49 protein-coding genes and 1 pseudogene (2 of these 50 only partly in view) are annotated in these 57,028 nt (G+C 64.7%); 24 read left to right on the top strand and 26 right to left on the bottom strand.

Annotated features, from left to right (window positions below; translation table 11 throughout):
- Together AB4Y34_RS17915 and AB4Y34_RS17910 are read right to left on the bottom strand one after the other, a co-directional pair.
- Positions 1-1,109, bottom strand: the 5' portion of a protein-coding gene (locus tag AB4Y34_RS17915) for a PLP-dependent aminotransferase family protein (protein ID WP_368716757.1). 88 nt of this gene lie to the left of the window's left edge; the window shows 1,109 of its 1,197 coding nt (coding positions 1-1,109); its start codon is at positions 1,107-1,109; the stop codon falls past the left edge of the window.
- Between the two features lie 128 nt (positions 1,110-1,237).
- Positions 1,238-1,933, bottom strand: a complete 696-nt coding sequence (locus AB4Y34_RS17910) for a VOC family protein (protein ID WP_368716774.1) — start codon at positions 1,931-1,933, stop codon at positions 1,238-1,240.
- A gap of 231 nt (positions 1,934-2,164) precedes the next feature.
- On the opposite strand from AB4Y34_RS17910, the gene AB4Y34_RS17905 reads away from it, so the two are divergent.
- The 4 genes from AB4Y34_RS17905 (at position 2,165) to AB4Y34_RS17890 (ending at position 7,037) form a co-directional block, all read left to right on the top strand.
- A complete protein-coding gene (locus tag AB4Y34_RS17905; protein WP_368716756.1) occupies positions 2,165-3,622 on the top strand; it encodes a PLP-dependent aminotransferase family protein in 1,458 nt (485 codons plus the stop codon).
- 121 nt (positions 3,623-3,743) lie between these two features.
- Complete coding sequence (gene htpG / locus AB4Y34_RS17900; RefSeq protein ID WP_368716755.1) at positions 3,744-5,642, top strand: molecular chaperone HtpG; 1,899 nt, start codon at positions 3,744-3,746, stop codon at positions 5,640-5,642.
- Between the two features lie 199 nt (positions 5,643-5,841).
- Positions 5,842-6,561: a chorismate lyase gene (locus tag AB4Y34_RS17895; RefSeq protein ID WP_368716754.1), complete on the top strand. Its 720-nt coding sequence runs from the start codon at positions 5,842-5,844 to the stop codon at positions 6,559-6,561.
- Positions 6,561-7,037 carry a DNA-deoxyinosine glycosylase gene (locus tag AB4Y34_RS17890; RefSeq protein WP_176380754.1) on the top strand — a complete coding sequence of 159 codons (477 nt, stop codon included), beginning with the start codon at positions 6,561-6,563 and terminating at the stop codon, positions 7,035-7,037. The genes AB4Y34_RS17895 and AB4Y34_RS17890 overlap by 1 nt, the downstream gene beginning before the upstream one ends.
- 21 nt (positions 7,038-7,058) lie before the next feature.
- Here the strand turns inward: AB4Y34_RS17890 and AB4Y34_RS17885 are convergent, their stop codons facing one another.
- The 4 genes from AB4Y34_RS17885 to AB4Y34_RS17870 all read right to left on the bottom strand — a co-directional run bounded on the left by AB4Y34_RS17885 (position 7,059) and on the right by AB4Y34_RS17870 (position 10,280).
- The gene (locus tag AB4Y34_RS17885; RefSeq protein WP_368590313.1) at positions 7,059-8,174 is read right to left on the bottom strand and encodes a succinylglutamate desuccinylase/aspartoacylase family protein; all 1,116 of its coding nucleotides are present in this window, start codon (positions 8,172-8,174) and stop codon (positions 7,059-7,061) included.
- Positions 8,175-8,484: 310 nt separating this feature from the next.
- Positions 8,485-8,961, bottom strand: coding sequence for a GNAT family N-acetyltransferase (locus AB4Y34_RS17880; protein ID WP_176380850.1), 477 nt, complete (start codon positions 8,959-8,961; stop codon positions 8,485-8,487).
- Between the two features lie 8 nt (positions 8,962-8,969).
- Complete coding sequence (locus AB4Y34_RS17875; RefSeq protein WP_018431592.1) at positions 8,970-9,371, bottom strand: cupin domain-containing protein; 402 nt, start codon at positions 9,369-9,371, stop codon at positions 8,970-8,972.
- Between the two features lie 81 nt (positions 9,372-9,452).
- Positions 9,453-10,280, bottom strand: a complete 828-nt coding sequence (locus AB4Y34_RS17870) for a helix-turn-helix domain-containing protein (protein ID WP_368716753.1) — start codon at positions 10,278-10,280, stop codon at positions 9,453-9,455.
- Positions 10,281-10,758: 478 nt separating this feature from the next.
- On the opposite strand from AB4Y34_RS17870, the gene AB4Y34_RS17865 reads away from it, so the two are divergent.
- The 3 genes from AB4Y34_RS17865 to AB4Y34_RS17855 all read left to right on the top strand — a co-directional run bounded on the left by AB4Y34_RS17865 (position 10,759) and on the right by AB4Y34_RS17855 (position 14,589).
- A complete protein-coding gene (locus AB4Y34_RS17865; protein ID WP_176380757.1) occupies positions 10,759-11,592 on the top strand; it encodes an RNase A-like domain-containing protein in 834 nt (277 codons plus the stop codon).
- A gap of 9 nt (positions 11,593-11,601) precedes the next feature.
- The gene (locus tag AB4Y34_RS17860; protein WP_176121239.1) at positions 11,602-11,892 is read left to right on the top strand and encodes a contact-dependent growth inhibition system immunity protein; all 291 of its coding nucleotides are present in this window, start codon (positions 11,602-11,604) and stop codon (positions 11,890-11,892) included.
- Between the two features lie 456 nt (positions 11,893-12,348).
- Positions 12,349-14,589 (top strand): NADP-dependent isocitrate dehydrogenase, encoded by a 2,241-nt coding sequence (locus tag AB4Y34_RS17855; RefSeq protein WP_368716752.1) that lies wholly within the window; start codon positions 12,349-12,351, stop codon positions 14,587-14,589.
- Between the two features lie 97 nt (positions 14,590-14,686).
- On the opposite strand, the gene AB4Y34_RS17850 is transcribed toward AB4Y34_RS17855, so the two are convergent.
- The 3 genes from AB4Y34_RS17850 to AB4Y34_RS17840 all read right to left on the bottom strand — a co-directional run bounded on the left by AB4Y34_RS17850 (position 14,687) and on the right by AB4Y34_RS17840 (position 17,508).
- Positions 14,687-15,373 carry a flagellar motor protein MotB gene (locus AB4Y34_RS17850; protein WP_368716751.1) on the bottom strand — a complete coding sequence of 229 codons (687 nt, stop codon included), beginning with the start codon at positions 15,371-15,373 and terminating at the stop codon, positions 14,687-14,689.
- Between the two features lie 58 nt (positions 15,374-15,431).
- Positions 15,432-16,196: a flagellar motor protein gene (locus tag AB4Y34_RS17845; RefSeq protein WP_368716750.1), complete on the bottom strand. Its 765-nt coding sequence runs from the start codon at positions 16,194-16,196 to the stop codon at positions 15,432-15,434.
- A 61-nt stretch (positions 16,197-16,257) separates the two neighbouring features.
- Positions 16,258-17,508 (bottom strand): cyclic nucleotide-binding domain-containing protein, encoded by a 1,251-nt coding sequence (locus AB4Y34_RS17840; RefSeq protein ID WP_368716749.1) that lies wholly within the window; start codon positions 17,506-17,508, stop codon positions 16,258-16,260.
- A 389-nt stretch (positions 17,509-17,897) separates the two neighbouring features.
- On the opposite strand from AB4Y34_RS17840, the gene AB4Y34_RS17835 reads away from it, so the two are divergent.
- The 4 genes from AB4Y34_RS17835 (at position 17,898) to AB4Y34_RS17820 (ending at position 22,173) form a co-directional block, all read left to right on the top strand.
- The gene (locus tag AB4Y34_RS17835) at positions 17,898-18,833 is read left to right on the top strand and encodes a spermidine synthase (protein WP_368716748.1); all 936 of its coding nucleotides are present in this window, start codon (positions 17,898-17,900) and stop codon (positions 18,831-18,833) included.
- Between the two features lie 296 nt (positions 18,834-19,129).
- The gene (locus tag AB4Y34_RS17830) at positions 19,130-19,372 is read left to right on the top strand and encodes a DUF3311 domain-containing protein (RefSeq protein WP_176366947.1); all 243 of its coding nucleotides are present in this window, start codon (positions 19,130-19,132) and stop codon (positions 19,370-19,372) included.
- Positions 19,369-20,919: a monocarboxylate uptake permease MctP gene (mctP, locus tag AB4Y34_RS17825; protein WP_176121243.1), complete on the top strand. Its 1,551-nt coding sequence runs from the start codon at positions 19,369-19,371 to the stop codon at positions 20,917-20,919. The genes AB4Y34_RS17830 and mctP overlap by 4 nt, the downstream gene beginning before the upstream one ends.
- Before the next feature lie 129 nt (positions 20,920-21,048).
- Positions 21,049-22,173, top strand: a complete 1,125-nt coding sequence (locus AB4Y34_RS17820; protein ID WP_368716747.1) for an FUSC family protein — start codon at positions 21,049-21,051, stop codon at positions 22,171-22,173.
- A 40-nt stretch (positions 22,174-22,213) separates the two neighbouring features.
- Here AB4Y34_RS17820 and AB4Y34_RS17815 read toward each other — a convergent pair whose 3' ends face one another.
- The 5 genes from AB4Y34_RS17815 to AB4Y34_RS17795 all read right to left on the bottom strand — a co-directional run bounded on the left by AB4Y34_RS17815 (position 22,214) and on the right by AB4Y34_RS17795 (position 27,369).
- The gene (locus AB4Y34_RS17815) at positions 22,214-22,633 is read right to left on the bottom strand and encodes a VOC family protein (RefSeq protein ID WP_176380764.1); all 420 of its coding nucleotides are present in this window, start codon (positions 22,631-22,633) and stop codon (positions 22,214-22,216) included.
- 229 nt (positions 22,634-22,862) lie between these two features.
- Positions 22,863-23,816, bottom strand: a complete 954-nt coding sequence (gene tal / locus AB4Y34_RS17810; RefSeq protein WP_368716746.1) for a transaldolase — start codon at positions 23,814-23,816, stop codon at positions 22,863-22,865.
- Between the two features lie 224 nt (positions 23,817-24,040).
- On the bottom strand, positions 24,041-25,261 hold the full coding sequence (locus AB4Y34_RS17805) for a benzoate/H(+) symporter BenE family transporter (protein WP_368716745.1): 1,221 nt from the start codon (positions 25,259-25,261) through the stop codon (positions 24,041-24,043).
- Between the two features lie 61 nt (positions 25,262-25,322).
- A complete protein-coding gene (locus AB4Y34_RS17800) occupies positions 25,323-26,498 on the bottom strand; it encodes a VWA domain-containing protein (RefSeq protein WP_368716744.1) in 1,176 nt (391 codons plus the stop codon).
- A gap of 28 nt (positions 26,499-26,526) precedes the next feature.
- Positions 26,527-27,369: a MoxR family ATPase gene (locus tag AB4Y34_RS17795; protein WP_176109203.1), complete on the bottom strand. Its 843-nt coding sequence runs from the start codon at positions 27,367-27,369 to the stop codon at positions 26,527-26,529.
- A gap of 315 nt (positions 27,370-27,684) precedes the next feature.
- Between AB4Y34_RS17795 and AB4Y34_RS17790 the strand changes: the two genes are divergently transcribed.
- Positions 27,685-28,053: a c-type cytochrome gene (locus tag AB4Y34_RS17790; protein WP_013088844.1), complete on the top strand. Its 369-nt coding sequence runs from the start codon at positions 27,685-27,687 to the stop codon at positions 28,051-28,053.
- Between the two features lie 46 nt (positions 28,054-28,099).
- Complete coding sequence (locus AB4Y34_RS17785) at positions 28,100-28,480, top strand: c-type cytochrome (protein WP_176109202.1); 381 nt, start codon at positions 28,100-28,102, stop codon at positions 28,478-28,480.
- A gap of 100 nt (positions 28,481-28,580) precedes the next feature.
- Here AB4Y34_RS17785 and AB4Y34_RS17780 read toward each other — a convergent pair whose 3' ends face one another.
- From AB4Y34_RS17780 to rsxB, 3 genes are all read right to left on the bottom strand, one after another.
- Positions 28,581-29,015, bottom strand: coding sequence for a DUF1841 family protein (locus tag AB4Y34_RS17780; protein WP_176109201.1), 435 nt, complete (start codon positions 29,013-29,015; stop codon positions 28,581-28,583).
- Positions 29,016-29,162: 147 nt separating this feature from the next.
- Positions 29,163-29,807 (bottom strand): endonuclease III, encoded by a 645-nt coding sequence (gene nth / locus AB4Y34_RS17775; protein WP_176109200.1) that lies wholly within the window; start codon positions 29,805-29,807, stop codon positions 29,163-29,165.
- Positions 29,808-29,850: 43 nt separating this feature from the next.
- Positions 29,851-30,756 carry an electron transport complex subunit RsxB gene (gene rsxB, locus AB4Y34_RS17770; RefSeq protein WP_368716743.1) on the bottom strand — a complete coding sequence of 302 codons (906 nt, stop codon included), beginning with the start codon at positions 30,754-30,756 and terminating at the stop codon, positions 29,851-29,853.
- A 240-nt stretch (positions 30,757-30,996) separates the two neighbouring features.
- Between rsxB and AB4Y34_RS17765 the strand changes: the two genes are divergently transcribed.
- Positions 30,997-31,629 carry a TetR family transcriptional regulator gene (locus AB4Y34_RS17765; protein WP_176109198.1) on the top strand — a complete coding sequence of 211 codons (633 nt, stop codon included), beginning with the start codon at positions 30,997-30,999 and terminating at the stop codon, positions 31,627-31,629.
- Between the two features lie 123 nt (positions 31,630-31,752).
- Here AB4Y34_RS17765 and AB4Y34_RS17760 read toward each other — a convergent pair whose 3' ends face one another.
- The 3 genes from AB4Y34_RS17760 to AB4Y34_RS17750 form a co-directional block, all read right to left on the bottom strand.
- On the bottom strand, positions 31,753-33,030 hold the full coding sequence (locus AB4Y34_RS17760; protein ID WP_176380768.1) for a polyhydroxyalkanoate depolymerase: 1,278 nt from the start codon (positions 33,028-33,030) through the stop codon (positions 31,753-31,755).
- A gap of 179 nt (positions 33,031-33,209) precedes the next feature.
- Positions 33,210-35,099, bottom strand: coding sequence for a glycoside hydrolase family 15 protein (locus AB4Y34_RS17755; RefSeq protein ID WP_368716742.1), 1,890 nt, complete (start codon positions 35,097-35,099; stop codon positions 33,210-33,212).
- 69 nt (positions 35,100-35,168) lie between these two features.
- Positions 35,169-35,309, bottom strand: a complete 141-nt coding sequence (locus tag AB4Y34_RS17750) for a hypothetical protein (RefSeq protein WP_368716741.1) — start codon at positions 35,307-35,309, stop codon at positions 35,169-35,171.
- 35 nt (positions 35,310-35,344) lie between these two features.
- On the opposite strand from AB4Y34_RS17750, the gene AB4Y34_RS17745 reads away from it, so the two are divergent.
- A complete protein-coding gene (locus AB4Y34_RS17745; RefSeq protein WP_176121351.1) occupies positions 35,345-35,590 on the top strand; it encodes a hypothetical protein in 246 nt (81 codons plus the stop codon).
- Positions 35,591-35,826: 236 nt separating this feature from the next.
- Here AB4Y34_RS17745 and AB4Y34_RS17740 read toward each other — a convergent pair whose 3' ends face one another.
- Positions 35,827-35,979 (bottom strand): DUF3096 domain-containing protein, encoded by a 153-nt coding sequence (locus AB4Y34_RS17740; protein ID WP_013088853.1) that lies wholly within the window; start codon positions 35,977-35,979, stop codon positions 35,827-35,829.
- Positions 35,980-36,246: 267 nt separating this feature from the next.
- Between AB4Y34_RS17740 and AB4Y34_RS17735 the strand changes: the two genes are divergently transcribed.
- Entirely contained in the window at positions 36,247-37,566 is a 1,320-nt protein-coding gene (locus tag AB4Y34_RS17735) for a lactonase family protein (protein ID WP_255208887.1), read from the top strand.
- 81 nt (positions 37,567-37,647) lie between these two features.
- On the opposite strand, the gene AB4Y34_RS17730 is transcribed toward AB4Y34_RS17735, so the two are convergent.
- Positions 37,648-41,652, bottom strand: coding sequence for a DNA translocase FtsK (locus tag AB4Y34_RS17730; protein WP_368716740.1), 4,005 nt, complete (start codon positions 41,650-41,652; stop codon positions 37,648-37,650).
- Between the two features lie 113 nt (positions 41,653-41,765).
- The gene (locus tag AB4Y34_RS17725) at positions 41,766-42,302 is read right to left on the bottom strand and encodes an META domain-containing protein (RefSeq protein WP_368716739.1); all 537 of its coding nucleotides are present in this window, start codon (positions 42,300-42,302) and stop codon (positions 41,766-41,768) included.
- Between the two features lie 259 nt (positions 42,303-42,561).
- Between AB4Y34_RS17725 and purT the strand changes: the two genes are divergently transcribed.
- The 6 genes from purT to AB4Y34_RS17695 all read left to right on the top strand — a co-directional run bounded on the left by purT (position 42,562) and on the right by AB4Y34_RS17695 (position 49,738).
- Complete coding sequence (gene purT, locus AB4Y34_RS17720) at positions 42,562-43,776, top strand: formate-dependent phosphoribosylglycinamide formyltransferase (protein WP_184227664.1); 1,215 nt, start codon at positions 42,562-42,564, stop codon at positions 43,774-43,776.
- Positions 43,777-43,858: 82 nt separating this feature from the next.
- On the top strand, positions 43,859-44,071 hold the full coding sequence (locus tag AB4Y34_RS17715; protein ID WP_176380775.1) for a DUF6726 family protein: 213 nt from the start codon (positions 43,859-43,861) through the stop codon (positions 44,069-44,071).
- A 125-nt stretch (positions 44,072-44,196) separates the two neighbouring features.
- Entirely contained in the window at positions 44,197-44,577 is a 381-nt protein-coding gene (locus AB4Y34_RS17710; protein ID WP_176380776.1) for an MliC family protein, read from the top strand.
- 228 nt (positions 44,578-44,805) lie between these two features.
- A complete protein-coding gene (locus AB4Y34_RS17705; RefSeq protein WP_368716738.1) occupies positions 44,806-46,458 on the top strand; it encodes an acetolactate synthase large subunit in 1,653 nt (550 codons plus the stop codon).
- 45 nt (positions 46,459-46,503) lie between these two features.
- Complete coding sequence (locus AB4Y34_RS17700; RefSeq protein ID WP_368598227.1) at positions 46,504-47,940, top strand: aldehyde dehydrogenase family protein; 1,437 nt, start codon at positions 46,504-46,506, stop codon at positions 47,938-47,940.
- A gap of 343 nt (positions 47,941-48,283) precedes the next feature.
- Complete coding sequence (locus AB4Y34_RS17695) at positions 48,284-49,738, top strand: DEAD/DEAH box helicase (protein ID WP_176380778.1); 1,455 nt, start codon at positions 48,284-48,286, stop codon at positions 49,736-49,738.
- Positions 49,739-49,845: 107 nt separating this feature from the next.
- Here the strand turns inward: AB4Y34_RS17695 and gluQRS are convergent, their stop codons facing one another.
- Positions 49,846-50,736 carry a tRNA glutamyl-Q(34) synthetase GluQRS gene (gene gluQRS, locus AB4Y34_RS17690; protein ID WP_368716737.1) on the bottom strand — a complete coding sequence of 297 codons (891 nt, stop codon included), beginning with the start codon at positions 50,734-50,736 and terminating at the stop codon, positions 49,846-49,848.
- A 52-nt stretch (positions 50,737-50,788) separates the two neighbouring features.
- Positions 50,789-51,652: a sulfurtransferase gene (locus AB4Y34_RS17685; RefSeq protein ID WP_176380780.1), complete on the bottom strand. Its 864-nt coding sequence runs from the start codon at positions 51,650-51,652 to the stop codon at positions 50,789-50,791.
- A gap of 315 nt (positions 51,653-51,967) precedes the next feature.
- Here AB4Y34_RS17685 and dnaE point away from each other — a divergent pair, with 315 nt between their 5' ends.
- Entirely contained in the window at positions 51,968-55,546 is a 3,579-nt protein-coding gene (gene dnaE / locus AB4Y34_RS17680; RefSeq protein WP_368716736.1) for a DNA polymerase III subunit alpha, read from the top strand.
- Positions 55,547-55,604: 58 nt separating this feature from the next.
- Here the strand turns inward: dnaE and AB4Y34_RS17675 are convergent.
- Positions 55,605-56,366 (bottom strand): annotated as a pseudogene (locus tag AB4Y34_RS17675) (glycosyltransferase family 2 protein).
- A 242-nt stretch (positions 56,367-56,608) separates the two neighbouring features.
- Between AB4Y34_RS17675 and msbA the strand changes: the two are divergent.
- Positions 56,609-57,028, top strand: partial view of a lipid A export permease/ATP-binding protein MsbA gene (msbA, locus tag AB4Y34_RS17670; protein ID WP_176380783.1) — the 5' portion only. It continues 1,374 nt past the right edge of the window; the window shows 420 of its 1,794 coding nt (coding positions 1-420); the start codon lies at positions 56,609-56,611; the stop codon falls past the right edge of the window.

Here is a 57,028-nt window from a genome sequence, read left to right as displayed (position 1 = left end):
GAATTGTGCTGCGCCTCGCTCGCGAAAAACGGAGCGCCCGGCACGAATGCGACGTTTTGCGCGACCGCTTCTTCGAGCAGCTTCATCGTGTCGATGCCCGCCGGCAGCTTGACCCAGATGAACATGCCGCCTTCCGGACGGTTCCAGCTGACGCCTTCGGGCATATAGCGTTCCAGCGCGGTGAGCATCGCGTCGCACTGGTTGCGATACAGCTCGCGGATCGTCGGCACGTGCGTGTCGAGGAAGCCGTCCTTGACCACTTCGTGCACGATGCGCTGCGTGAAGCTCGGCGTGTGCAGGTCGGTGGCCTGCTTGGCCTGCACGAGTTTGAAGATCAGTTCCTCGGGCGCGATGATGAAGCCGACGCGCAGACCCGGCGCGAGCACCTTCGAGAACGAGCCCAGATAGACGATGTGATCGGGCGCCATCGACAGCATCGTCGGCAGCGGTTCGCCCGCGTAGTCGAGCGCGCCGTAGGGGTCGTCCTCGATCACCGGGAACGGCGAGCTTTTCGCGAACTCGGCGAGCGCGCGGCGGCGTTCGACCGGCAGACGACGGCCGGTCGGATTCTGGAAATTCGGCTGTGTGTACAACAGACGCGCGCCTTTGATCAGTTCCGGCGTCAGGCCTTCCGGGATCAGGCCCTGTTCGTCGGTCGGAACCTGCACGTAGTGCGGCTCGTACATCGAGAACGATTGCAGCGCGCCAAGGTAGGTCGGCGTTTCGACCAGCACCGGGCTAGCCACGCAAACCAGCACCTTGCCGAGCAGGTCGAGCGCCTGTTGCGAGCCGGTCGTGATCAGCACCTGCGACGGGCGGATCTGCGCGCCGTTAATCGAGTAGCGTTGCGCGATCCATTCGCGCAGCGGCAGATAGCCTTCGGTCGCGCTGTACTGCAGCGCAGCGGCGGGCGAGTCGCGCAGGATGCGGTCGGATGCCTCGCGCATGCGCTCGGCCGGGAAGGTAGCCGGCGAGGGCAGGCCGCCGGCGAAGGAGATGACTTCGGGCCGTTCCGTGACCTTCAGGATTTCGCGAATCGCGGAGCTGGTGAGCTTGCGCGCGCGTTCGGACAATTGCCACGTCGGGGCTTTCAGGTCGCTTTGGTCCATGATCTCCTCTGCTGGTATTTCTGGAACCGGTCAAAACTTCAATTATCGCGCGACTCGGCAAGCATTGCCGCTGGGGGCGCCCCGGGGTTGCCCCGGGGTTGGCCCGCGGTTGCCCAATCGCGCGCTGCTTATCCGAGGGTTCGTGGACCTTCGGGTGTTTCAAATTCGGCGACGAGCGCCGCGGCGCCGTCGGTCGGCTCGACGTCGAGCAGGTGCGCGGCGCCGAGCCAGCGCAGTTGCTCGCCAATCAGCTCGGGCCGCGGATGCACGGCTTTCAGCGCTTTCAGCGCGAGGTTCGTCGGTGCCAGCGACTGCGACGGATGCCGCGTCGAGTCCCACTGGATCAGCGACGGCAGCACGCCGTCGCCAGCGCCTTGCCAGGCGGGGAACGAGCCGTCGTCGGGCACCGTCAGGCCCCACGTGAAATCGCCGCGCGTCATCGGCACGACCGGCGCGATGCGCTGCGGATACTGCGCCTGCCACGTCGCGAGACGCTTCGGCCGCTCGACGCGCGCGACCCAATGCGACAGATACGGCCCGTTTTCGAGTCGCGCCTGCGTCGCCGGGTCGTCGAGCGCGAACAGGCGCGGGCGCGGCGCGGTGCCACCGGGTGTGTCGGCCGCGGCGCGCGGATCAATCGCGATCACTTCCAGATAGACGCCGCCCCACAGGCCGAGCAGGCGATTGTGGGTCCGCATCAGCGGATGCGCGCCGCCGCCGGCCGGGGCGACGCCGAGGGTATCGGCGACGTAGCGGACGCCTTCATCCAGCGTGCGCGCGGAGACGACGAGGTGATCGAGACTGATGAGCGATTGGGCTGTCAGGGCTGTCATGGCGGATGGACGGAAAACGCTGTTCTGCGCAAGGGCCCGTTGCGCGCCCCGCTGAAGGCTGCGCTGCCGGGGCCGTAAGCATAACCGTTTGCCGGATCGGCGGGCCATGCGGATGGTTTCGTATGCCGTGACCACCCTTCGCTGGATTCAAATGTAACGGCCGCGACCTGCACAGTAACGGTACAATCGACTCGATACTGTTCGGTACAGTTGGAGCCCGTCATGTCCGTCCCGCTTGCCGAGATTCCCGCCCCGCACGATACCGCGTCGTTGACTCTCGTCGAACAGCTCGTCCAGTGGGCGCGGCGACGCATCGAGGAGCGCGTGTTCCGCCCCGGCATGCGCATGCCGTCCATCCGTAAGCTCGCGCTCGACAAGGGCGTCTCGCGCTTCACGGTGGTCGAAGCGTACGAGCGGCTCGTCGCGCAGGGTTTTCTGGAGTCGCGGCGCGGTTCCGGCTTCTATGTGCGCGAGCGCCAGGGCAGCGCGGCGACGGTCTCCGAACTGCACCCGCGCGCCGAGACGCTGCCCGCGCCGGCCAATATCGACGTCGTCTGGCTGCTGCGCAACATGCTGCATACGGGCGCGCGGCCCGAGCGCAGTCCGGGGCTCGGCTATTTGCCGGCCCGCTGGCTCGACGGCGACCTGATCACCAACGCGCTGCGCACGCTCGGCCGGCAAAGCGGCATGCAGATGCTCGGCATCGGCACCGCGCAAGGTTTCCTGCCGCTGCGCCAGCAGTTGCAGACGCGGCTCGAGGAGTTGGAGATCGGCGCGTCGCCCGAGCAGATCGTGATGGTGTCCGGCATCACGCAGGCGATCGACCTGATTTCGCGCATCTACGTGAAACCGGGCGACGCGGTGATCGTCGGCGATCCGGCGTGGTTTCAGATGTTCGGCTGCTTCGCGTCGCAGGGCGCCCGATTGGTCGGCATGCCGTACACCCCGGACGGTCCCGATCTCGACGCGCTCGAAGCGCTGGTTCAGGAATGGCGCCCCAAAATGCTGGTGATCAACTCGGTGCTGCAAAACCCGACTGGCACCTCGCTGACCGCCGCGCAGGCGTTCCGCATCCTGCGGCTTGCCGAGGCGTACGACTTCATCGTCGTCGAGGACGATATCTACGGCGACCTGTGCCCGCCCGGCTACCCGGGCACGCGGCTCGCGAGCCTCGATCAGTTGAAGCGTGTGATTTACCTCGGCAGCTTTTCGAAGACGCTCGCGCCGAATCTGCGCGTGGGGTTCATCGCGTGCGCGCCGGAAGTCGCAATGGTGGTCAGCAATCAGAAGATGCTGGTCGGCATGACGAGCCCCGAACTCAACGAGCGCGTGATCTACAAGATCCTGACCGAGGGCCACTACCGGCGGCACGTCGAGCGCATCCGCGCGCGGCTCGACGGTGTGCGCGAGAAGGCCGTGCGGATGATCGAGAAGACCGGTATGAAGCTGTTCCTGACGCCGACGGCCGGCATGTTCCTGTGGGCCGACACCGGCGTCGACGCGGGCGCGCTCGCCGCGGCCGGGCACGAAGCTGGCTTCCTGCTGACGCCGGGCGGCCTGTTTTCGCCGCAGCAGTCGCCGAGCACGTGGATGCGCTTCAACATCGCCAATTGCGGCGATCCCGAACTGCCGGCGTTTCTGAGCCGTTATCTCGACGGCGTCGCGCGCCGCGCCTCTTGAAACCGCGCCGGATCGTCCCCAATTGCGCCGACGATCCCGCGGTCCGGCGATCCGGCCCGGCGGGCCCTGACAGGTTTCGCCGCCGCCCATCCCCCATTCGCAACAGAGAGGAAGTCCGACCATGGCACAAGAAACCATGAGCTTTCAGGCAGAAGTGAAACAACTTCTGCAACTGATGATCCATTCGCTGTACAGCAACAAGGAAATCTTTCTGCGCGAGCTGATCTCGAACGCGTCCGACGCGGCCGACAAGCTGCGCTTTGAGGCGATCGAAAACAGCGCGCTGTACGAAAACGATCCGAACCTGCGGATTCGCGTGTCGTACGACAAGGCCGCGCGCACCGTCACGGTCGACGACAACGGCATCGGCATGAGCCGCGACGAAACGATTGCCCACCTCGGCACGATCGCACGTTCGGGCACCAAGGAATTCTTCGGCAAGCTGTCGGGCGACCAGCAGAAGGACGCGGCGCTGATCGGCCAGTTTGGCGTGGGCTTCTACTCGGGCTTCATCGTCGCCGACAAGATCACCGTCGAGACGCGCCGCGCCGGTTTGCCGGCCGCCGAAGGCGTGCGCTGGGTCAGCGCGGGCGAGGGCGATTTCGCGGTGGAGACGATCGAGCGCGCCGCGCGCGGCACGACCATCACGCTGCATCTGCGTGCCGATGAGGACGAGTTGCTGTCGTCGTATCGGCTGAAGTCGATCATTCAGAAGTACTCGGACCACGTCGCGCTGCCGATCCTGATGCAGAAGGAAGAGTGGGACGCGGAAAAGAGCGAGATGGTCACGAAGGAAGAGGACGAGACCGTCAACCAGGCGAGCGCGCTGTGGACCCGTTCGAAGAACGACATCACCGAAGATCAATACAAGCAGTTCTACCAGCACATCTCGCACGATCATCAGGACCCGCTGACGTGGACGCATAACCGCGTCGAAGGCCGCAGCGAATACACGCAACTGCTGTACGTGCCGGCGCACGCGCCGTTCGATCTGTGGAACCGAGAGCAGCGCGGCGGGCTGAAGCTGTACGTGAAGCGCGTGTTCATCATGGACGACGCCGAGCAACTGCTGCCCACCTACCTGCGTTTCGTGAAGGGTGTGGTCGATTCGGCCGATCTGCCGCTCAACGTGTCGCGCGAAATCCTGCAGGAAAGCCGCGACGTGAAGGCGATCCGCGAAGGCGTGACGAAGCGCGCGCTGTCGATGCTCGAAGAACTGGCGAATTCAGAAGAAGCCGCCGACAAGGAAAAGTACGCCAGCTTCTGGAAGGAATTCGGTCAGGTGCTGAAGGAAGGCATCGGCGAGGACTTCGCCAATCGCGAGCGCATCGCGAAGCTCCTGCGCTTTGCGACGACGCATACGGGCACGGCCGAGCAGACCGTGTCGCTGGCCGACTACGTCGCTCGCATGAAGCCCGAGCAGACGAAGATTTACTACGTAACCGCCGACACGTGGCAAGCCGCGTCGAACAGCCCGCATCTCGAAGTGTTCCGCAAGAAGGGCGTCGAAGTGCTGTTGCTCACTGATCGCGTCGATGAATGGATGCTGTCGTTCCTCAACGAATTCGACGGCAAGCCGCTGCAAAGCGTCGCGCGCGGCGATCTCGATCTCGGCGCGCTGAACGACGAGGAAAAGCAGGCGCAGGAGAAGATCGGCGAAGAGTTCAAGCCGCTCGTCGAGAAGATGAAGGAAGCGCTGAAGGACAAGGCGAAGGACGTGCGTCTGACGTTCCGCCTGACCGACTCGCCGTCGTGCCTCGTCGCCGACGACGGCGAAATGAGCGGCTACCTGCAGCGCATGCTGAAAGCCGCGGGCCAGAAGGCGCCAGAGTTCCATCCGATCCTCGAAGTGAATCCGGAGCACGCGCTCGTCAAGGGTCTGCATGCCGATAGCGCGAATTTCGACGACTGGTGCCATCTGCTGTTCGATCAGGCGCTGCTCGCCGAAGGCGGCGCGCTCGAAGATCCGGCGAGCTTCGTGAAGCGGACCAATGCGTTGCTGCTGTCGCGCGCGAGTTGAGTTTCAAGGAAGGCGAACTGGGAGCGTCGATCACGTTGTTATTGGATTGACGCTCTGAGGTGGTTCGAAATGCGCTGCTTCGGCAGCGCATTTTTTTGCCCGTCGGTTTACGCCGGCTTCGTGCCTGGAGCGGCGCGCGATCAGCGCAAGCGTCGCCGCGAAAAAATGCCGTCGGAGCGCGCCGCTATAATCCGACACCATGCCTATCCGTTTCGATCCCGCCGACACCCACTGGCGCGTCGCGCCTTTGCCCACTTTCAGCGCTGCCCAGAAAGACTGGCTGACCCGCGGCGGTTCGCTGACTGCGCATCTGCGCGCGCTCGGCGCGGTCGCGGTGCGGGTGACGCGCGAAGCGATCGCGCAGCCGTGGCCGGACGAAGCCGCCGCGCTCGGACTCACGCCGCGCGCGCCCGTGTGGGTGCGCGAAGTGGTGCTGTCTGTCGATGGTGTGCCGTTCGTCGCCGCGCATAGCGTGACGCCACGCGCCGCGAGCGTCGGCATCTGGCAGGCGACGCGGCGGCTGCGCACGCGGCCGCTCGCCGAGTTGCTGTACAGCGATAGCGGCGTCGCGCGTTCGTCGCTGGTGAGCCGCAGGGTGGGGAAGCGGCATCCGTTGTATCGGCTGGCCGCGCGTGAGATCGGCGGTGGCCTCGTGGATGAGCCGCATGCGCTGGTGGCACGGCGCTCGGTGTTCGAGCGCCACGGCGCGCCGTTGATGGTGACCGAATGCATGCTGCCGACATTGTGGGAGCATCTGGCCCGGCTGGAGCAGGCGGGGCCCTCGGGCGGCGCTGCAACCGAGACCGTTTTAGGCGCGCATGTCGCGCACGAGCGGATACGCGACCACGGCCGTCCGCTCGATCACACCGCGTCGCGCGCGCATGCCGCGCCGCGCACGTCGGACGACCGGGGCCGCTGATGTTGCGCGGCTTTCCGCCGGTCGTCGCGGCCGACACGCACACGCTGATACTCGGCAGTTTTCCCGGCGAAGCGTCACTGGCCGCGGCGCAGTATTACGCACATCCGCGCAACCAGTTCTGGCGCCTGCTCGGCACGGTACTCGGCGAACCCGCGCTGCACGGGTTGCCGTATGAAGAGCGCCTCGCACGCGTGCTCGCGCATCGGATCGGCATCTGGGATGTGCTCGATGCATGCCATCGTCAAGGCAGTCTCGACTCGGCGATCCGCCATGCGCAGCCGAACGACTTCGAGTCGTTGCGCGAGCATGCGCCGTTGCTCAACAAGGTTTGCTTCAACGGGAAGACGGCGGGGCGGTTCGCGCCGGTCATCGGTGCGGCAGGCTATCGAACGCTGGTGTTGCCGTCGTCGAGCCCGGCGAATGCGACGCTGTCGTTCGAACAGAAGCTCTCGTGTTGGCGGCAGATTGTTTCCTGACGAAACTCGGAGGAAGGCTACTTAGTTCGGCAGCAGCGAGCCGCTACGAATAGGCTCGGCTCCAGCGACACACGCGACCTCCAGCCCCGCGGTGGCGAAGCGCGCGCGTTGCCGCGCATATAGCACGCCGGCGACGGAATTCGTGATCGTGACGACGCGGCCGGTCAGCGGATCGACGATGTCGGCGATCGCCTCGCCGGGCTCGACCCAGACACCGAGCGGCGCGCGGAACACGAGCACGCCGGAGATCGGTGCGACGAGCGGCTCGCTGCCGGAGAAAGGCGTGGCCTGGAACGCGAGCTCCGGCAACGGCGCGGGTGTGCCGTCGATGACACCGCGAAACGTCAGGTATTCGACGATCGCATTCGCGTCGCGCTCGGCGAACGCGTAGCTCACGTCCGCCTGGCCGCGCAGCTCGATCGTTACCGAGATCGAGCCATTCGGAATCGGATAGCGCTCGCCGTAGCGGGCACGCAGCTCGGACCAACTGAAGCTGTGAATCTCGTCGAACGGATTGCCGATCGAATTGAGCGCGAGCAGCGAAGTCTTCGCGTCGAGATAGCGCGCGAGTGGCTCGACGTCGGGCCACGTGTCGGGGTTCGTGAACAGATGCATCGCCGCTTCGAAGTCGCAGTGCAGGTCGAGCACGACGTCGGCATCGTATGACAGGCGCTGCAGCGCGAGGCGCTGCGATTCGAGCTCGGTGGTCGGCGTTTGCTCGGCGAGCGCCTCGCGCATTGCGGCGCGCACGGCGCGCAGGTTCCGTTGCGCGTCGCCGGTCAGGTGAGGCTCGATGCGCGGCATCACGAGCTCGGCCAGATTGTGGAAGTTGCGATTGAAGTTCGCCGCGGTGCCGCTTTCGAAGCGGCCAACCATGTGCCCGAGCACCCGCTGGTTGAGGCCGATCGGATTGGGTACCGGCACGATGACGATTTCGCCGCGCAACCTGCCCGCCGTCTCGAGGGCGGCGACGCGTTGGCGCAGTTCCCATGCGACCAGCATCCCCGGCAGCTCGTCGGCATGCAGCGACGACTGGATGTAGATCTTCTGTCCGCCCGTCGGGCCGTAGTGGAAGCTCGTCAGGTACCGCTCGGTGCCGAGCGACGGGGAAATCAACGGATGGGTTTGTGTTTGCATGATGGTGTGAATGTTGCCGGCCGCCGTGCGGGGGCGGGGGTTCCCGCGCCATTGCCTGTCAGCTGACGTATACGGCGAAGTTTGAAGTGCCCCGCTTCGAGCTTCAGCTCAGTTGTATAGACAAGATAGAGAATTGAAGATGATGGCGGAAGTAGGGTTTTCGCTGACGACGGGCGGCGTGCCTTCATGTAGGCGGGGGTTTCGCGTGAAACGAAAATTCGAAGGAGGAATCGAGGCGCGCTGTAGCAATAGATGTATATGCAACCTGCGTGCTATGGAGAAGGGTCCGAAGACGAGCGATGCCGCGCCGTCAAAGCTCGAGTGCAAGAAACCTCGTGCCCTCGACCGGATTTGCGTAGTAAGGCGCGATTTCCACGAACCCTAATCGCTCGTAGATGCGCTGCGCGAAAGCGGTTTTCGGCACCGAGTCGAGGACCAGCTTCGAGAAGCCCAACGATTTTGCTTTCCCGATCACCGACGTCACCAGCGTTTCGCCGAGACGCATCCCTCTGAATGCGTCGCGCACGAACAGGCGCTTGATTTCGGCGGTCTCCGCACTATGGCGCAGCAGCCCCGCGCAACCGGCGAGTTCGCCGCCGGCATCGGCGACGAAGAACATGCCGGATGGCAACGTGTAAACCGCTTCGAACGCGTCCATTTCGGCATCGAATCCACGGTACGACAGATCCAGATCCAGCCACTGGACATACTCGCGGATCACCGCGACGAGTCTGCGCGTGTCGGCGGGGAAAACGGCTTCGCGAACGATCGGCAGCGGCGTTTGCATGGCGGTTCTCAGATCCATACGTCGTTTTCGGCCGTTCTTTCGTTGGTCGTATCGCCGGTGTTGACGACGCCGCGCGGTTCGATCAGCAGCAGCTTCACTTCGGAGCCGGCATACGGCTTGTGCTCGACTCCCTTTGGAACCACCGCCATTTCTCCGGCGAGCAGTTCGATCGAGCGATCGCGGAAGTCGATGCGCAAGCGCCCTTCGAGAACGATGAAAGTCTCGTCGGTGTCGGCATGCCGGTGCCAGACGAAATCGCCCTCTATCTTTACGACCTTGAACTGATAGTCGTTCATTTCGGCAACGACGCGCGGCTGCCAGTGGTCGTCGATCTGACGGATCTTGTCGAGCAGATTGATCGTCTTGTATTGGCCGCGTTGCTCGGGGGTCGGCTGGGAATCGCTGTGCATGGTGGCTCCATTCGGGTGATACCTGGAACAGAGCTTAGGCCGGCCGCCGGCGGATGTCTTGAACGATTGTGCAAGCTTGGGCTAGCCGGCGCGCCGATCGCTCGTCATCGCGAGCCAACGCGCGGGCGGGATCCCGTATGCGTGGCGAAAATGCCGGGTCATGTGGCTCTGGTCGGCGAAGCCGGCCGCTGCCGCCGTGTCCACGAGGGAAACGCCGCGCAGCATCATCGCGCGCGCCGCTTCGAGCCGGCGCATGACCAGGTAGTGATAGGGGCTGGTGCCGTAAAAGGTTCGGAAATCGCGCGACAGGCTCCAGCGATCCTGTCCGCTGACGGCGGCAAGTTCATCCAGCGTGACGACGCGGCTGCTCGATGCGTGCAGATATTCCCGTGCCCGCTGCGCTGCCGCGAAATCCGCGGACCTGCGCGCAGCTCGGGCACCCGATACGCTGTCCAGCGCGAGCGCGAGGCCGGCGAGCGCGTCGTCGCGCTCGAGCGGCTCCGCGTCGCCGCGCAGTTGGCGCAACGCTGTCTTCGTCGCTTCGAACAGCCGTGGATCGTTCGTGACCCCGCCTTCGACGAATGGCAGCGGCCGGCCTCCGAGGACCTCCTGGATGGCGGCCGGGTGCACGTAAATCATCTGATAACGGAATCCCTCCTGCGTACCGGCCTGACCGTCGTGCGCTTCGTCGGGATGCAGCACCATCGTCTGGCCGGGCAGACTGGTGCGCAAGCCGCGCCGGTAGTGAAAGCACTGAACCCCGGCGAGCGTCAGGCCGATCGCAAAGGTGTCGTGCCGATGCAGGGAGTACGCATTGCCGTGGAAAAAGGCCTCGATGCTTTCGACTCCGTCGGTGGGCTCCGAACGGGAAATCCAGTCGGATTGGAGTTGGCTGATGTCGCCGTCCATCATACTCTCGGGCTTGTTTGGCGGGGCTGCGGGAAAATCGATGTCAGATGGCCTTCATATTAACCGTCCTGAGCAATTGCCTGCTCGCTCGCTAGCGACCCTCGTGCGACGCTGTGGGATTGCTCGCTCAGAAGACGCTGTATCTCGTCAAGGAAAGAGGCGGTCGTCTAGCCCCACCCCTCGAGACGGAACCCGCGCATGCTCTTTCCTGAACGAGTCTCACGAATCAAACCCTGCTGTCTGTGAGAGTCATCTCTCTTGTAGCACGAGACAATCTCTGGAGCGGTTTCTCCGAAATACGATGTAACGATATCGTTCGGCATCCTGTTGCATGTCAATAGCGTCTTGGACTACTGAGTACTGGCGGTCCACAGCGCCGTCCGTCCGGCGGACGTACAAATCATCCTTCGCCCATAGCCGACCTGTGAAGTCGCCTGATAGCCTCAAAGTCCCGAAACGAACAGAGAGGATTTTTTGCATGTCACAGGCGAATGAGTCAGACGATTTTCGCGTTGTACTGAGCGCCCCGCAACTCGTGGCCGTCTTGGCCCGTCAATCGATTAACCAGACCGAAATGCTTTCCAATCGGCTATGGGGCGGCTTGCAGGTTGTCGGTGGCGTTCTGGAAATGGTCGGAGCGGCCGCACTATGCGTTCTGCCGGAGCCGACGATGGCGAGCAAAGCCGGGTGTGTCGTGTTCGGCGCACATGGTTCTGATACGGCGGCGGCCGGTCTGCGTCAGGTCTGGACGGGGCGGGATACGGCTACGCTGACCCAGCAGGGTACGACGAAGCTGGCCGAGGCGATGAAAGCTAGTCCTGGCATCGCGAGCAGTATTGGCTTGTCGCTTGATATCGCCGTGCCGTTTGGCTTTGCTGGTTCGGTCAAGGCCGCGCGGGCTTCGCGGATCGTGATGGGCAGGATTGACCTAATGAAGCACGAAGCGAAGCTGGGCAGTCGGATCGGAGGCCACACAGTCGAGAAACATGTGGGGCGCACTGAAGCACAGTTGCGCGAGCGATTAACTCGCGAACCAAAGCGGCAAACGGTTTCGTCGTTCACGAATATCGAGTCTGCGGAATGGGCGATCTCGGAGGTGATGCGGGTTGACGCACTTCGGATCAAAACATGGGCGCAATCTTCGAGGCGAGCCAAGCCGCTCGAATTGGAAAAGGACGTAGGGAGGACCGTCGGCTATGGAATATCCAGGAAAACAGATAGCTTAACGGGCATGAGCGTTGTACACCTCGTTCTTAAATACGAAACGTACAACGGAATGCCATACTATGTTCTCACGGCCTACCTATACTGAGTTCTAGCAATGAGAGAAACTTCATACCCCGAACTGAATCAATTGTTCGGCGTTTACTTGAACCAGGATTTCGACATATGGGGTGAGACCATTCCCGATATTGTTGCCTGTTACAAAAGGGATAGCCCGGTGGCTGACCATCAATCAATGCTCGCAGAGATAGAAAGATTCGAGAAAGAACACCAGCATGATCTCGATGTCGCGTTCGATCAGATGTACGGGCACGAGTTCTCTCCTGTCCCATGGGGACACACGACCGCATCATTTCTTGGGGAATTGAAGCGGCTGTTGAGTGAATAGCCAAGTCGCGATCGCCGCCTACGAGCGCGCTTTTGCATCGTTTGCCCCCCCGTATCCGCGGGGTTCTTGTTGGCTAGTGAGACGGGGCGCAATATAGGGTGCGGCCTGATTCGGAAAGCCGGACAGATGGCACCGCCTAATCCATGCGTGCTCCGTTGCGCGTCGATGTTCAGTCGCAAATGCTACTGAGGTGAGGGCTAGTGGCTTTCCGTGTCGTTCACGTTCCGATTCTCCCCGCAGCCCAAAAATGAGGCAGAATCCACACGTGCTACCCGCTGCGCGACGCAGTCCGCCGTGTTCGCTTAATCGTTCCGCTTTGGCGTTCCAGGGCCCCGCATCGCCATCCGCCGCGCACAGCGTTTGTGTCCTCGTGTTGTCGTTTTCCTGATCGACGCTTGCGCATCCTGCCGGTATCACGCGCGAGATGCCTCTCAACCGCCCGCCCAGAGCCTAGCAATGACGACCCAGCAACCGACCATCATCTACACCCTCACCGACGAGGCCCCGCTGCTCGCGACAGCGGCGTTCCTGCCGATCATCCGGACCTTCACGAGGCCGGCCGGCATCGAGGTCGAGACCAGCGACATCTCGGTCGCGGGCCGCATCCTCGGTGAGTTCCCCGAATTTCTGACCGAAGCGCAGCGGGTGCCCGACAACCTCGCTGAACTGGGTCGCCTGACCTCGTTGCCCGACACCAACATCATCAAGCTGCCCAACATCAGCGCATCGGTGCCGCAACTGACGAGCGCGATCAAGGAGCTGCAGGCGAAGGGCTACAAGGTGCCCGACTACCCGGAAGATCCGAAGACCGACGCGGAGAAGGCGATCCGTCAGCGCTACTCGAAGTGTCTCGGCAGCGCGGTGAACCCAGTGCTGCGCGAGGGCAACTCGGACCGTCGCGCGCCGGCCGCGGTCAAGAACTACGCGCGCAAGCATCCGCACAGCATGACCGAATGGAGCATGGCCTCGCGCACGCACGTCGCCACCATGCGACATGGCGACTTCTATCACGGCGAAAAATCGATGACGCTCGATCGCGCGCGCGACGTGAAGATGGAACTCGTCACGAAGAACGGCAAGACGATCGTGCTGAAGCCGAAGGTCGCGCTAGAGGACGGCGAGATCATCGACAGCATGTTCATGAGCAAAAAGGCGCTGCTCGCGTTCTATGAAGAACAGATGGAAGACGCGCGCAAGACCGGCATGATGCTGTCGCTGCACGTGAAGGCGACGATGATGAAGATCTCGCATCCGATCGTCTTCGGCCACGCGGTGAAGGTGTTCTACAAGGACGCGTTCGCGAAGCACGGCAAGCTGTTCGACGAGCTCGGCGTGAACGTCAACAACGGCCTCGTCAATCTGTACGAGAAGATCGAGGCGTTGCCGGAATCTCAGCGCGAGGAAGTGATCCGCGACCTGCACGCGTGCCATGAGCATCGTCCGGAACTGGCGATGGTCGATTCGGCGAAGGGCATCTCGAACCTGCACGCGCCGAACGACGTGATCGTCGATGCGTCGATGCCGGCGATGATTCGCGCCGGCGGCAAGATGTGGGGCGCCGACGGTCGTCCGAAAGACACCAAGGCGGTGATCCCGGAGAGCACGTTCGCGCGCATCTACCAGGAGATCATCAACTTCTGCAAGACCAACGGCGCGTTCGATCCGGTCACGATGGGCACGGTGCCGAACGTCGGCCTGATGGCGCAGAAGGCGGAAGAATACGGCTCGCACGACAAGACCTTCGAAGTGCCGGAAGACGGCGAGGCGCGCATCGTCGATCTCGCGAGCGGCGAGGTGCTGCTCACGCAGAACGTCGAGCAGGGCGACATCTGGCGCATGTGCGAGGTGAAAGATGCGGCGATCCGCGACTGGGTTAAGCTCGCGGTCACGCGCGTGCGCAATTCCCGCACACCCGCGGTGTTCTGGCTCGACCCGTATCGCCCGCACGAGGCGGAACTGATCAAGAAGGTCGAGGCCTACCTGAAGGATTACGACACCACCGGCCTCGACATCCAGATCATGTCGCAGGTGCGCGCGATGCGTTACACGCTGGAGCGCGTCGTGCGCGGGCTCGATACGATCTCGGTCACCGGCAACATCCTGCGCGATTATCTGACCGACCTGTTCCCGATCATGGAGCTGGGCACGAGCGCGAAGATGCTGTCGATCGTGCCGTTGATGGCGGGCGGCGGCATGTACGAGACCGGCGCGGGCGGTTCGGCGCCGAAGCACGTGAAGCAGCTCGTCGAAGAGAACCATCTGCGCTGGGACTCGCTCGGCGAATTCCTCGCGCTCGCGGTATCGCTCGAAGAGCTGGGCATCAAGACCGGCAACAACCGGGCGAAGATCCTCGCGAAGACGCTCGACACCGCAACCGGCAAGCTGCTCGACAACAACCGCAGCCCGAGCCCGAAGACGGGCGAGCTCGACAATCGCGGCAGCCAGTTCTATCTGGCGATGTACTGGGCGCAGGAGCTGGCCGCGCAAACGGACGATGCCGCGCTGGCCGCGCAGTTCGCGCCGCTCGCGACGCAGCTGACCGCCAACGAGCAGGTGATCGTGGCGGAGCTCGCGTCGGTGCAGGGCGCGCCGGCGGACATCGGCGGCTATTACAAGCCGGACTTCAACAAGCTCGAAGAGGTGATGCGGCCCAGCCACACATTCAACGAGGCGCTCAAGGCGGTGCGCGTCGAGTGAGGTAACGGCAAGTGACGACGGGCGGCCCGTTGCGCGCGGGCGGCTCGTCGTAGGAAGGGCGGCCAATGCTGCCTGCAAACGCTGCCCGCGAACGCGTTCAGTACTGCACGACGATCGTGACCCGGCGGTTCGCAGCTCTTGCCGCCGCGTCAGCGCCGGCAACCAGCGGGAAATTGTCCGCCCGCCCGATCGCGGCCAGTCGATGCGGCTCGATCCCGCGCTCGACCAGATACCTGACCACCGCCCCGGCACGAGCTGACGACAGCTCCCAGTTAGACGCATATTTCGCGGTCGCAATCGGCACGCTGTCGGTATGTCCTTCGACGAGCACGTTTCCCGTCGAATCCTTTTGCAGCACCTGCGCGATCTGAGTCAGCACCTCGAACGAATCGGGTAGCAGCCGCGCATCGCCGGCGTTGAACAGGATCTTCGCGTTGATGCCGATTTCGACGCCGTGCGGCACGTCCGTCACCGTGATCAGCCCTTTCTCGCGCAGTGCATCGAGCAAGGCGCTCAGTTGCTTGCGCGCATCCTGTTGCGTGCCGCCTGCTGGCGCGGGCGCGCTCTGCTGCGCCGTTTTAGTCTCGAGCGTCTGATACCTGAGTTCGAGTTGCTTCGATTTCGCCAACTGCAACGCGTACAACGCGAGGAACAGCACCATCATCGTCGTGATGAGGTCCGCGTACGAGATCAGCCAGCGGCCGCCCTGGGTGCCTTCGCCGCTGTGCTCGTCGCGATCGTCCGTGCTGCTGGCGAGGCTCTTGCCGCCAGACGTCGTTTGCATAGTGATTGATCCGTTTCGAATGTCGGCGCGTCTCGCTCAGCGGCGCGCTCCAAAAGGCTCAGGCCAGCGACTCCGCTGCGCACCCGCGCACCTCGCCGCTCAGGCGCGTTTCGATCGTATGCGGCGACTCCTTGCGCGAAATCGCGAGCAGTCCGTCGAGATAAAGCCGGCGAAACCGCACCTCGCTGTCGACCTGCGCCTGCAGCTTGCCGTACAGCGGCAGAAACACCAGATTCGCGAGTGCGAGACCGTACAGCGTCGCGACGAAAGCCGTCGCGATGCCCGAGCCGAGTTGTGCCGGATCGAGAATGTGATTGGTGACCTGGATCAGCCCGAGCACCGAGCCGAGAATGCCGAACGTCGGCGCATAGCCGCCCGCCTGCTGCCATACGCGCGCCGCCGCCATGTGGTTGCGCGCATAGGCATCGAGTTCGCGCTGCAGCGCATCTTCGAGCACGGCGGTCGACACGCCGTTCGCGAGCAGTTCGAGCCCGCGCCTGGCGAATGGATGAATGCCGCTCGCGTCCATCGATTCGAACGCGAGCAGACCGTTGAGCTTCGCCTGATCACCCCATTCGAGCAGATCCGCCAGGCTCTTCTGGTCGACCCGCCGCGCGCGCGTGAACGCGAGGCCGAGCAGCTTCACCGCATCGAAGAAGCGCGCCCACGTGTTCTGGATCATCACCGCGCCGAGCGTGCCGCCGAGCACGATGACGAACGCCTCGTACTGGAACAGCGTCAGAAAATGCCCGCCTTCGAGCGCGAAGCCGAAAACGATTGCCGCTCCACCGAACAGCACACCAAATAACGTCAACAGGTCCATGCCTTTCCCCGAACGGCGCCGCGCTCGCGCGCGCATGAGCGGCGGCGCGCCGTCAAACCGCTTAGCGCGCGGCCTCGTGTAGCGCCGCGCGCGGCGCGGACGGTGCCTTCAGCGTTTTCACCGCATCGAGCAGACGTTGCTCGATGTCACCGACTTCGATCGCATCGATCTTGAGATCGCGCCGCATCACCCACGACACTTCGTTACGATGCACTTCGGTCATCACCGACAACAGGCGCTCGGCTACCGGCTGCCCGTCGATACTGGCGAGCAGCTTCGCGAGATCGTACGTGTCGAAGGCGCTGACGGCTTCGAACAGCGTGCGCTGGTCGACGAATGCGAGATCGTCGAGCGAATTCAGCGCGCCGCTCTGGCGCGTATTGCGTCGCGAGAAATACGCGACGCCTTGCTGCTCGACGTAGGTCAGCACCTTCGACTTGCGGAATGCGAACACTTCGTCGGCGATTTCGCCGTGCGACAGCTTGTTCAGAATCAACGTCTTGTCGACGCCGATCAACGCCTCCAGATCGGTCAGCTCGATCAGCTCGAGCTCGCTGCTCACCGCGATATCGAGGTCGCCGTCCGCGACCTGCTGCGCGCGATCGACGATGCGCGCGGCGTCGAACGTGACGACCTGGCGCGCGGCCGCGCCGTCGTACGCCGAGTATTCGGTCGATACGTTATTCAGTTGTCCGGACTGCGCGGCCTCGATCGTCACGAGATTGAGCTTCTCCATCCGCTTGAGCATCGCCATCACGTGCGGACGCGAATGGCCGGCAATCGCGCGGCATTTTTTAATCACTTCGACGAGCGGTACCGAGGTTTCCTCGGCCTGCGAGTGCAGCGGCCGGCGTCCCCAGCTATCGCTCGCATCGCGCCGTTCGCCGTTGGGCATCAGCGTCAGCACGTGCGCATACGACAGCACACCAGGCAGAAAGTCGGCGTGCGTGTAGGTCGCGAGCAGATCGTCCTTGCGTTTCACGCGACGAATCAGCGTGCGCGTGATATGACGCAGCAACGGCGACACGCGTTCGATCTCTTCGTCGAGCATGCTGGCCGGCACGACGGTCAGTTGACAGAAGGTCAGCGCTTTCGCGGTGTTGCTGCGCGGCTCGGCCGCAAGCAACGCGGCTTCGCCGAAAAATTCGCCTCGGCCCAGCGTCGCGACGACGACCTTTTTGTCGTCGCAGCGAGTGGAAAGTTCGACCTTGCCTTCCGTGATCAGAAAGACGACGGGCTCACCCGAGTAGCCCTCGGAATAGATGACCTCACCGGGCGCCGCTGTGCGCGTCCACGACTGTTGCCGATTCAAAGTAATTCCCCTGCAGCGCGATTTATCCTTGCGGCTGCACGACGCGATGCATTGCATTGCATTGCATGGGTCGGCAGCCCTGTATGCCGTTTACGACATTGGCAGGGCTCTCTTTAACCGGCAGCGGAGGGGCGGACCGCGAGGAAATACGCTGTGAGCCGCGTTCAGACGAGAAGAACGGCGATAAAGCGACATGTCAATCGTTTGCGCGTGCGTATTGGTGCATGTATGCGCTGAGGTAGTGGCCGCCAAATTTTTTATCGACGCGGTTCCGTGCGAGAGTCCGTTGAAAGCGGATTGCAAAAGAGCGCATTCGAATGAGCGGGCCGCAGCGAATGCTATGCTCTCGGTCGACCAAAAATCATGCGCCCGCGGCGCGACATCCACACATGACGAAACTGATCAAGCGCGCTTCGGCCGAAGCACGCGCTTTCCGTAACCGGGACGCCGAAGCCATCGGCGGTAAGCGGAAAATCGCGCACAGACAGGCGCCAAAAACCGCACGCAACGCGAACCGCGCCTTCGACCACGAGCTTCACGACGCGCCGCAAATCGAAGCGCCGCGCAAGCCGCGCTTCGCACCGGTGACGTTCTCCGAAGAGGGCGGCGTGCGCTACCTGCATTTCGGCACGGAATGGGTGCAAGGCGCGATGCGCCTGCGCAAGCCCGATCACATCGAACTCGAATACGCGCAGCAGATGATGGCCTGGCTGCTGTTTCTCGAAACGCCGAAGCGCATCGTGCAGCTCGGGCTCGGCGCGGCGGCGCTGACCAAGTTCGCGCACCGCTTCCTGAAGAGCGCGCAGGTCGAGGCCGTCGAACTGAATCCGGCGGTCGTGGTGGCCGCGCGCACGATGTTCGAACTGCCGCCCGACGATGCGCGCCTGACGGTGCACGAAACCGACGCATGGGACTTCGTCAACGAGAGCGCGAATCACGGCACCATCGGCGCGCTGCAGATCGACGTCTACGACGCGACCGCGCGCGGCCCGGTGCTCGACAGCGTCGGTTTTTACCGCGCGGCGCGCGCATGTCTGACCGACGCGGGCATCGTCACGGTGAATCTGTTCGGCGATCATCCGAGCTTCGTGCGCAACATGAAGCGCCTGAACGAAGCCTTCGACGGTCGCGTCGTTGCGCTGCCCGAAGTGCACGACGGCAACCGCATCGCGATCGCGTTCTCGGGCCCGGCGCTCGACGTGCCGTTCGCCGCGCTCGACGCGCGCGCGAAGCTGATCGAAGCCGAGCTCGGTTTGCCGGCGCGCAAGTGGATCAAGGGCCTGCGCGAATCGACGGGTCAGACGGGCGCATCGTTTGCCATCTGAGCGCTGAATTCCGATCAGCGCGCGAAGAATGAGGCGGCCGTGCCGGCGTATCAGTCGGCACGGCCGTTTTGCTTCCGGTATTTTTTTCACGTCGATGCTGCAGCGTGATCCAGTCTGCAGCGTTGGACGCCAATGTGCCTCCGGGTCGCCCCGGCTTGACCGGGCGTTCGCCACTCCTATACTCTTGCGAGGCTTTCGGGGAGCCCGTGGCGGACCGCGGGACGACCACCCGCTGAGGTCCTCGTCCCGTCGACCACGGGCAGACAAATTCAAAATAGGAAAAAACAGGAGACGTCATGGCTCACGACGCCGACGTGAAGAAAGCCAGCAAGCACTGGCTCTGGCTATTGCTGCTACCGTGGATCGCGATGATCTGGGTGCCGTCCTACAACCGGATCGAGCCGCAGCTGTTCGATTTCCCGTTCTTCTACTGGTATCAGCTGCTGTGGGTGCTGATCAGCGCGGTCATCACCGCGTTCGTCTATGTGAAGACCAAGTCCCGCTATACGGGTCGCCCGAACGGGGGCGCACAACGATGAACCCCATTGCAACCTTTGTCTTCGTTCTGTTTTTCATCGGCGTCACGATTCTCGGCTTCGTCGCGGCACACTGGCGGCGCGGCGATCTCGCGCACCTCGAAGAGTGGGGTCTCGGCGGCCGGCGCTTCGGCACGATCGTCACGTGGTTCCTGCTCGGCGGCGACCTGTACACCGCCTACACCTTCATCGCGGTGCCGGCGCTCGTGTTCGGCGCGGGCGCAACCGGCTTCTTCGCGCTGCCGTACACGATCCTGATCTATCCGTTCGCCTTCGTCGTGTTCCCGAAGCTGTGGAGCATCGCGAAGCGCCACGGCTACGTGACCTCGGCGGACTTCGTGTCGGCCCGCTACGGCAGCCGCATGCTCGCGCTCGCTGTCGCCGTGACCGGCATCGTCGCGACGATGCCGTACATCGCGCTGCAGCTGGTCGGTATCGAAGTGGTGATCGGCGCGCTCGGCTTCGACACCACCGGCTTCGTCGGCGATCTGCCGCTGATCATCGCGTTCGCGATCCTCGCGGCCTACACGTACACGTCGGGCCTGCGCGCGCCGGCGATGATCGCGGTGGTCAAGGACATCCTGATCTACGTGACGATCTTCGCCGCGATCATCGTGATTCCGCCGCAGCTGGGCGGCTTCGGCCATATCTTCGGCGCGGTCCCGCCGGCCAAGCTGCTGCTGAAGTCGCCGGACGTGTCGAGCCTGAACGGCTATAGCGCGTACGCGACGCTCGCCGTGGGTTCGGCGCTCGCGCTGTTCCTGTATCCGCACTCGATCACCGCGGTGCTGTCTTCGAAGTCGGGCAACACGATCCGCCGCAACATGGCCTTGCTGCCGGCGTATTCGCTGGTGCTCGGCCTGCTCGCGCTGCTCGGCTTCATGGCGCTCGCGGCCGGCGTAAAGGACATGCCCGAGTTCGCGCCGTACTTCAAGGCCTTCGGCCCGAACTTCGCGGTGCCGGCGCTGTTCCTGCACTTCTTCCCGTCGTGGTTCGTCGGCGTCGCGTTCGCGGCGATCGGTATCGGCGCGCTGGTGCCGGCGGCGATCATGTCGATCGCGGCCGCGAATCTGTACACGCGCAACGTGCACAAGGAGTTCATCAACCGCAACATGACGCACGACCAGGAGACCAACGTCGCGAAGCTGGTGTCGCTGATCGTCAAGGTCGGCGCGGTCGCGTTCATTCTCGGTTTGCCGCTGACCTACGCGATCCAGCTGCAGCTGCTCGGCGGGATCTGGATCATCCAGACGCTGCCGGCCATCGTGCTCGGTCTCTACACGCGTGTGCTCGATTATCGGGGTCTGCTGCTCGGCTGGGCGGCGGGTATCGCGACCGGCACGTGGATGGCGATTTCGTTGAACCTCGCGAGCTCGATCTTCACGATTCATCTGTTCGGCATCGCGATTCCGGGCTATGCGGCGGTGTGGTCGCTGATCGTGAACCTCGTGGTGTCGGTGGTCGTGAGCCTGATCGTGCGCGCGGTGGGCATGCAGCGCGCCGAGGATCGCACCCGTCCGGAAGACTACCTGGACATCGTCGAAGGCTGATTCCGGCTGCAACTTCACGCTCCGAAACACGCAACGCCCGCCGACGCAAGTTGACGGGCGTTTGTGTTTGCGGGGCACTCCAGGGCAGGATAGCGGAACCGTCCTTTCACGCGTTCGCCGCGCGCCGCCATGGCTGCTGCCGATACTCCCACCGTGATCCCCCGCCGCACGGCGCTGAGCCGGATGGTGCGCGCGGTCACGTCGCCGTATTACCGCTACCGCCACGCGAAGGTGCTGCATAGCCTGCGCGTCGGCCTCGCGATGCTGGTGTCGATTCTGGCGACGACCGGCATCGATATCCCGCACGGCATCTGGTCGTCGGTGACGCTGCTGGTCGTGATCGGCGGCTTGCAGCATCACGGCAATATCCGCAAGAAAGCGGCCGAACGGGCGGCCGGCACGCTGCTCGGCGCGTCGATCGGCCTGTTGCTGATCGTGCAGCAGAACTTCATCGGCTCGCTGCCGCTCACCTATGTGCTGGAGGCGATCATCGCGTCGATCTGCGCGTGGTTCGCGATCGGCTCGTCCGGCTATATCGGGCTTCTGACCGCGATTACGATGTGCATCGTCGCGGGCCACGGCGACAACCTGATCGACGTCGGCCTGTGGCGCACGTTGAACGTGCTGATCGGCATCGTGATCGCGCTGGCGTTTTCGTTCGCGTTTCCACTGCACGCGACGTATTCGTGGCGCTACGGGCTCGCCGCCAATCTGCGCGAATGCGCGGGCATCTACGCGCGGCTGCTCGACGGCGAGACGATCACCGAGGAGGAGCAGGTCCAGCGCTTCCTGCGGATCAACAAGCGGCTGGTGCAACTTCGTTCGCTGATGCCGTCGGTCGCGAAGGAAATCGACGTGCCGCAGACGCGACTCGAGGAGATCCAGCGGCTGCATCGCTCGGTGCTCAGTTCGCTCGAACTGCTGGCCACCGGGCCGCTGATGAACGCCGCCGCCGCCGCGCGCAGCGCCTATGCAGCGCATTGCGGCGCCGAGGTGCGCGCTGTGCGCGCGATCCTGTTGTCCACCGCGCGCGGGCTGCGTTTCGGCCGTCCGTCGCGCTTCGGCATTCCGGCCGCGGCGCCGCTCGCGAAGGGGCATGGCGACGTGGCCACCGCGTTGCCGCCCGACTGGCAAGGACCGTACTGGCTCGGTCAGCGGCTCGCGGAGCAGGTGGACCGGCTGCGCGCGCTATTGCTGGAGACCGAGCCGAACTGGAACATCGAGCGGCACGAGCGGGCGACGCGTGGCGGGTAGCTGGTCGAATGGCCGAACCCAAAGGCTCGGCCGCTAAGCCTCAAACCTGCGGCGGCAGCGTGACCATCCACATCATGCCGAAGCGGTCCACCACCATTCCGAAGCCCTTGCTCCAGAACGTTTGCTGGAACGGCATCACGACCTGCCCGCCATCGGCGAGCGCGTTGAAGCATTTTTCCGCCGACGCGCCGTCTTCGACGGTCAGCGACAGGCTGAAGCCATTGAACGGGCCGGCCGCCGGATCGCAGTTGCCGTCGGAAGCCATCCACGTGCTCGAGCCCAGCTGCACGTTCGCGTGCATGATCTTGTCGGCGAGTTCGGGGCGTGGCGGGTTTTGCGCGTCGGGTGGCGCGTCCTTGAACAGCATCTTGAAGGTTACCTGGGCGCCGAGTTTGTCGGTGTAGTAGTCGAGCGCTTCCTGGCAACGGCCGTTGAAGAACACGTAGGGCTGAACATACATGATCGTCTCCCTGGTCAGGCGTTGGGCGGGCGCCCTCGTTCCTCGCCAGCTCAGGCGGGGAGGGGCGTGCAGTCGATTGTAGTCGCAGCGTAAACGAGGAGCGGCGCCGAACCGTGAGATTCGGCGCCGCTCGTCATGGATGGCTTTCGAGCGGAGCGGGCGAGGCGTGGCGAGCGTGAACGTGAGCGTGAGCGTCACGCAGCCAGCCACGTCCGCCGCCCGCGGCACCTCAGCGCAGCGTGTCGATCAGTTTTTCCAGCTTGATTGCGTCCGCGGCGAACGTACGGATGCCTTCGGCGAGCTTCTCGGTCGCCATCGCGTCGTCGTTGACGAGGAAGCGGAACGACTTTTCGTCGACCGGCACGCGCTCGATGTCCGCGTCCTGCGACGCCTCCGGCGACAGCTTGCGCTCGATCTTGTCGGTGCTCTCGTGCAGCTTTTGCAGCAGGTCGGGGCTGATCGTCAGCAGATCGCAGCCGGCCAGTTCCAGGATCTGCGAGGTCGTGCGGAAGCTCGCGCCCATCACTTCGGTTTTGTAGCCGAACTTTTTGTAGTACCCATAGATGCGGCGCACCGACTTGACGCCCGGGTCGTTGGCGCCGCCGTCTTTCGCTTCGTCCCACGCGCTGCCGGCGCTCTTCTTGTACCAGTCGTAGATGCGGCCGACGAACGGCGAGATCAGCTGCGCGCCAGCTTCTGCACAGGCAGCCGCCTGCGGGAGCGAGAACAGCAGCGTCATGTTGCAGCTGATGCCTTCCTTCTGCAGCACCTCGGCCGCGCGCACGCCTTCCCACGTCGACGCGAGCTTGATCAGCACGCGGTCGCGTTCGACGCCGTGCTCCTTGTACAGCGCGATCAGCTCATGGGCTTTCTTGATCGAGCCTTCGATGTCGAACGACAGGCGCGCGTCGACTTCGGTCGACACCCGCCCCGGGATGATCTTCAGGATTTCGGTGCCGAACGCGACCAGCAACTGGTCGATGATCGCGCCGACCGGCTTCGACGCATGCGCCTTCACGGTCTTTTCCAGCAGCGGCCGGTAGTCGTCTTTCTGCACGGCCTTCAGAATCAGCGACGGATTGGTGGTCGCATCGCGCGGCTTGTACTGCGCGAGCTGCTGGAAGTCGCCAGTGTCGGCCACCACGGTGGTGTATTGCTTGAGTTGGTCGAGTGCGGTTGTCATGTTCGGGCCTTCAGGGCGCATGTGCGCCGTGGTTCAGGAGAAATGAGGATGCCGCCGCGCCGGCTGGACGAAACACAGCGATCAGCCGGCGCCGGCGGCCGCGGGTCAAGCCGCAGCGCGTCCCGCGATGGCGCCGGGAAACGCTGCCGGATACATCTATTCTATGGCGGATCGCCGACGACGGCATGAACACCGGGTACGGACAGCCGGGCGTGGCGATCCGTTCACACGCGGCGCGCGTTCAGCACGACTTGCGTGATCACGCCGGCGACGAGCCCCCAGAACGCCGAGCCGATCGACAGCAGCGTGAGCCCCGAGGCGGTCACCATGAACGTAACGAGCGCCGCCTCGCGCTGCCGCGTATCCTGCATCGCATTGGCGAGGCCGCTCATGATCGAGCCGAATAGCGCGAGCGCCGCGACGGAGACGACCAGTTCCTTCGGAAACGCCGCGAACAGCGCGGCGATCGTCGCGCCGAACACCCCCGCGAGCAGATAGAAAATACCGCCCCATACGGCCGCCGTGTAGCGCCTCGCGGGGTTTTCGTGCGCTTCGGGGCCGGTGCAGATCGCCGCCGTGATCGCTGCAAGATTGATGCCGTGCGAGCCGAACGGCGCGAGCAGCAGCGACGCGACGCCGGTCGTCGCGATCAGCGGCGCGGACGGGGTCGTGTAGCCGTCGGCGCGCAGCACCGCGATGCCCGGCACGTTCTGCGAGGCCATCGCGACCACGAACAGCGGAATGCCGATGCTCACGCACGCCGCCACCGAAAACGACGGCATCGTCAGCACCGGATGCGCGAGCGCGACGTGAAAGTGGCTGAAGTCGAGCAGCCCGAGGCCGCCGGCCGCGGCCGTGCCGACCACCAGCGTGGTCGGAATCGCGTAGCGCGGCACGAACCGTTTGACGATCAGGTAGGTGAAGAACATCGTCAGCACGAGCGCGGTCTGGTACTGCGCGGCGCGGAAAATCTCGATGCCGATCTCGAACAGGATGCCCGCGAGGAGCGCAGCCGCGAGGCCGGACGGAATCCGCTTCATCAGCGCGTCGAACCAGCCGGTGACGCCGACCAGCGTCAGCAGCGCCGCGCAGAAGACGAACGCGCCGATGGCCTGCGCATACTCGACATGCGGCAGCGACGCCACCAGCAGCGCCGCGCCCGGCGTCGACCACGCGATCACGATCGGCGCGCGAAAGCGCAGCGACAGGCCGATCGTGCAGAGGCCCATGCCGATCGACAGCGCCCAGATCCAAGACGAAATCTGCGCGTCGCTCAGATGCGCGGCCTGGCCCGCCTGGAACATCAGCACGAGCGAGCTCGTGTAGCCGGTCATCGCCGCGACGAAGCCCGCGACGATCGTCGACAGCGACGTATCGGCGAGCGGACTGAAGCGCCTCTGCGGCGCGGCGGCGGGGGACAGCTGGGGCGACGGGGACGAACTCATGCGAAGGCTTTGTTGTTGTGGAAGTTGAAGCGTCGGGACGTGGGTTGCGGAACCACGGGCGTTACTTGCTCAGCACCCGCATGGCCGTCTCCAGGCCCGCGAGCGTCAGCGGATACATGCGGTGGCCCAGCACTTCGCGGATCGCACTGACCGACTGCCGATATGGCCACAGCGCTTCCGGTTCCGGGTTCAGCCACGCGAAGTGCGGGAAATGATCGGCGAGGCGGCGCAACCACACCGCGCCGGCCTCGGCGTTGTTGTACTCGACCGAGCCGCCCGGCTGCAACACTTCGTACGGGCTCATCGTCGCGTCGCCGACGAAGATCAGCTTGTAGTCCGGCGTGAACTTGTGCAGCACGTCCCACGTCGGCGTGCGCTCGGCGTGGCGGCGGCGGTTGTTCTTCCACAGGAAGTCGTACACGCAGTTGTGGAAGTAATAGAACTCGAGGTGCTTGAACTCGGCCTTCGCGGCCGAGAACAGCTCCTCGGTGCGCTTCACGTGATCGTCCATCGAGCCGCCGACATCGAGCAGCATCAGCACCTTCACGTTGTTGTGCCGCTCGGGCACCATCTTCAGATCGAGCCAGCCGGCGTTCGCGGCGGTGCTGCGGATCGTGTCGGGCAGGTCGAGCTCTTCCGCGGCGCCCTCGCGGGCGAAGCGGCGCAAGCGCCGCAGCGCGACCTTGATGTTGCGCGTGCCGATCTCGACCTGGTCGTCGTAGTCGCGGTAGGCGCGCGCTTCCCAGACCTTGACGGCGGTGCGATTGCCGGCCGCGTCGCCGCCGATGCGCACGCCCTCGGGGTTATAGCCGCCGTTGCCGAACGGCGACGTGCCGCCCGTGCCGATCCATTTGTTGCCGCCCTCGTGGCGCTCCTTCTGCTCGTCGAACAGTTCCTTCAGGCGCTCCATCAGCTTGTCGATGCCGCCCATCGCCTCGATCTGCGCCTTTTCCTCGGGCGACAGGTCGCGTTGCAGCTTCTTCTTCAGCCAGTCGAGCGGAATCTCGAACGAGAGCTCCGAGCTCGCCGCGACACCATTGAAAAAGGCGCCGAACGCCTGGTCGAACTTGTCGAAGTACTGCTCGTCCTTCACGAGCGTGATGCGCGACAGGTAGTAGAACTCGTCGAGCGACGGCGCGATCACGTTGGCCTTCAGCGCTTCGAGCAGCGTCAGGTATTCCTTCACCGAGACCGGCAGTTTGGCGGCGCGCAGCGAGTAGAAGAAGTCGATCAGCATGCTGGAGGTCCTGCGGCGCGGTGCGCGCTCAACGGTTGTTGCGGTTCATGAACAGCAGCCGCTCGAACAGGCCCACGTCCTGTTCGTTCTTCAGCAGCGCGCCGTGCAGCGGCGGCACGATCTGCTTGTGGTCGGCCGAGCGCAGCGCTTCGGGCGGAATGTCTTCGGCGAGCAGCAGCTTGAGCCAGTCGAGCAATTCGGAGGTGGACGGCTTCTTCTTCAGCCCGGCGACGTTGCGCAGCTCGAAGAAGCTCTGCAGCGCGGCGGCGAGCAGGTCCTTCTTGATGCCGGGGTAGTGCACGTCGACGATCTGCTGCATCGTCGTCGCGTCCGGAAACTTGATGTAGTGGAAGAAGCAGCGGCGCAGGAACGCGTCGGGCAATTCCTTCTCGTTGTTCGACGTGATGATCACGAGCGGGCGATGCTTCGCGCGCACCAGCTCGCGCGTCTCGTACACGTAGAACTCCATGCGGTCGAGTTCGCGCAGCAGGTCGTTGGGGAATTCGATGTCGGCCTTGTCGATCTCGTCGATCAGCAGCACGCTCTGCTCGTCCGATTCGAACGCCTGCCACAGCACACCCTTGACGATGTAGTTGCGGATGTCCTTCACGCGTTCGTCGCCGAGCTGCGAATCGCGCAGTCGCGACACCGCGTCGTATTCGTACAAGCCCTGCTGGGCCTTGGTGGTCGACTTGATGTGCCATTGCAAGAGCGGCATGCCGAGCGCGGCGGCGACTTCCTCGGCGAGCATGGTCTTGCCGGTGCCGGGTTCGCCCTTGATCAGGAGCGGACGCTTGAGCGTCATCGCGGCGTTGACCGCGAGCTTGAGGTCGTCGGTGGCGACGTACTGCGATGAGCCTTCGAAACGCATGGCGAGATGCTCTTGTTCGGGAAAAAACCCAGTATAAGTCAGAAGGCCTGTTGGCCCGAAACCGGCTCACGTATGTTGTCAGCCGTGCCGGGTAGACGCGCCGGCGCCGCTGTGGCGTCATCGCGAAGCCGCCGCGAGCATGGCGCGCGGCCCGTCCAGACGGGCGTTGCGCGGCTCCCGCGTGTTGTGGACGTTCGGCGCGGCGTCGCGGTACAATGGGCCCGATTTTTTTGGCCTGCGTGGCCACCTCATAAGAAGAACGGCCGGACCGCTGCCTTTGTGGGCACCCGTTTCCCCTCAAGCCAGGTTACATCTATGAATAAATTCGTCGGCAAACACGTCGTGATCGCAGCGCTGTCGGTGCTTGCGGGGTACGCGGTCAGTGCGCAGGCAGCGGATGTCGTAGGCAACGCCAAGGCGGGCCAGGACAAGGTCGCGATGTGTATCGGCTGCCACGGCATCCCTGAATATCGTACGGCTTATCCAGAGGTTTTCCGCGTGCCGAAGCTCGGCGGGCAAAATCAGGCCTACCTCGAGATCGCGCTGCGCGCCTACAAGAAGGGCGACCGCCATTTCGACACGATGCATGCAATCGCAACGTCGCTGTCGGATCAGGACATTGCCGACATCGCCGCCTACTACGCAGCGCAAACTGCCGCTTCGAAAAACAATCCCGACAAGTGATCGGCGTCGGTCACCAGTACATCCAATTCGCGGGATAGGAGATTTCATGATCAAGCCCCAACAGGCACTCCACACGGTATTCAAGGCGGTCGGCGCGGCGGCGGTAATCGGTCTGGCCGTGGCGAACGTCGCTCACGCGGCTGACGCGGGCAACGGCAAGGTGCTCGCCGACAGTCACAACTGCGCGGCCTGCCACGGTCCCGGCCTGAACAAGCCGGTGAGCCCGGAGTATCCGAAGCTGGCCGGTCAGCACTCCGACTATGTGTACTGGGCGCTGCGTCAGTACCAGATGGGCACCGGCAATCCGCACCTCGGCCGCAACAACGCGATCATGCAGGCACAGGTGCAGAGCCTGTCGCTAGGCGACATGAAGGACATCGCCGCTTACGTCGAATCGCTGGAAGGCGACCTCGTGCAGAAGAAGTGAGCGTAGGGCGCGGGTCTCGCGCCGCGGCTTCAAAAGCAAAACACCCCGCCTTGGCGGGGTGTTTTACTTTGAGGGCATCGAGTCGGGGTTTGCGGTCGCTTCAGTCGCGCGTCGCGCGACGTTCGATGCGCTGCAAATACGCGTCCGTGTCCGGCGGCGTGCCGGTGCGCTGCGCTTCCCAGATGGTTTCGCCGAGGCAGTCCATGATCGCGTGCTGCGCCTCGTGCGTCGAGCCGAGGCGTGCGGCGAGCCGCTCGTGCGCGGCGCGAATGCCGGGCGGCTGATCGATCGACAACTGTTCGGAGATCGCCAGATGCATCGACAGGTGCAGGAACGGATTGGTCTGGCCGCGCTCCGGCGAATAGTCCTGCGCCTGCGCAGCGGGGGCGTCGGTGAGGTCGGCGTGATATTCCGGATGCTCGACGATCCAGTCGGCGGCGATCGCCTCGAGCGGCGTCAGAATCTCGCCTTGGCGCTGTTTGCGCCAAGTGTCGGTGAAAAAGAGGCGAACTTCGTCGCGGCTGGGATTGAACATCGTGGAACCGGTGGGTGGGAGTGGGGCGTGCGCGGGGCGCGACGGCGTGTGTACGCAGGGCGCACTGCGTGTAAAGCATCATTTTACGCGGCGGCCGTTCGGGCTGCAGGCGCGCCGCGCGGTCTAGGGTTTCGAGCTGGGCTGCCCTCAAAGATCGGGCGGCGGGGTCTTCGGCCGGAACTCGCACAGCGGCTCGATCACGCAATGCCAGCATTCGGGGCGGCGCGCCTTGCACACGTAGCGTCCATGCAGGATCAGCCAGTGGTGAGCGTCCTTCCTGAATTCGGCGGGCGTGAATTTTTCGAGCGCTGCTTCGACCGCGCGCACGTCCTTGCCGGGCGCGAGGCCGGTGCGGTTGGCGACGCGGAAAATGTGCGTGTCGACCGCGATGGTCGGATGGCCGAACGCGGTGTTCAGAATCACGTTGGCCGTTTTGCGGCCGACACCCGGCAGCCCTTCGAGCGCCTCGCGATCCTCGGGCACCTCGCCGCCGTACTGGTCGAGCAGAATGCGACAGGTCGCGATCACGTTCTTCGCCTTCGTGCGATACAGGCCGATCGTCTTGATATAGCTCGCGACACCTTCCTCGCCCAGGTCGAACACCTTCTGCGGTGTGTTCGCTACGGGGAACATCCTGCGCATCGCCTTGTTGACCGACACGTCGGTCGCTTGCGCCGACAGCAGCACCGCGATCAGCAGTTCGAACGGCGTCGTGTACTCGAGTTCGGTGGTCGGGTGCGGATTCAGGCTCTGAAGCGTTTCGTAGATCGCGCGGCGTTTGTTCGCGTTCATGCGGAGCGGGTCCGTGTGAGTGAGGAGGGTTGCGCGGGCGAGGTCAGCGCGCGGTCGGCGGCGAGCTGGACGGCGGCTTTGACTCGTCGGACTCGTTGGACGACGGCTCCGAGCCGTGCGTACCCTCGCCGCTGGCAAGACCGAGACGGCGGCGGCGCGCTTCGGCTGCATCGATCTGTGCCTGCACGTCGGCGCTGACGTTCTCGGTGTTCAGGGGTCCCTGGCCTTTCGCGGCCAACTCCTCTTTCTTCTTGCGCGCGCGTTCGAGCGCCGCCTGGATGATCGCGCGTTTCTTCGCTTCGGCGTCGTCCGCACTCGGGGTGGTCGGGGCCTCGGACGGCGTTGTCGCGCCGCTCGCGGGAACCGCGCCCGACGCAGCCGCCGCCGGCGCGCTCGCACTCGCGGCTCGCCGCGCCGCAGCACGCGCTTCGGCGGCGTCGCGCTCGCGCGCGAGACGGCCCTCGTGGCGGTTATGTCGCGCCCGCGCCGCGTCTGCCTGGCTCTGGCTCCATGCATCCCAGCCGGTGGCCTCGCCGGTCACGGGCAGCATCGCGATGCAGTCGACCGGGCAGGGCGGAGCGCACAGGTCGCAGCCGGTGCAGAGCTCGGCGATCACGGTGTGCATCTGTTTCGGTGCGCCAACTATCGCGTCGACCGGACACGCCTGCATGCACAGCGTGCAGCCGATGCACACCTGTTCGTCGATAACCGCCAAGGGGCGCGGACGTTCGACGCCATTGGCGGAATTGAGCGGAATCACCGGTTTGCCGAGCAGCGCGGCGAGGCGCGCGATGCCCTCGGCACCGCCCGGCGGGCACTGGTTATAGTTCGCCTCGCCGCTGGCGACGGCTTCGGCATACGGACGGCATGCGGGATAACCGCACTTTGTGCATTGCGTTTGGGGCAGCAGATCTTCGATGCGATCCGCGAGTGTTTTGACGTCTGTCACGGTTACGGCGCGGGGTTTGCCGTGCGATCGCACGACCTGAACTAAATAGCACATTATCGCCGATTTCCCGGATTGCCATTCGCAATCCATGTGCCATAATCGAAGCGCTTCATTCGAAAGACCGCAGAAAAGGGTGTGTTTCCCAACCACGACGCGCCCGCTAAACGCCGCCAACAAAAAGGCTCGAGGAGAGGCCGGCGGCGCGATCCGGATAACGCGGCTCACGAAGACGATGCCACCATGAATCAGCCGAAAATCAAAAGAGATCCTGAAGGCACGAGGCGCCGCATCTTGCTTGCGGCGGCGGAAGAGTTTGCAAATGGAGGACTGTTCGGCGCACGAGTCGATCAGATCGCTCGCCGCGCCGAAACCAATGAACGCATGCTCTATTACTACTTCGGTAGCAAGGAGCAGCTATTCACCGCGGTACTCGAGCACGCGTTCAGCGCACTCAACGAAGCGGAACGCACGCTCGAACTCAACGGAGTCGCGCCCGTCGAGGCGGTTACACGTCTCGCACATTTCGTGTGGGACTACTACCGCGATCATCCCGAGTTATTGCGACTCATCAACAACGAGAATCTGCATGAAGCACGCTATATGCAGAAGTCGACGCGCATACGCGAAATGATCTCGCCGATCGTCGCCACGCTTGGCGGCATCCTCGAACGCGGGCAACGCGCGGGACTGTTTCGCACCAACATCGACCCACTGCGTTTTTACGTGACGCTTTCGGGCATGGGCTACTACATCGTCTCGAACCGCTTCACGCTCGAAGCGACGCTCGGGCGCGATTTCAGCAGCGCCGCCGAACGCAGCGAGGTGATTCAGATGAATACCGAACTGCTGCTCGCATATCTGTTGAGAAAGTAACGGCCCGTGCCGCGGTGATCGCCGCCGCCGCAGAACATCAGTATCACGAATGAAGCGCGATAAAAAAGCCAACGGCCTCGAAGGAGACCGTTGGCTTTTTATATGCTATTGCAAGTTTAATGCTCAGGCTTCGACTTTTTCTTTCGCCGTTTTTGCAGTCTTGTTGTGCTCGAGAATGAAGTCGCGCAATTGCGGGTAAATGATCGTGCGCCAACGGCGGCCCGAGAAAATGCCGTAGTGGCCGCATTTTTCCGCGGTGAAGTGACGCTTGTTCTTCGCCGCAATGCCGCTGCACAGGTCGTGCGCCGCGTAGGTCTGGCCGTCGCCGGAAATATCGTCGAGCTCGCCTTCGATCGTAAATAGCGCGGTCGTCGTGATGTCCTGCGGCCGCACCGGTTCGCCGTTGACGACCCACGTGCCCTCGGCAAGACGGAATTCCTGGAACACGACGCGGATCGTGTCGAGGTAATAGTCGGCATCCATGTCGAGCACCGCGTTGTACTCGTCGTAGAAGCGGCGGTGCGCTTCGGCATCGTCCTCGTCGCCGCGCAGCAGGCTCTGGTAGAAATCCCAGTGCGATGCCGCGTGACGCTCCGGATTCATCGCGACGAAGCCCGTGTGCTGCAGGAAGCCCGGATAGACTTTACGGCCCGTGCCCGGATAGTTCGGCGGTACCGTGAAGATCACGTTGTTCTCGAACCACTCGTATGAGTGCTGCGTGGCGAGCGAATTGACCGAGGTCGGGCTCTTTCGCGCGTCGATTGGGCCGCCCATCATCGTCATCGTGCGCGGCGTGTCCTCGCCGCGGCTCGCCATCAGCGAAATGGCGGCGAGCACCGGCACGGTCGGCTGGCATACCGAGATCACGTGCAGATTCCTCGCGCCGATATGGCGAATGAATTCCTGGATATACGCGATGTAGTCGTTCAGACCGAACCAGCCGGCCTCGAGCGGTACCATGCGCGCGTCGATCCAGTCGGTGATGTAGACCTTGTGGTCTTGCAGCAACGTGCGCACGGTGTCGCGCAGCAGCGTGGCGTGGTGCCCTGACAACGGTGCGCAGACCAGCACGACCGGCTCGTCTTTCAGTTGGCTGACAGCTTCGCTGTCGTCCGCGAAGCGCTTGAAGCGCATCAGACGGCAGAACGGCTTTTCGATGATCGTCTGCTCGACGATCGGAATGTTATGTCCGTCTTTAACAATCTGATGAATGTTGAACTCGGGCTTTTCGTAATCCTTGCCGAGCCGGTAAAGCAGTTCGTAGCCGGCGGACAGGCGTGTGGCGCCCGGCACATAGGCTAACGGACTGGCCGGATTCGCAAATGATTTCGATGCGGCCTGGGCCCAGGCAGTGAGGGGGCTCAACATCGCCCGGCTGAATTCGTGCAGTTGATAGAGCATGTTTGCTCCGTTTTAAGCGGTTCGCATTGGGCTTCGCAAACACGCGTGAAGCGTTGCGGCGGGCCATTGTGGTTGTGGGCACATTGTTGTTGGCCGACAGTCGGATCGATAATATCGAACAAAGCAATCTTGTGCAATGCAACAATTTTCGCATTCAGTGTACGCAAACTGTCACGGCGTCATGCTAGTGGCGATGCTGCCCCGCCGCTATAAGGGCTTGCCTGAGCCTCAAGCTCTGGGGAGCGCATGCCGTTATGCGCCGGATGGCCGGTCGCCTGCGCCATTTCCTGCTCATGCTTCATCAGGTTCAGTCCGGTGTGCACGAGCGCCACGTGCGAGAACGCCTGTGGAAAATTGCCGACCAGACGTTTTTCGACAGGATCGTACTCCTCGGACAGCAGCCCTACGTCGTTGCACAGCGCGAGCAGCCGCTCGTACATCTCGATCGCTTCCTGCACGCGCCCCTGCAGCGCGAGGTTATCCACCATCCAGAACGAACACGCAAGAAAGGTGCCTTCCCCGGGCGGCAGACCGTCGTCGTATTCGGTCGTGCGGTAGCGCATCACGAAGCCGCCGCGCATCAGGTCCCGCTCGATTGCCTCGACGGTGCCCTTGATGCGCGGGTCCTGCGGCGGCAGGAAGGCGACCAGCGGCATCAGCAGCACGCTCGCGTCGAGCTGGTCGCTGCCGTAGTACTGCGAGAACGCGTTCAGCTTCGGATTCCACGCCTTCTCGCAGACCTCGGCGTGGATCGTGTCGCGCGTCGCGCGCCATTCGTCGAGCGGGCCGTCGAGCTTGAACATTTCGGCCGAGCGGATCGCGCGGTCGAACGCGACCCACGCCATCACCTTCGAGAACGTGAAATGCTGGCGGCCGCCGCGCGTCTCCCAGATGCCTTCGTCGGGTTCGCGCCAGATCGTGGTCAGATGCGCGAGCATCGCGCGCTGCACGCTCCACGCGGTGACGTCCGCCTGCAGGCCGCCCACGCGCGCGAGATGCAGCGCATTCATCACTTCGCCGTAGACGTCGAGCTGAAGCTGCCCGACCGCGTTGTTGCCGATGCGCACCGGTTTCGCGCCCTCGTAGCCGGGCAGCCAGTCGATTTCGAATTCGGGCAGGCGTCGCTCGCCGCCGATGCCGTACATGATCTGCAACTGGTCCGGCGCGCCCGCCATCACGCGGCCGAGCCAGCTGCGCCAGGCGCGCGCTTCGTCGTAGTAGCCGCCGCGCATCATCGCGAGCAGCGTGATGGTCGCGTCGCGCAGCCAGCAGTATCGATAGTCCCAGTTGCGCGTGCCGCCGAGCTTCTCCGGCAGCGACGTGGTAGGCGCCGCGACGATGCCGCCGGTCGGCTCGTAGGCGAGCGCGCGCAGTGTGATCAGCGAACGGCGGATCGGCCCGGCCCAGCGTCCTTCGACAGTCCCGCGCGCCGCCCATTCGAGCCAATGGTTCTCGGTGCGCGCAAGTGACGTGTGCGGGTCGCGCGCGGGCGGAATGCGCAGATGCGACGCCGCATACGAGAGCGAGAACGGCACGCGCTCGCCCGCGGTCACCGTGAATTCCGCGACGGTCTTCATATCTTCGCCGTGCAGTTCGACCGGCGTGCGCAACACCGCGTTGTCGGGGCCGACGATCGCCTTGATGCCGCTGTCGTGTTTGAGCTTGTCGACCCATGGGATCGAGAAGCCGTAGTCGAAGCGCAGCACGAGTTCCATCTTCATGCGCACGGTGCCGCGCTTGCCGACGACGATGCGGATCAGCTCCGACCAGCCGTTGCCTGGCGGCATGAAATCGATCAGCGTGACGGCGCCGTCGGGCGTTTCGAAGTCGGTTTCGAGGATCAGCGTCTCACCGCGATAGCGCCGCGTAATGGTCGGCGCGCCGTGCTCGCCCTGGGTGGCGGGGGCGATCTGCCAGCGACCGTTGTCGGGCGTGCCGAGCAGCGCGGCGAAGCAGGCGCCCGAGTCGAAGCGCGGCCAGCAGAGCCAGTCGACGGAACCCTCGCGGGAGATGAGCGCGGCGGTATGGCCGTCGCCGATGAGTGCGTAGTCTTCGAGGTGTGCAGGCATGGAACGCGTGTCGAAAAACGAGTCGTTATTACAGATCGCGACAGCAGCCGCGCTTCGAGTGGGTGTTAATTACCGGACCACGATCGGCAGTGTTTGGTTCACCGCATAGTGCGGCAAAACGCGGGTTGGAAAATTGTCAATTCCATGCATAAAATCAGATTTCATGCCGATGTCCGGTGACCCGCCGGACTGCGAATCGGCCTTGCTCATGGCGCATGCAGACGCCGTTTCCGAGGACGAAAGCCATGCTGAACCCTTCGAAATCCGATTGCATCACGATTCTCTCGGCCGCCAGCCAGCTTGCCGGCGACTCCATGCTGCCACTTGATCATGGCCGGCTCGGATTGAGCCGCAACGGCATGCTGGCTGCCGCGTCCTTCCTGGTCGAGCGGGACTGCTTCCGGCGCTATCAGCAGAATGCCGATCATTATGCGGTCGGCGCGCTGTCGTTGCAGGGGCGCTTGCGCCTCGAACAACTGGCAAACGGTTGAGCGGCCGCACCGAGCGTTCATAGCGCGGGCTGCTGCTCGCGTATCCGCATCTTCGCGCCACGTCACGTCGATTGTTCGCGTGGCGCGATGCACGCTTTCCGCCTATGTCACCGCGTGACGCAGGCCGCGCTTTCATGCGTGCGAGTGCCGCTGGCACCGCGCGAACCCTCTTTTCTCGCAAATTTAACCCCGACACCGGGCGCAAATACCGCGCCCGGTATCGCGTCGCCTGTCGCTTACAGATGCGACGAGCCCACGCCGAAGATTCCGATGATGCCGATGATGATCAGGTAAAGCGCGACGATGTAGTTCAACAGGCGCGGCATGATCAGGATCAGGATGCCGGCGATCAGCGAAACGAGCGGGCCCAGGCTGAGAGTGACGTTCATGGAGACTCCGTGGTTGACACGCGTGGTGCGCGATTGAGAAAACTCTTGAAAAACCGGCCCGGCTTGCGGGAGCAAACCCGCTGGCGCAGGCCGCGCGTCAGCGGTGGATTCACTGCATGATCCGACCTAACGCTCTTATACTGACTTCGACAACAACAACGCGGAACGACGCTCGATTCGCGGCGCGGCAGACCAGACACCGTTATAACCGCTCGTACCCCGGCTCATACGCGAGCCCGTGCAGACAACCGATGTCGAGGAGGTCTCATGCTTCACCGTCGCCGTGCCGCCGGGTGTGTTGCCGCGCGCCCAGTTCCGGCTTCCGCTTTTACTTCTGTTCTTGCCAGTGTTGCCGTACAGGGTTCCGGTCCGCGTGGCGTGGACCGCGTCGCCCGTTCGATGATAAAAGGTTTCCTGCTCATGGTTTCGATGCTTGCTTCGCACGCGTATGCGCAAGATGCTGGCCCGGTCCCCGCGGACGGCGTCTATACGATGCTGGTCGGCACTTACACCAGCGGCAAGAGCGAAGGCATCTACGTGTTTCGCTTCGACACGAAGACCGGCGCGGCGACCCAGGTGTCGGTCGCGCAGACGGTCAATCCGTCGTTTCTGGTCGTTAGCCGTGACCGCCGCTTCGTCTATTCGGTCAACGAACTGCCCGGCGACAACGGCCCGGCCACGCAGCGCGGCGGCATCAGCGCATTTGGCTTCGATGCCGCGCGCGGCCAACTGACGTTTCTGAACAAGGTGTCGTCCGATGGCAATGACCCGTGCTATCTGAGCATCTCGCCGGACGGCAAGTATCTGCTGACCGCGAACTATTCCGTCGCGCCCGACCCGGGCGGCAGCTTCGCGGTGTTTCCGCTGCAGGCGAACGGCCAGGTGGGCGCCTCGGTGCAGACCGTGCATCACGAGGGCGGCGGGCCGGTGAAAGGCCGGCAGGACAACTCGCACGTGCATTCGACCGTGTTCTCGCCGGACGGCCACTATCTGTTCGCGCAGGATCTCGGCGCCGACAAGCTGTACTCGTACCGCTACGCGCCGCAGAGCAGCGCCGGCGCGGGCCCGTTCGTCGTGACGGACTGGGGCTACGCGCAGCAGCAAGCCGGCACGGGTCCACGCCATCTGATCTTCAGCGCCAACGGCAGGCACGCCTATCTGACGAGCGAACTCGCGGCGACCGTCAGCACGTTCGACTACCAGGACGGCAGACTGAAGCTCGTCCAGACGTTGCCATTGAGCGAGCCCGGCTTCAAGGGGCAGGTGGCCGCGGCGGCGATCCACATGTCGCCGGACGGACGCTTCGTGTATGCGTCCAATCGCGGCGACGCGAACGAGATCGTGATTTTCTCGGTCGATCCCGCCAATGGGCATCTGAAGCAGATCGGCCGGCAATCGAGCCTCGGCAAATCGCCGCGCGAGTTCACCATCGATCCGACCGGCAACTGGCTGATCGTCGGCAATCAGTTGAGCGACACGGTCTACGTGTTCAAGCGCGATCAGCAGACGGGGCTGCTCGATCCGAATCCGAAGCAGCATTTCGAGCTCGGCGCGCCGGTGGATTTCAAGCTGGTATCACCGTCGTAACACACGGCACGCGCGGGCAAAGAAAAACGGACAGATCACATCGTGAGGCTGTCCGTTTTTTCATTGCGGTTCACCGCGCGCTCATTCCGCCGGCCCCGGCGCCAGCACTTCGCGGCTGCCGTTGATGCTCATCGCCGACACGAGCCCGGCCGTCTCCATCTGTTCGACGAGCCGCGCCGCGCGGTTATAGCCGATGCGCAATTGCCGCTGCACCGACGAAATCGACGCGCGCCGCGTGCGCACGACGAATGCGACCGCTTCGTCGTACAGCGGATCGGCTTCCGCATCCGGCGCTTCGCCGAACAGGTCCTGGGCCGCGCCGCCATCGGTGGCCGGGCCGTCGAGAATGCCTTCTTCGTATTGCGGCTCGCCGAACTGCTTCAGATACTCGACGATCGCATGCACTTCCTCGTCGGCGACGAACGCGCCGTGCACGCGCTGCGGGTAGCCGGTGCCCGGCGGCAGGAACAGCATGTCACCCTGGCCGAGCAGCGACTCGGCGCCCATCTGGTCGAGAATCGTGCGCGAGTCGATCTTCGACGATACCTGGAACGCGACGCGGGTCGGAATGTTCGCCTTGATGAGACCGGTGATCACGTCGACGGACGGCCGCTGCGTCGCGAGGATCAGGTGGATGCCGGCCGCGCGCGCCTTCTGCGCGAGCCGCGCGATCAGTTCCTCGATCTTCTTGCCGGCGACCATCATCAGGTCGGCGAGCTCGTCGATGACGACGACGATCAGCGGCAGCGGCGCGAGCGGCTCGGGTGCATCGGGCGTGAGCGAGAACGGGTTGCCGAGCTTCTTGCCCTTCGCCTCGGTGTCGCGGATCTTCTGGTTGAAGCCCGCGAGATTGCGCACGCCGACCGCCGACATCAGCCGGTAGCGCTTCTCCATTTCGCCGACGCACCAGTTCAGCGCATTGGCCGCGAGCTTCATGTCGGTGACGACCGGCGCGAGCAGATGCGGAATCCCTTCGTAGACCGAAAGCTCGAGCATCTTCGGGTCGATCATGATCAGACGTACTTCCTCGGGCGTCGCCTTGAACAGCAGCGAGCAGATCATCGCGTTGATCGCGACCGACTTGCCCGAACCGGTCGTGCCCGCCACCAGCATGTGCGGCGCCTTCGCGAGATCGGCGACGACCGGATGGCCGGTGATGTCCTTGCCCATCGCAAGCGTCAGTTGCGAGTGCGAGTTCTGGTAGACGCTCGCTTCGAGGATTTCGGAGAGCCGGATCGTCTGCCGCTTCGCGTTTGGCAGTTCGAGGCCCATGCAGGTCTTGCCCGGAATCGTTTCGACCACGCGGATCGACGTGAGACCGAGACCGCGCGACAGGTCCTTCATCAGACCGACGATCTGGCTGCCGCGCACGCCGAGCGCCGGTTCGACTTCGAAGCGCGTGATGACCGGACCCGCCGATGCGCCGACTACCGTCACCGGCACCTTGAATTCCTGCAGGCGCTGCTCGATCAGCTGGCCGGTTTCGCGGAGCTTTTCGTCCGAGATCGGTTCGACGTCGGCGTCGGCGGGGGCGAGCAGATCGAGCGTCGGCAGTTCGACCATCGATGCGGCCGGCGCATGGAACTCGAAGCCGTTGACCGGCGCGTGGCCGCGCAGCGGCGCGCGGGCGGCGGTCTCGGTGGCGGGTTGGGTCAGCGGTTGCGGTGTGGGCGCGGAAGCAGGCGACGGAGGGGGTGACGGTTCGGCTGCCGGTGTGTTCGTGACAGACGTCGCGTTTGCGTCGACCGAAGGCTCGATGCTGGTCGCCGGCGCGGCAACGCCAGGGAAACGGACCACGTTCGAGACGACGGCTGGGGCGGTTGCCGGTGTAGCCAGGTTCGCCGCGCTCGTTGAAGTCGACGACGGCGAGGCGTTCGTGGAGTCGATCGCGGGCTCGGTCGCAGCGGGCAGGGCAGGGGCGAGCGATGTCGCATGCGTCGGCGGCGTTGCTGGCTCACCTGGCCGCGCGCCTTCGCTCGCGGCCGGGCCGAGCTTGCTCTCCCAAGGCACGAGCGTTTTGTCGATGACGATTTCGGCGACAGCGGCCGGCTCTTGCTTCGGTGTCGCGGTGTCGGCGGTCGCAGGTTCGACGGTTCGCGCGGATTCTTCCCCCTGCGATGGCGGGACGCTGGTGTTTGTCGTCGTCTGGTCTTCGATCGCCGGTACGTCTTCGTGCGTGGCGTCGTCCTGCAAGCTGGCTGCAAAGCGCTGGAACGGTGTCGCCGTCGCCGCCTCGTGTTGCGGCGCGCTTGCAGCAGGTTCCGCGGCGGCAGGCTCAGCCGCAGCGGATGCCGACGGCTCGACAACTGCGGGCGTGCCGGTGACAGCCTCCGCGCACACGGGATCGGCCGGCGTCTCTGCGACAGACGCGGGCTCTGCAATCGCGGATTCGACAGCCACAGCCTCAGCCGCCACGCCGGCCACCGGCTCGATCGCAGCCGTCGTCAGCGGCGCGGCCGTGAGCGGCGGATGAATGACCGGCGGTTCGGTCGGCCATTGCGCAACCGCTTCGTTGGTGCTCTCGACCGACGTGTCGGATTCGACCACCTCATGCTCAGCCGGCAACTCCACAGGTGACGCTTCTTGCTGCGACTGCGACTGCGACTGCGACTGCGACTGCGCCGGCGACACCGTCTCGCCGTTTTCGACAGGCAGCACGTCCGGCAGCGCCGGCGGCACGTCGAACGTGGTCAACATACGTTCCACGTCGCCAATCTTTGCGCCATCGCCGCCACGGCTGCGCGCGAGGCTCACGCCGGCCATGTCGGTCCAGCGCGCGGTGTTTTCCGCGATGCTGCGCAGCGTTTCCTCGACGCTCGCCGGCGGCGCGACCGTCGACGCGTTCGCCATCGTTCGCGTGAAGTCCGGTGTAGGGCGGCGCACGGTCGACGGCAATGTGACACCGTTGGCGCGCTGAGCCGCCGGGAACGGCTGACGCGGACTCGCGCCGCGATTGAGCGGCGCGCTGCCGTCTGCTGGACGTGGCAGCGGCGACGGACGGCTGCCGCGGCCCGCGGCATTCATCGATCCCGCCGTCATGCCGATCCCGGCGCCCGACGTGGCGGACCGGCCCGCCATGGCCTGTGCCGCTCGCGCCGACACGCCGGACGCATTGGCGGCCGTCGCCGCCAATGCGGCGCTGGAGCCGAACGGCGCGGCCACGCGCGGTTCGCCGACCGAGCGCCGACCGGCCTGCGCAGCGCTATCATGAACCGACATGCCCGATGAAGCCGCTGTACCCGGCGATCCCGCCGCCGTCGCCGCGCGCGGCTCCGTCGTGCGCAGCCAACCCGCCGGCGCGACCGGCTCGGTCGGCACGAATGGAGCCGTGGACCTGTCCGGAGCTTGGTCCACCGGCGACGCCTGCGTTGCCATCGACGCTCCCGGACGCAGCGGCGCGCTCGCCCCCGAGCGCAACTCCGGCTCGATCTGCCTGGCCGGCCCACGCGCCGCGCCAGCGGCCGCATCGGCGCGCCAGTTTGCGCCGCCGCCACGGGCGGCAGCCTCCTTGCTACTCGCGACGCCAGCCGCGGCACCGCCCGCAGCGGCGGCGCCCACGCCGCGCCCGCTCGCGGGCGGACGCCACACCGTCGGCCGCGCGTAGCGACCCTTGCTGTTGCGCGGCGCCATCGTGTTGGTGGCAGGCGAAACGTGCGACGGCGCGCCGTCGTCGACGGTGCGGTGGCGGCGCGCATCCTCGTCTCGCTTCGCGAGTCCGCGCGACAACCCGAGGCCGAACGCGCCGTCGGCCCAGGCGGCGACCTCGCTCCAGCGGAAGTCGATGAGCCAGGGCAGGCTGATCAGGAGCAACGCGAGCGCCGCGAGCGGCGTGCCGATATGGCCGAGCAGATGCCCAAGCCCGGCGGCCAGCTCATGACCGAAACCATTGACGCCGGCAATGCCGATCAGCGAGCCCTCGAGCGTGCAGCTCGCGATCAGCACGCAGACGAAGCCGAGCCACAGCCGGATCGTGCCGGGGCCGCGCAGACCCGCGCCGCCCGGCAGCATCGACTTCACGAGGCGCCACAAAAGAGGAATGAACCAGACGGCCGACCCGCCGAACCAGCCGAAAACTACCGTGTGCATACCAGACATCTACGAATGACGGAGCGCGCGAGAAGCGCAATCCGTCGAGTTTAAACGGCGCAGCGCGCGGCTTCGAAGGCCAGCGCGAGTCCCGAACGCGGCGCAAACTCGCATCACTTGTCGCTGCGATCGAACATCAGCGTGTCGCCGTTGTCGAGGATCAGCTGCATCTGCTGTGGCGCGCGCATCTGCACGCCGGTGCGAGCGATGCGTTCGAGCGCTTCGAGGAACGGCTTTTCGATGTCGCCGCCCGGCGACACGCACGCCTTGCGCGTGCCGGCGAGGGTGCCGAAGCTGAGCTTGCCGTCCTTCAGCATGTACGAACCCATGAAACGGTTGCAGCCGGAAAAGCCGCTCGCATGGCGTCGGCCGCCTTCGGTCGACAATGTGAGCGTGAGCGGCTCCTGATCCTTCGACGGCACCGCGCGCGCCGTGCCGTCGGCGTTCTTCCACGAGCTCAGCACCCAGCTGCTGTCGTCGAGCAGTTGCACGGCGGCGGGATTGAATGGATCGGGCGGCGGCGCCGACGCATCCGGATGCTTCGGGATCGCGCAGGCACCGAGCAGCGCGGCGATGCTCAACGCGGCGACGGCCGTGCGCAGGCACGGAGTGATGCGCGCAAGACGTCGCGGGCGGGAGCGGATGAGCATGGCGTCGTTCCTGTTCAAACTGGCGAAGGCGTAAGGGTAACGTACTAAGCTTGTCGTGCGCGAGCGATGCGCGCGGTGGCGCGGTCGCGGCTGCGAACGTCGACGCGGCGGCACGCTTGCGCCCGACCGCCACGGCCTCGCGAGCGCGCTCAGAGCGCACCCCGAACGCACCCTGAGCGCCGCGCGGCGAGGGGGCCGCATGTTAACATCGCGGTCTATTCAATCCCACCCTCATCCCGACTTTTTATCTGGAGTTCCCATGCAGATCGGCCAACGGATCGGCACCCCCCTTTCTGAATCCGCGACGCGCGTGATGCTGCTCGGCGCCGGCGAGCTCGGCAAGGAAGTGATCATCGCGCTGCAACGGCTGGGCGTCGAAGTGATCGCCGTCGACCGTTACCCGAACGCGCCGGGCCATCAGGTGGCGCATCGCGCGCACGTGATCGACATGACCGACCGCGCCGCGCTGCGCGCGCTGGTCGAGCAGGAGCGCCCGCATCTGATCGTCCCCGAAATCGAGGCGATCGCGACCGACGAGCTCGCCGCGATTGAAACCGAGGCGCTCGCCGAGGTGATCCCGACCGCCCGCGCCACCCAGCTGACGATGAATCGCGAAGGCATCCGCCGCCTCGCCGCCGAGGAGCTCGGCCTCGCGACCTCGCCGTACGCATTCGCCGATTCGCTCGACGAGCTGCGCGCGGGCATCGCGAAGGTTGGCTATCCGTGCGTCGTGAAGCCGGTGATGTCGTCGTCGGGCAAGGGGCAGTCCGTATTGCGCCGCGACGCCGACGTCGAACCCGCGTGGCAGTACGCGATGGCGGGCGGCCGCGTGAATTTCGGGCGCGTGATCGTCGAGGGTTTCATCGACTTCGAATATGAAATCACGCAGCTCACCGTGCGCGCGATCGACCCGGCGAGCGGCGCGGTCAGCACGTATTTCTGCGACCCGATCGGCCACGTGCAGGTCGCGGGCGACTATGTCGAATCGTGGCAGCCGCAGCCGATGAGCCCGCTCGCGCTCGAGCGTTCGCGCGAGATCGCGCACAAGGTCACGGCGGCGCTCGGCGGCCGCGGCCTCTTTGGCGTGGAACTTTTCGTGCGCGGCGACGACGTATGGTTTTCGGAAGTCAGCCCGCGCCCGCACGACACGGGGCTCGTCACGCTGTGCTCGCAGCGCTTCTCGGAGTTCGAACTGCATGCGCGCGCGATCCTCGGCTTGCCGGTCGACACGTCGCTGCGTGCGCCGGGTGCGTCGGCGGTGATCTACGGTGGACGCGACGAGGCCGGCATCGCGTTCGAAGGCGTCGCGGCGGCACTCGCGGTGCCCAACTCGGACCTGCGCCTGTTCGGCAAGCCGGAGAGCTTCGTCAAACGCCGCATGGGCGTCGCGCTCGCGACCGGCGAGAACATCGACGAAGCGCGCTCGCGTGCGAAGCAGGCCGCGGCGGCGGTTCGACCGGTGTCGGCGAAGTAACGAGCAGGGGCAGGGCGACGCGCGGCGCGGGCCGCAATCGTTGCTGGCTTATCGCAGCAAAGAGATCGGAGTAGGGGATCGTATGGCGCTTGAATCGCGCAGCAATCGGTGGCGTGGCGCGCTTCGCCGGGTCGGCGCACTCGGCGTGGCGTTCGCGCTGTGTGCCGGCATCAGCGGCTGCGGGCTCGCGGCGGCGCCGTGCCGGGTCGCTTCGGCGGGACTGAAGATCGTGCCGGTCGTCGGGCACGTCGCCGCCGCGCCGACCGATGCGTGTGCCGAGGTAATCGATCCTTGAAACCTCGTCGAACTGTCCGTGAATTGCCCACGAGCTTCCTGTAACCCGCCTGTGACCCGTCTGTGACCGGCGTGGCTGCCGGTATGCCTTCCCTGCCTGACCCCCCGCAACAATCGAGGTGTTCGATGAAGACATGGCGTGTTGCATTCCTCACTGCAGCATCGATGGTGGCCTCGCTGGCGGCATCTTCCGGCGGCGCCTCGGCCGCGCCGTTGCAGTTCAAGCACATCGAAGGCAAGAACCACCAGACGCGCAAATACACGTGCGCGACCGGCAAGATCCTGCAGGTTACCTACTGGAACGCGCAGAACGGCCAGAGCTTCGCGGTGCTGCCGGTGAAAGGCACCTCGATGCTGTTCGTCAACACGGTCTCGGCGTCCGGCGTGAAGTACCAGGCCGGCAGCTATACGTGGTGGACCAAGGGACCGCGCGCCAATCTTTATGACCTGACGAGCGGCGAGAACGCGCCGCCGATTCTCTCCGACTGCGTAACGGTGATTCGCTGATTCATTGATCGGCGCACACCTGCACGTCATGCGGCGGCTTCAACCTCTGCCGCCGCCTGCTTCCTCTCGCGCCCGGCTTCCTGCCGCTCGCGCGCATCGTTTCCATTCGAGTAGTAAGCTGTCCAGCATGGTGTTCGCCATGCCGCGCGCGCGATGCGGTGTTTCGCGCGCAGCCGTCGTTGTCGTCTTCGATTGTCCGTCCCCCCGAGTCATCAAGCGAGACCCTCAATGAAAGCATCGGACCTGTTCGTCAAATCGCTGGAAGCCGAAGGTGTCGAGTACGTGTTCGGCATCCCCGGTGAAGAAAATCTCGATCTGCTCGAGTCGCTGCGCCGCTCGAAAATCCGTCTGATCCTCACGCGCCACGAGCAGGCGGCCGGCTTCATGGCTGCCACCTACGGGCGGCTCACCGGCCGCACGGGAGTATGTCTGGCGACGCTCGGCCCCGGCGCGACCAACTTCGTGACTGCGGCCGCCTACGCGCAACTGGGCGGCATGCCGATGCTGATGGTCACCGGCCAGAAGCCGATCAAGTCGAGCAAGCAGGGGCACTTCCAGATCGTCGACGTGGTGCGGATGATGGAGCCGCTCACCAAGTACACGCGGCAGATCGTGTCCATCGGCAATATTCCGGCGGCGGTGCGCGAGGCCGTGCGCCGCGCCGAGGAGGAGCGCCCGGGCGCCGCGCACCTCGAATTGCCCGAGGACGTCGCGCACGAGGAGGGCGACGGCAAGCCGATTCCGAAGAGCTACAGCCGCCGTCCGGTCGCCGAGGAGAAGGCGGTCGCGCGCGCGGTCGAGGCGATCACCGCCGCGAAGCATCCGCTCCTGATGATCGGCGCGGGCGGCAACCGCAAGACCACGACGAAGATGCTGCGCGAGTTCGTCGACCAGATCGGCATTCCGTTCTTCACGACGCAGATGGGCAAGGGCGTGATCGACGAATCGCATCCGATGTGGCTCGGCAACGCGACGCTATCCGACGGCGACTTCGTGCATCGCGCGATCGAGCACGCGGATTGCATCATCAACGTCGGTCACGACGTGATCGAAAAGCCGCCGTTTTTCATGCGCAGCGGCGAGGCGGGCGAGAAGACCGTGATCCACGTGAACTTCCTCGGCGCCGAAGTCGATCCGGTGTATTTCCCGCAGATCGAAGTGGTCGGCGACATCGCGAATGCGGTGTGGCAGCTCAAGGAGAGCCTGAAGACGCGTCAGGAGCATTGGGACTTCACGCGCTTCAAGGAGATCAAGGAGCATTTCGAGGCGCATCTGGTGAAGGGCCAGCACGACGACCGCTTCCCGATGTACCCGGTGCGGATCGTCAACGACGTGTACGAGACCACGCCGGTCGACGGCATCGTGTGTCTGGATAACGGCATGTACAAGATCTGGTTCGCGCGCTACTACCGCGCGCACGAGCCGAATTCGCTGCTGCTCGACAACGCGCTGGCGTCGATGGGCGCGGGGCTGCCGTCGGCGATCGCGAGCAAGATCGTGCATCCGGAGCGCAAAGTGATCGCCGTGTGCGGCGATGGCGGCTTCATGATGAACTCGCAGGAGCTCGAAACGGCGGTGCGCCTGAAGCTCGACCTGGTGATCCTGATCCTGCGCGACGACGCGTTCGGCATGATCCGCTGGAAGCAGGAGAACATGAACTTCCCGGACTACGGCATGACGCTTGCGAACCCGGATTTCGTCGCCTATGCGCAGAGCTATGGTGCTCAGGGGCATCGGGTCGAGGCCGCAGAACAGTTCGCGCCGCTGTTGCGCCAGTGCTTCGTGACACCCGGCGTGCACGTGATCGACGTGCCGATCGACTATTCGGACAACGAGCGCGTGCTCAATCGCGAGATCAAGCGGCTGTCCGCGCGGCTTTGAGCCTCTGTGCATCGACGCTTTGATTCGATTCAAGGAGAACGCGACATGTTGCAGAAAACCTATCCGTACTACCTCGCGAATGAGCCGGTGGCCGCCAACACCGATCTCGAAGTGACCGACAAATTCAGTGGCGAAGTCGCCACCCGCGTCGCGATGGCCGACGCGGCCGCGATCGACAAGGCGATCGGCCTCGCGGTCGAGGCGATGCCCGCAATGCGCGCCTACCCGCCGTTCAAGCGCCAGGCGGTACTCGAACACTGCGTGAAGCGCTTTCGCGAGCGCTACGACGAGCTCGCGCTCGCGCTGTGCATCGAGGCGGGCAAGCCGATCAACGATTCGAAGGGCGAGGTCACGCGCCTGATCGATACGTTCAAAGTCGCCGCCGAGGAGAGCGTGCGAATCGACGGCGAGATCATCAATCTGCAGATTTCGCCGCGCGCGAACGGTTACCACGCGTACGTGAAGCGGGTGCCGATCGGGCCGTGCTCGTTCATCTCGCCGTTCAATTTTCCGTTGAACCTGACCGCGCACAAGGTCGCGCCGGCGATCGCGGCGGGCGTGCCGTTCGTGCTGAAGCCGGCGAGCCGCACGCCGGTCGGCGCGCTGATCATGGGCGAAATTCTTGCGGAAACCGATCTGCCGAAGGGCGCGTTTTCGATTTTGCCCGCGCACCGCGACGGCGCCGACCTGTTTACGACCGACGAGCGCTTCAAGCTGCTGTCGTTCACCGGGTCGCCGGCGGTCGGCTGGGAGCTGAAACGCAAAGCGGGCAAGAAGAAAGTGATTCTGGAACTGGGGGGCAACGCGGCGGCGATCGTCGACGGCGATCAGGGCGGCAAGCTCGATTACGTGGTCGAGCGGCTCGCGTTCGGCGCGTTCTATCAGTCGGGGCAGAGCTGCATCGGCGTGCAGCGGATTCTCGCGCACGCGAGCGTCTACGACGCGCTGCGCGAGAAGCTGATCGCGAAGACGAAGTCGCTGGTGATGGGCGATCCGAAGAACGAGAAAACCTTCGTCGGGCCGATGATCTCGGAATCGGAGGCGAAGCGGCTCGCCGGCTGGATGGAGGGGGCGGTGCAGGCGGGCGCGCAGATCGTCGCGGGGGGCAAGGTCGACGGCGCGATGTTCGAGGCGACGCTGCTCGAAGGCGTGAAGCGCGACACCGATCTGTATCGCAAGGAGGCGTTCGGGCCGGTCGCGATCCTCGAGCGCTTCAACGATTTCGAGGCGGCGCTCGCGCAGGTCAACGACAGCGACTTCGGCCTGCAGGCCGGCGTGTTCACCGATTCGCTCGCGCATGCGCATCGCGCCTGGGATGCGCTCGAAGTGGGCGGCGTCGTGATCAACGACGTGCCGTCGTTTCGCGTCGACAACATGCCGTATGGCGGCGTCAAGGATTCGGGGCTGGGGCGCGAGGGCGTGCGCTACGCGATCGAGGATATGACCGAGCTGCGGCTGATGGTGATGCGCGAGACGTGGTGAGTGGGCGCTCTGACGCGGGCAGGGCGCGCGCGGGACGGCTGACGAACGCCGCGCCGCCCGCCCAGGCGCCCGACTGTCATGCCACTGTCGTCAGTGCGCACTACGCTGCGACCGAAGCAACGGCCGCGAGCGGCCGGCCAGCCGGCCGTCGCGAGCGTTTTTGCTGAAGTGCTACAATGCTGGGCTTTCGGCGGGTGTTTCCGCCAACCGGAGCCGGCCGAATTAACCGAACTCACACGGGTCTCGCGCGGAACGACGTGGCTCCGCCTTCATCCTGATGCCCTCCGCGGCCCCGACCGCTGCCGCGCGCATCGCGCCACGCGCCTTTTTAGCGAAAGCCACCATGTCCGACACAGCCGTCACGCCCAGCACCGAGACTTTTGATCAATTCGGCCTCGCGCCCGACATCCTGAAGGCCATCAAGGAATCGGGCTACACGTCTCCCACGCCGATCCAGGCGAAGGCGATCCCGGTCGTGCTGGCGGGCCGTGACGTGATGGGCGCCGCGCAGACTGGCACCGGCAAGACCGCGAGCTTCTCGCTGCCGATCATCCAGCGTCTGCTGCCGCAAGCCAATACGAGCGCGTCGCCGGCTCGCCATCCGGTGCGCGCGCTGATCCTCACGCCGACCCGCGAACTCGCCGACCAGGTGGCCGCGAACGTGCAGGCCTATGCGAAGCACACGGCGCTGCGCAGCGCGGTCGTGTTCGGCGGCGTCGATATGAATCCGCAGTCCGACCAACTGCGCCGCGGCGTCGAAATCCTGATTGCGACGCCGGGCCGTCTGCTCGATCACGTGCAGCAGAAAACCGCCAACCTGGGCCAGGTGCAGATGCTCGTGCTCGACGAAGCCGACCGCATGCTCGACATGGGCTTCCTGCCCGACCTGCAGCGCATCCTGAACCTGCTGCCGAAAGAGCGCCAAACGCTGCTCTTCTCCGCGACGTTCTCGGGCGAAATCAAGAAGCTCGCCGCGACCTATCTGCGCAACCCGCAGACCATCGAAGTCGCGCGCAGCAATTCGACGGCTACCAATGTCACGCAGGTCGTCTACGAGGTCGCCGAGGGCGACAAGACCGGCGCGGTCGTGCAACTGATCCGCGAGCGCGGCCTGAAGCAGGTGATCGTGTTCTGCAACAGCAAGATCGGCGCGAGCCGGCTCGCGCGCAGCCTCGAACGCGACGGCGTGGTCGCGACCGCGATTCACGGCGACCGCTCGCAAAGCGAGCGCATGCAGGCGCTCGACGCGTTCAAGCGCGGCGAAGTCGAGGCGCTGGTCGCGACCGATGTCGCCGCGCGCGGTCTCGATATCGCCGAACTGCCGGCGGTGATCAACTTCGACCTGCCGTTCAACGCCGAAGACTACGTGCACCGGATCGGCCGGACGGGCCGCGCGGGCGCATCGGGCGACGCGCTGTCGCTGTGCAGCCCGAACGAGCGCAAGCAACTGGCCGACATCGAGAAGCTGATCAAGCGTCCGCTCGACTTGCAGCGCCTGACCGTCGAGGCGCCGGTGCGCCATCATCACGATGATCGTTCGCTGCGCCGTGAGCGCAGTGAATCGCGCGACGAGCGCAGCCGCCGTCGCACGGGCGGCGCATCGGGTTCGTATGACCGTCCGCATCATCATCGCGCGCAACCGATCGACGATTTCTTCCTGAAGCCGTACGAGCCGTCGCCGGCATCGGTGCACAAGCTCGAGGAGACGGCCGCGCCGCAAAAGGCAGCGCCGAAGCGGCAACTGGCCGCGTTGCTCGGTGGCTTCGGAATGCCGAGGAAGACGCCTTCGTCGTCGTAAGACGGGCTGTCGGGTTCGGAGCTCGGGGTTCAACGCCCCGAGGGTAAAGGCGGTGGGGACGCGCGATTCGATGTTCCGGAAAGCGCAGCAAGCTCCCCGCATGCGCATCATCTGGATGCGCGAATGTTCATCCGGTTTGCCCAGGCCGCGGTCGCGGCGCTGTAGAACTGCTCGAGCGTCGCAGGCGGCTCGCTTCCCAGCTCCAGTCCCAGATGCCGTGCCGCCGCGCCTAATGCTTCGAGCGGCTTGTCGCTATCGAGCGCGGTCGCGCCGGTCTGTTTGCTCAGCTTCTCGCCGTGCTCGTTCGTCACGACCGGCACATGCAGATATTCGGGCGTCGCCACGCCCAGACAACGTTGCAGATAAATCTGCCGCGCCGTCGAATCCATCAGATCCGCGCCGCGCACGATGTGCGTAATGCCCGCGTCCGCATCGTCCACCACGACCGCCAGCTGATACGCCCATTGATCGTCCGCGCGGCGCAGCACGAAATCGCCGACCTCGGTCGCGAGGTTTTGCGTTTGCGGACCCTGCCAGCGGTCGTCGAACGTGATCACGGCCGGGTCGCCGTCGGGCACACGCAGGCGCCACGCGCGCGCGGACTTGCCGTGCAGACCGGTGCGGCAGGTGCCGGGGTAGGCGAGCGTCGTGTTGCGCGCGTGCGCGTGCAATAGCGAATCGGCGATTTCCTTGCGCGTGCAGCCGCACGGATAGACGAGACCGGTCGATTTCAACCGCTCCAGCGCCTGCTGATAGTGCGCGATGCGCTGGCTTTGCCAGACCGGCGTTTCGTCGGCGCGCATGCCGAAGCGTTCGAGTGTCGCGAGGATGTCCTCGGCGGCACCGGGCACCGTGCGAGGTCCGTCGATATCTTCGATGCGCACGAGCCACGCGCCGCGCTGCGCGCGCGCGTCGAGCCAGCTTGCGAGCGCGCTGACCAGCGAGCCGAAATGCAGCGGGCCGGTTGGCGACGGTGCGAAGCGTCCGCGATAGATCATGGTGTGAGGAGGTCAGGCGAGGCGCCCGCGCCGCGAGGCACCCCGGCTGTCATTACGCGGCGCACGCAGCCTTGCTGTCCGGATGGCACGCCGGGCAGGTCTTGCCCGCGACGTACATCGGCGATTGCTGTTGCTCGGGCGTGACCACCGCGCGGCAGCCGAAGCATTGCGCGGTCGCGGTCGGTTCGAGTTGCGGATTCAGCGCGGTGCGATAGTCGAACACGAAGCAGTCGCCGTGATAATGCGCGCCGCCCACTTCCTCGAAGTATTTGAGGATGCCGCCTTCGAGCTGGTACACGTTCTCGATGCCGACGTCTTTCATATGGATCGCGGCCTTCTCGCAGCGGATGCCGCCCGTGCAGAACGACACCACCGTCTTGCCTTCGAGATCGGCGCGGTTGTTCTCGATCACCTCGGGGAATTCGCTGAACTTCGTGATGCGATAGTCGAGCGCGTTGTCGAACGTGCCGACGTCGACTTCGAACGCGTTGCGCGTGTCGAGCATCACGACCGGACGGCCTTCGTCGTCGTGACCGCGGTCGAGCCAGGTCTTCAGCGTGGGCGCGTCGACGAACGGTGCGCGGCCGAGCTCGGGGCGGATCGCCGGCTTTTTCATCGTGATGATTTCGCGCTTGAGCTTGACCAGCATGCGAGTGAACGGCTGCTTGTCCGACAGGCTTTCCTTGAACTGCAGATTCGCGAACTTGCCTTCGAACAGCGCGTCGTGGCGGATGTAGTCGATGAACGCGTCGGTGTTCTCGCGGGTGCCGGCGATGAACAGGTTGATGCCTTCCGGCGCGAGCAGGATAGTGCCGCGCAGGCCGAGCGCATGGCAGCGTTCGGTGACGAATGGGCGCCAGGCGGCGGTGTTTTCGATGGTCGCGAATTGATACGCGGCGAGATTGACGATACTCATGTGTGTTCTGCGGTAAAGATGGCCGGCGTGGCGAAGGGCGGCGGGCCGTGCCGCCGCTGTTGCGCCCCCGTATAAGACCCGGGGTTTGGCGCGCGGTTTCGCGCGCGTTGGCCGCGCGTTTGCCGCGCATTTGCCAGTTCAATGGCCAGGCCGAAACAGGCGAAACCTCTATTATCCCTCAACCGGGGATTTTCCCCGGCCTGGCCGAATGGCTAACGGGTTGCGCTAGCGCAAGCAACCCGCTCGCCGACCTCGTCCTGGCCGGATGGCCAACGCGCCGTTCAGACCTGAAATCTGCGGAAGGGTGGGGTTACAATGTCGCCCATGTCAGATCCCCGCTTCGTCCATCTCCGCGTTCACTCCGAATTCTCGATTGCCGACGGCATCGTGCGTCTCGACGACATCGTCGCGGCGGCGGCCAAAGACGGTCAGGGCGCGCTTGCGCTCACCGACCTCGGCAACGCGTTCGGCCTCGTCCGTTTCTACAAGGAAGCGCGTGGCAAAGGGGTCAAACCCATTGCCGGCTGCGACGTCTGGATCACCAATCCAGACGACCGCGACAAGCCTTCCCGCCTGCTGCTGCTGGTCAAGGACCGCCGCGGTTACCTCAACCTTTGCGAATTGCTCAGCAAGGCCTCGCTGACGAACCAGTATCGCGGCCGCGCGGAAATCGAAGCCGGCTGGCTCGAAACCGGTTTGGGCGAAGGGCTGCTCGCGCTGTCGGGCGCGCAGCAGGGCGACATCGGTCTCGCACTCGCGGCGGGCAATGAAGAGGCGGCGCAGCGCAATGCACGGCATTGGGCGAAGGTATTTCCGGGCGGCTTTTATATCGAGCTGCAGCGCTATGGTCAGCCTGGCGGCGAGCAGTACGTGCAGCAGGCGGTCGCGCTCGCGGCATCGCTGAAACTGCCGGTCGTCGCGACGCACCCGATGCAGTTCATGACGCCGGACGACTTCACCGCGCACGAAGCGCGCGTGTGTATTTCCGAAGGCGATATTCTCGCGAATCCGCGCCGCCAGAAGCGCTTCACGTCCGAGCAGTATTTCCGCACGCAACAGGAAATGGCCACGCTGTTCGCGGACATTCCTTCGGCACTCGCGAACACGGTGCAGATCGCCAAGCGCTGTAATCTGAAGCTCGAACTCGGCAAGCCGAAGCTGCCGCTCTTTCCGACGCCCGACGGCATGTCGCTCGACGACTACCTGGTGCAGCTGTCGAAAGAGGGCCTCGAAAAGCGGCTCGAACAGCTGTATCCGGACGAGGCCGAGCGCGACGCGCAACGCCCGACCTACTACCAGCGCCTCGAATTCGAGTGCGGCACGATCATCAAGATGGGCTTTCCGGGCTACTTCCTGATCGTTGCGGACTTCATCAACTGGGCAAAGAACAACGGCGTGCCGGTCGGTCCTGGCCGCGGTTCGGGCGCCGGTTCGCTGGTCGCCTATGCGCTCGGCGTGACCGATCTCGATCCGCTGCGCTACAACCTGCTGTTCGAACGTTTCCTGAATCCGGAGCGGGTGTCGATGCCCGACTTCGATATCGACTTCTGCCAGCACGGCCGCGATCGCGTGATCCAGTACGTGAAGGAAAAGTACGGCGCGAACGCGGTGTCGCAGATCGCGACGTTCGGCACGATGGCGGCAAAGGCGGCCGTGCGCGACATCGGCCGCGTGCTCGATCTCGGCTACATGTTCACGGACGGCGTCGCGAAGCTGATCCCGTTCAAGCCGGGCAAGCACGTGACCATCGCCGACGCGATGAAGGAAGAGCCGCTATTGCAGGAGCGCTTCGACAACGAAGACGAAGTGCACCAGCTGCTCGAACTCGCGCAGCGCGTAGAGGGCTTGACGCGTAACGTCGGTATGCACGCGGGCGGCGTGCTGATCGCGCCCGGCAAGCTGACCGATTTCTGCCCGCTCTATACGCAGGGCGACGACAGCGGCGTCGTCAGCCAGTACGACAAGGACGACGTCGAGGCGGTCGGCCTCGTGAAGTTCGACTTTCTGGGCCTGACCACGCTGACCATTCTGGATTGGGCCGAGCGCTACATCCGCCGCCTCGATCCGTCGAAGCAGGACTGGTCGCTAGGCCAGGTGCCGCTCGACGACCCCGCGTCGTTCTCGATCCTGAAGAAAGCGAACACGGTCGCCGTTTTCCAGCTGGAAAGCCGCGGCATGCAGGGCATGCTGAAGGACGCGCAGCCCGATCGCTTCGAGGACATCATCGCGCTCGTCGCGTTGTACCGCCCGGGTCCGATGGACCTGATCCCGAGCTTCTGCGCGCGTAAGCACGGCCGCGAGGTGGTGGAATATCCGGACCCGCGCGTCGAACCTGTTCTGAAAGAGACCTACGGCATCATGGTCTACCAGGAGCAGGTGATGCAGATGGCGCAGATCATCGGCGGCTACTCGCTGGGCGGCGCCGACCTGCTGCGTCGCGCGATGGGTAAGAAAAAGCCCGAGGAGATGGCCCAGCACCGCGAGATTTTCGCGGAAGGCGCGGCCAGGAACGGCCTCACGCGCGAGAAGTCCGACGAAATCTTCGACCTGATGGAGAAGTTCGCGGGCTACGGCTTCAACAAGTCGCACGCGGCTGCGTATGCGCTGCTCGCCTACTACACCGCGTGGCTGAAGGCGCACCATCCGGCCGAATTCATGGCGGCCAACATGTCGCTCGCGATGGACGACACGGACAAGGTCAAGATCCTGTTCGAAGACTGCCTCGCGAACAAGATGGTCGTGTTGCCGCCGGACGTGAACCTGTCGGCGTATCGCTTCGAGCCGGTCGCCGAAGCCGACGGCAAGCGCTCGCGCACGATCCGTTATGGTCTCGGCGCAATCAAGGGCAGCGGCCAGAACGCGATCGAAGAAATCCTGCGCGCGCGCGAGGACGGCCGCTTCATCGACATCTTCGATTTCTGCAATCGCGTCGACCGGCGCATCGTCAATCGACGCACGATCGAAGCGCTGATTCGCGCAGGCGCGTTCGACACGCTGCATGCGAACCGCGCGCAGCTGATCGCATCGGTGTCGCTCGCGATGGAAGCGGCCGAGCAGGCGGCGGCCAATGCGCTGCAGGCGGGTCTGTTCGACATGGGCGACGCGCCGTCGCAAGGCCACGAACTCGTCGACGAACCCGAGTGGCCGGAAAAGCGCAAGCTGCAGGAAGAAAAGGCCGCGCTCGGTTTCTACCTGTCGGGCCATCTGTTCGATGCATACAAGGACGAAGTGCGCCGGTTCGTGCGCCAGAAGATCGGCGAGCTGAAGGAAGGGCGCGACAAGCTGGTTGCGGGCGTGATCGTGTCGCTGCGCACGCAGATGACCCAGCGCGGCAAGATGCTGATCGCGCTGCTCGACGACGGCACCGGTCAGTGCGAAGTGACGGTCTTCAACGAGGTCTTCGAAGAACACAAGCAGCTGTTCAAGGAAGACGAGCTGCTGATCGTGCAGGGCCAGGCGCGTAACGACGCGTTCACGGGCGGCATCCGCTTCACCGTCGAAACGGTGATGGATCTCGGCCGCGCGCGCTGCCGCTACGCGGACTCGCTGAAGGTGCAGATGAACGGCAACGCTAACGCGCAGGCATTGCGCCGGGTGCTCGAAGCGCACACCGCCGGCAAGGAAGAGCCGGCCGGGGCAGCCGCGTCGGCGGCCGCCACTCGTGGCAACGGCGGTGGCAACGGCGGCGGGCGTGGCGGCTTCGGCGGCGATGGCGGTCGTCAGCGTCAGGCGGTGCAGATTCCGAATGGACTCGCGGTGCAGGTGGTTTATCGCAGCGAGCATGCGCAAGGCGAAATGCGTCTGGGCGACGCGTGGCGCGTGAAGCCGACCGACGAACTGCTCGCCGCGCTGCGCGGCGAGTTTGCGGGAAGCTCGATCGAGATCGTGTATTGAGCGAGGTCGGCGGTGTGGATCGGCCGGTGCCGCGTGTATCGGCTAATCTGAGCTCAGCTTATCGCCCGCCCGTTTTTTCCAGCCGCGCCAGCTTCAGAAACCGGTAGTACACCGTCTCCGCATTGAACAGCGCGATCATCAGCCCGGCGCGGCCGTCCAGAAAGCCGCGCCGCAGCAGATAAGTCCGCACGAACGCCCACAGGCCGCGCCCGAGCGCGAGGCGAATGCTGCCCTTCTGCCCGGCCTCGTAGCGCTGCCGCGCGCCGGCCGTCGAATACGCGTCGAGCTTGCGCAGCACGCCCTCGTAGTCCTAGTACGAGTAGTGCATCAGCTTGCCGGTCAGGCGTTGCGCGGGCGTGTCGAACACGAGGCGCTCGTGCACGAGATCGTCGGAGAAACGCGCGGTGCCGCGTTTGAAAAGGCGCGGAATCCAGTCCGGGTACCAGCCGCTGTGATGGACCCATTGGCCGCAGAAGCTCGACAGACGGTCGACCGCGTAGACGTCGGCGGCGGGCGCGGCGAGCGCCGCGCGAATCGATGCGGCAAGTTCCGGCGTGACGATTTCGTCGGCGTCGAGCGACAGTACCCAGCTGGTGGTCAGTGCATCGACCGCACGGTTCTTTTGCGGGCCGAAGCCCGGCCAGTCCGTTTGCTCGATGACACGCGCGCCGTGCGCGCGGGCGATGTCGGCGGTGCCGTCGGTGCTGCCGCCGTCGATCACGACGATCTGATCGGCGAAGGCCACGGCCTGCAGGCATTCGGCGAGCCGCGCCGCCGCGTTACGGGTGATGATGGCAACGCCAAGAGTGGTTTCCTGCATACCTGAGTTGCGTGGAGGAGAAGTGATGGAGCGGGCCCCGCGACCCGGCAATCGAGCAGCGAGTATACACAGCCCATCCGGTCCGACACCACAGCGCGTATCCCCCAGATGTTGCGCGCATGCCGTCGCGCGCCGAGCGCCGGCCGTCATCTGCAACCGATTACAATGCTCTTTTTTGATATTCCACGCGGCCATCCAACCCTGCGCCGCGTGCTCGCCGTTCCGCATTTCCAGAGGATTCCTTGAGCGCGAAGCCAACGTTAAGCAAACCCATGGGTTCAGGCGATGCGTCGTCGCCGGCCGTCGTCCTGCGGCGCCTGTGGCCATTCATCAAGCCGCTGCTGTGGGTCGTGCTCGGCGCGATTGTCGCGATGGCAGTGAGCGCCGGCACCGACGCCGCCATTCCCGCGCTGCTCAAGCCACTGCTCGACAAGGGCTTCGGCTCGCACGCGGTCGACAAGACCAAGTGGCTCGTGCCGATCGCGGTGATCGGCCTCGCGCTGATTCGCGGCGTGTCGCAGTATGCGTCCGGCTATCTGCTCGCGTACGTGTCGAACAAGATCCTGCTCGAGCTGCGTCTGAAGATGTTCGACCGCATGATCCACACGAGCGTCGCGTTCTTCCAGCGCGAAACCGCGAGCACGGTCATCAACGCGATCGTC

The sequence above is a fragment of the Paraburkholderia sp. BR10954 genome (assembly GCF_040965775.1).
In the GTDB taxonomy this organism is placed as follows: domain Bacteria; phylum Pseudomonadota; class Gammaproteobacteria; order Burkholderiales; family Burkholderiaceae; genus Paraburkholderia; species Paraburkholderia youngii.
The sequence above is the reverse complement of the archived record's forward strand: the minus strand, read 5'-3'. Positions and strand labels throughout refer to the sequence as shown.

Coding starts and splice junctions, on each gene's coding strand:
- AB4Y34_RS17905 (WP_368716756.1), top strand. CDS start 2,165: ATGTCCGTCCCGCTTGCCGAGATTCCCGCCCCGCACGATACCGCGTCG.
- htpG (WP_368716755.1), top strand. CDS start 3,744: ATGGCACAAGAAACCATGAGCTTTCAGGCAGAAGTGAAACAACTTCTG.
- AB4Y34_RS17895 (WP_368716754.1), top strand. CDS start 5,842: ATGCCTATCCGTTTCGATCCCGCCGACACCCACTGGCGCGTCGCGCCT.
- AB4Y34_RS17890 (WP_176380754.1), top strand. CDS start 6,561: ATGTTGCGCGGCTTTCCGCCGGTCGTCGCGGCCGACACGCACACGCTG.
- AB4Y34_RS17885 (WP_368590313.1), bottom strand. CDS start 8,174: ATGCAAACACAAACCCATCCGTTGATTTCCCCGTCGCTCGGCACCGAG.
- AB4Y34_RS17880 (WP_176380850.1), bottom strand. CDS start 8,961: ATGCAAACGCCGCTGCCGATCGTTCGCGAAGCCGTTTTCCCCGCCGAC.
- AB4Y34_RS17875 (WP_018431592.1), bottom strand. CDS start 9,371: ATGCACAGCGATTCCCAGCCGACCCCCGAGCAACGCGGCCAATACAAG.
- AB4Y34_RS17870 (WP_368716753.1), bottom strand. CDS start 10,280: ATGGACGGCGACATCAGCCAACTCCAATCCGACTGGATTTCCCGTTCG.
- AB4Y34_RS17865 (WP_176380757.1), top strand. CDS start 10,759: ATGTCACAGGCGAATGAGTCAGACGATTTTCGCGTTGTACTGAGCGCC.
- AB4Y34_RS17860 (WP_176121239.1), top strand. CDS start 11,602: ATGAGAGAAACTTCATACCCCGAACTGAATCAATTGTTCGGCGTTTAC.
- AB4Y34_RS17855 (WP_368716752.1), top strand. CDS start 12,349: ATGACGACCCAGCAACCGACCATCATCTACACCCTCACCGACGAGGCC.
- AB4Y34_RS17850 (WP_368716751.1), bottom strand. CDS start 15,373: ATGCAAACGACGTCTGGCGGCAAGAGCCTCGCCAGCAGCACGGACGAT.
- AB4Y34_RS17845 (WP_368716750.1), bottom strand. CDS start 16,196: ATGGACCTGTTGACGTTATTTGGTGTGCTGTTCGGTGGAGCGGCAATC.
- AB4Y34_RS17835 (WP_368716748.1), top strand. CDS start 17,898: ATGACGAAACTGATCAAGCGCGCTTCGGCCGAAGCACGCGCTTTCCGT.
- AB4Y34_RS17830 (WP_176366947.1), top strand. CDS start 19,130: ATGGCTCACGACGCCGACGTGAAGAAAGCCAGCAAGCACTGGCTCTGG.
- mctP (WP_176121243.1), top strand. CDS start 19,369: ATGAACCCCATTGCAACCTTTGTCTTCGTTCTGTTTTTCATCGGCGTC.
- AB4Y34_RS17820 (WP_368716747.1), top strand. CDS start 21,049: ATGGCTGCTGCCGATACTCCCACCGTGATCCCCCGCCGCACGGCGCTG.
- AB4Y34_RS17815 (WP_176380764.1), bottom strand. CDS start 22,633: ATGTATGTTCAGCCCTACGTGTTCTTCAACGGCCGTTGCCAGGAAGCG.
- tal (WP_368716746.1), bottom strand. CDS start 23,816: ATGACAACCGCACTCGACCAACTCAAGCAATACACCACCGTGGTGGCC.
- AB4Y34_RS17805 (WP_368716745.1), bottom strand. CDS start 25,261: ATGAGTTCGTCCCCGTCGCCCCAGCTGTCCCCCGCCGCCGCGCCGCAG.
- AB4Y34_RS17800 (WP_368716744.1), bottom strand. CDS start 26,498: ATGCTGATCGACTTCTTCTACTCGCTGCGCGCCGCCAAACTGCCGGTC.
- AB4Y34_RS17795 (WP_176109203.1), bottom strand. CDS start 27,369: ATGCGTTTCGAAGGCTCATCGCAGTACGTCGCCACCGACGACCTCAAG.
- AB4Y34_RS17790 (WP_013088844.1), top strand. CDS start 27,685: ATGAATAAATTCGTCGGCAAACACGTCGTGATCGCAGCGCTGTCGGTG.
- AB4Y34_RS17785 (WP_176109202.1), top strand. CDS start 28,100: ATGATCAAGCCCCAACAGGCACTCCACACGGTATTCAAGGCGGTCGGC.
- AB4Y34_RS17780 (WP_176109201.1), bottom strand. CDS start 29,015: ATGTTCAATCCCAGCCGCGACGAAGTTCGCCTCTTTTTCACCGACACT.
- nth (WP_176109200.1), bottom strand. CDS start 29,807: ATGAACGCGAACAAACGCCGCGCGATCTACGAAACGCTTCAGAGCCTG.
- AB4Y34_RS17765 (WP_176109198.1), top strand. CDS start 30,997: ATGAATCAGCCGAAAATCAAAAGAGATCCTGAAGGCACGAGGCGCCGC.
- AB4Y34_RS17760 (WP_176380768.1), bottom strand. CDS start 33,030: ATGCTCTATCAACTGCACGAATTCAGCCGGGCGATGTTGAGCCCCCTC.
- AB4Y34_RS17755 (WP_368716742.1), bottom strand. CDS start 35,099: ATGCCTGCACACCTCGAAGACTACGCACTCATCGGCGACGGCCATACC.
- AB4Y34_RS17750 (WP_368716741.1), bottom strand. CDS start 35,309: ATGAGCAAGGCCGATTCGCAGTCCGGCGGGTCACCGGACATCGGCATG.
- AB4Y34_RS17745 (WP_176121351.1), top strand. CDS start 35,345: ATGCTGAACCCTTCGAAATCCGATTGCATCACGATTCTCTCGGCCGCC.
- AB4Y34_RS17740 (WP_013088853.1), bottom strand. CDS start 35,979: ATGAACGTCACTCTCAGCCTGGGCCCGCTCGTTTCGCTGATCGCCGGC.
- AB4Y34_RS17735 (WP_255208887.1), top strand. CDS start 36,247: ATGCTTCACCGTCGCCGTGCCGCCGGGTGTGTTGCCGCGCGCCCAGTT.
- AB4Y34_RS17730 (WP_368716740.1), bottom strand. CDS start 41,652: ATGCACACGGTAGTTTTCGGCTGGTTCGGCGGGTCGGCCGTCTGGTTC.
- AB4Y34_RS17725 (WP_368716739.1), bottom strand. CDS start 42,302: ATGCTCATCCGCTCCCGCCCGCGACGTCTTGCGCGCATCACTCCGTGC.
- purT (WP_184227664.1), top strand. CDS start 42,562: ATGCAGATCGGCCAACGGATCGGCACCCCCCTTTCTGAATCCGCGACG.
- AB4Y34_RS17715 (WP_176380775.1), top strand. CDS start 43,859: ATGGCGCTTGAATCGCGCAGCAATCGGTGGCGTGGCGCGCTTCGCCGG.
- AB4Y34_RS17710 (WP_176380776.1), top strand. CDS start 44,197: ATGAAGACATGGCGTGTTGCATTCCTCACTGCAGCATCGATGGTGGCC.
- AB4Y34_RS17705 (WP_368716738.1), top strand. CDS start 44,806: ATGAAAGCATCGGACCTGTTCGTCAAATCGCTGGAAGCCGAAGGTGTC.
- AB4Y34_RS17700 (WP_368598227.1), top strand. CDS start 46,504: ATGTTGCAGAAAACCTATCCGTACTACCTCGCGAATGAGCCGGTGGCC.
- AB4Y34_RS17695 (WP_176380778.1), top strand. CDS start 48,284: ATGTCCGACACAGCCGTCACGCCCAGCACCGAGACTTTTGATCAATTC.
- gluQRS (WP_368716737.1), bottom strand. CDS start 50,736: ATGATCTATCGCGGACGCTTCGCACCGTCGCCAACCGGCCCGCTGCAT.
- AB4Y34_RS17685 (WP_176380780.1), bottom strand. CDS start 51,652: ATGAGTATCGTCAATCTCGCCGCGTATCAATTCGCGACCATCGAAAAC.
- dnaE (WP_368716736.1), top strand. CDS start 51,968: ATGTCGCCCATGTCAGATCCCCGCTTCGTCCATCTCCGCGTTCACTCC.